This is a genomic window from Rhodococcus baikonurensis, from assembly GCF_040489275.1.
Classification (GTDB): domain Bacteria; phylum Actinomycetota; class Actinomycetes; order Mycobacteriales; family Mycobacteriaceae; genus Rhodococcus_F; species Rhodococcus_F baikonurensis.
The window spans coordinates 57,672-115,342 of record NZ_JBEUOQ010000013.1 but is presented as its reverse complement, the minus strand read 5'-3'; the positions used below and the strand labels follow the sequence as shown (position 1 = coordinate 115,342).

The following is a 57,671-nucleotide window of genomic DNA, read 5'->3' as shown; positions in this document are numbered from 1 at the left end:
TTTTCCACACGACTGTCTGGAGACCGACATGTTTGGACTTTCACTTCCCACCCTCCCGTTCCTCGGCAACGGTTCCGATGCGAAGGCCGATGCTCCCGTCGTCCTGACGTACGAGCAGGTCGAGGAGATCGGCCGTGAGTTGGATGCATTGCGTGATCGCACCGTCGCCTCGCTCGGTGCGGAGGATCGGGAGTACATCTACAAGATCATCAAGGCTCAGCGTGGTTTCGAAGTCGCCGGTCGCGGCTTGATGTACCTCGGCTTCCTACCGCCGGTGTGGCTCGCGGCAGTCGGCGCACTGAGTGTGTCGAAGATCCTCGACAACATGGAGATCGGCCACAACGTCATGCACGGTCAGTACGACTGGATGCGTGAACCCGGGCTCAATTCCGAAGTCTTCGAATGGGATACGGTGTGCCCGGCCGACCAGTGGCGCCACTCGCACAACTACATGCACCACACGTACACGAACATCCTCGGCAAAGACCGCGACATCGGATACGGAATCCTGCGTATCGACGACGCGCAGAAGTGGAACCCCTACTACCTCGGTAATCCGGTCTGGGCCTTTGCCTTGATGGTGCTCTTCGAGTGGGGCGTGATGATGCACGACCTCGAGATCGAGAACGTCATCCAGGGCAAGCGCAAATGGCACGACGTCAAGCCGCTCCTGAAGGGCTGGTGGAACAAGGCGGGCAAGCAGGTCCTCAAGGACTACGTCATCTTCCCGGTTCTCACGGGGCCGCTGTTCGTGACCACTCTGGCGGGGAACGTCACTGCCAACCTGGTCCGGAACGTGTGGACGTATTCGATCATCTTCTGTGGCCATTTCCCCACCGGCGTACAAAGCTTCACCGAGGACGAGACGGCCGACGAGACTCGCGGCCAGTGGTACGTACGCCAGATGCTCGGTAGCGCCAACATCGAGGGGAGCCCGCTCTTCCACATCATGTCGGGCAACCTCTCGCACCAGATCGAGCACCACCTGTTCCCGGACCTGCCTGCGCATCGTTATCCGGAACTGGCTCCCCAGGTGAAAGAATTGTGTGTGAAGTACGGTTTGCCGTACAACACCGGTGGGTTCTTCAAGCAGATCGGTTCGGTGTGGGGCAAGATCTTCAAGCTCGCTCTTCCGCCCGGTTTGGTCAAGTCGAAGACCCCTCCCGGTGTTATCGTCGAGCGCCAGCGAACAGCAGCCTGAGAGGCACACACTGATGGTCGGGAAATTCGAACGCCGCAAGGACACGGTCCAGGAACTGACCGAAAGTGCAGCCAACCACGTGGGCTCGATCGCGATGATCATCGCCGGGGCTGTTCGAGACGTGACGCGCGAGATCGGTGACTGGGTGTCCGACGGAATCGAGATGCGTGAGGCAGCGAAAAAGGCTGCGGCTGACGATCGTTCGGAGTCCGTGACCATCGAGCACGACGACACTGATCCGCCGAAAGGCTGGCGTTGATTCCAACTCTTCGATCGTCGAGACAGTAAGGCCGACGACCGGATCGCCCAACCGGGAGCCGTTTCGCCCGAACGACCACGTTGCCCTCCGTCATCGATGACGGAGGGCAACGTGGGTTTCATGGACTGTTTCGGCGATCGAAGACGCGGATCGACCGCCGATCCGATCACAAGTGAGGTCCTAAGCAGCGCTTCCGAGGCTCGCCGAGTCGAAGCTGCCGAGCCCGGTGCTACCGAGACCGCTGCTACCGACCCCGCCCAACGCGAGCGCATTGCTGCTGCCCGCGCTCAGAAGCTGGACGATGATGTTGATGACGATGGGGTCGCCGGTGAGCGGAATTGTAGGCACGGGGGACCTGCTTTCTGTTTCGAGATGTGGTGAGAATGTGAGCGGCGACGGGATCGTCGACGTGGTCGGGAAGGCTGTTTCAGGCACTTCCGGTGCTGCCGAGCGACACGATCGAGCCGTTGCCGAAGCCGAGTGCTCGGGAGAGTGAGCCGAAGTCGATGACCAGGCTGCCCAGGGTGTGCTGGTTTATCACGGTGGTTCCTGTCTGTGCCGCGACTTGGTGATGCGAGCGGATAAGTCGATCAGGGAGCAGGCGTCGTGGGAGTTTCGCCGCCGCCGCCGATCGGAGAGTTGTCGGTGTAGAGGAAACTGCTGCCGGCGTTGAACATCTGTAGGACGGTGTTCAAAACGACGGCCAAAGCGCCTGTGGTTGGTGCGGCGATCATGTGCTTGCTCCTGGTTTCAGCGGTGGCGACGTGGTGGTCACCGTGGTCACCGCCCTCACAGTGTCAGGCGGCTTGGAGCGGGCCCTGTGCGAGAGATTCTCTCGCACAGGGCCCGAGATTCGTCCTAGGAGACGCCGCCGCCATCCGTCGAGCCCGTGCCGGTGCTGCCCGCGTTGAACAGCTGCAGGATGGTGTCGAAGAAGGCACCGAGGAGAGCGTTATCCTGGCCGTTGATCATGTTTTTCCCCTTAATTGTTACTGGTTTGCGCGGTGATTCGCACCACACTTTTATAGCCCGGCTCGATACGAAAAAGTGGGGTCGAGGCTCTATGCGTGGACAGCTAATAGCGAGGATGTGAGTGTTCACACTTTCGCTGGACGATTGTCCATATCAGTGCTGGCGAAGGTCAGAGAGATCATGGCAGCGCGCAGTTTGAGCAGCTCAGAGGGTAGTGCCGGATCCAATCCGGTCAGGGTTGCGATGCGCTTGATGCGGTTGTCGACGGTGTTCGTGTGTAGACCGAGCGCCGACGCGGTGCGCTGACGGTGCTGGCCGTTGGCGAGGTGGATGGACAACGTCTGCAATAGTTCTGGATTTCCGTCGAGCGGCTTGAGGAGATTGATCAGGCTGTCGCGGCCTGCGCCACTGCGAGTCAGTTGATACTCGAGCGCGAGGTCTTCCATTCGGTACGACCGCGCCGGCAGTCTGAGCCGCCGCACGAGTTGCGCTAATTCGTGAGTGGTTGCTTGGGCGGCGGCGATATCACCGACGGCGGCGCTCTCGGCGATCGCTGTGATCTCCACCCCCACAGTCGCGCGCGCACGTTGGATGACCTCGCACACCGTTCTCCAGTCGGGTGTGCCTTCGATCAGGACCAGACCACGTTGCGGTGCAGGCGCTTCGAGCAATGCCGACCCGAAGTGGGCCGCGATCTTCGACTGAGCGACGGAGAGGTCACGATAGGCCTGTATGCGCTGGTGATTGCCATTTCGGGCTCCCGGACGAGTGGGCGGCAGGTTCACCAGGAGCCGTAGGACGAGATAGCGGGGTGCGAGTTCGATGCCCATCTGCAACGCAAGTTGGGTGGGATCGTCGCCGTCCAACATGGCTTTCACGAGCGCGCCGGCGGAGTATTCCCCGAGTTGGGAACCGGCTGGAAGAGCCGAGAGATAGCTGATCGATATGAACGAGTGAAGCCGCTGCGCGAGTGCGAACAAGAACTCGTTGAGATCCCCGAGATTGTCGGAGTCCTCGGCGTCGGCCCTGCTGAGGATGAGGGTGCGAAAAGTGCTGATGCCCTCGTTGGTCAAGTTGAGGATCGCGCTGAGTGGCACCCCTTTCAATGCCTGTTGGACGGTCATCGTATGAATGCCGTCCAACTCTTGGTCGGTAGGGAGTTTGCGGTGATCCAACAGCTGGATCCCCACTTGGAGCCCCTGCACGATCACCGCAATCAGTTCCCGACGTACTGCCTCCGTTTGGAGGGAAGTCAACGTCGGGTTGGCACGGGACAGGTGATCTACGAGATCGCTTGCCAGTGGGATGACGTCGTTGACCGCTGTGGAGGCGGGCTTGCCTCCCAACATGAGCGGTCCCGGGTTGTTCAGCAGCGCTGGGGACATGGGGTGGCCTCCTCTAGACAGGTGCGTCGCCTGGCACAGGCACCCGGAGGCTCGGCGCGTCACGAAGCGGGATACACGCTGAGGCCTTGTTCGGGGGCATACTCGCCGCTGAAATTTGCGGATCGAATTGCGCCAGGCGTTGTGATTTCTACCACATGAACGACTGTCCAACTGTGAAATGGACAAATGTGAAGATAAGTCCATATGCCCCACGCGCTCCGGACCTAAACAATCGTCCACTTACGCTGTTTTTCGACGTCAGAGCGGAAAACGATTCGGCAGACACCACGAGTCCCGTCTGGCATCATTGCCGGCGCCAACGGTGATCGTCGCGGGTGATTTGCTCAGATCGAGCTCGAGGGCCCTGGGTCCTCGAGGACCCAGGGCCCTCGAGGCCTAGGTGGTGATTCGACCAGTCCGACGTACGGGAACCGGATCAGGGTGAAGTCACCCTTTTCTGTACTGCTGTCTGTGTTGCGGAAATCCCTAGATGACGCCCAGCGAAATCATGGCGTCGGCCACCTTCACGAAGCCGGCAATGTTCGCGCCGTGCACGTAATCGCCAGGCTTGCCGTACTCGGCAGCGGTGTTGATGGTGCGCTTGTGGATACCGCGCATGATTCCGGCGAGGCGCTCGTCGGTGTACTCGAAGCTCCAGGAATCACGCGAAGCGTTCTGCTGCATTTCGAGAGCAGAGGTTGCCACGCCACCGGCGTTGGCTGCCTTGCCGGGTGCAAAGGCCACGTTCGCGTCACGGAAGAGCTGGATGCCGCCGGGGGTGGTGGGCATGTTCGCGCCTTCGGCAACGGCCTGAACGCCGTTGGCGATCAAGGTCTTTGCGGCATCTTCGTCGAGCTCGTTCTGAGTCGCGCAGGGGAGTGCGACATCGCACGGCACATCCCAGATGGATCCGTCGGCGATGAACTCGGCGTGCGGAACTGCGTCGGCGTACTCGCTGATGCGGCCGCGGCGAACTTCCTTGATCTCCTTGAGGAGGTCGAGATCGATGCCCTTCTTGTCCACGATGTATCCCGAGGAGTCCGAGCAGGCGATTGCGACGCCGCCGAGCTGGTGGATCTTCTGGATGGCGTAGATGGCGACATTGCCGGATCCGGAGATCACGACGTTCTTGCCCTCGAGGCCTTCGCCCTTCGCCTTGAGCATTTCGGCGACGAAGTACGCGACGCCGTAGCCCGTGGCCTCGGTGCGAACCTGTGATCCGCCCCAGGTGATGCCCTTGCCGGTCAGGACGCCCGACTCGTACGTGTTGGTCAGTCGCTTGTACTGGCCGAACAGGTAGCCGATCTCACGACCGCCGACGCCGATGTCACCGGCCGGAACGTCGGTGTATTCACCGATGTGGCGCTGCAGTTCGGTCATGAAGGACTGACAGAAGCGCATGACCTCCGCGTCGGTGCGACCCTTGGGGTCGAAGTCCGAGCCACCCTTGCCGCCGCCGATGGGAAGACCGGTGAGGGAGTTCTTGAAGATCTGCTCGAAGCCGAGGAACTTCACGATGCCCAGGTTGACGCTGGGGTGGAAACGCAGGCCGCCCTTGTAGGGGCCGAGTGCACTGTTGTACTGCACGCGGAAGCCGCGGTTGACGTGAACGTTGCCCTCGTCGTCGGTCCACGGCACGCGGAAGATGATCTGGCGTTCCGGCTCGCACAGCCGCTCGATGAGTCCGGCGTCGGCGTAGCGCGGGTGGCGTTCGAGTACTACGTGAAGAGACTCGAAGACCTCTGCGGCGGCCTGATGGAATTCGGGCTCTCCTGCATTGCGAACCAAAACCTGATCGTAAATCTGCGCTACGCGGTCACGTACGGACACCGCTCACCTACCTCGTTGTGAGAACTCTTTTACATTTCCGTTACATACTAGGCGCCTTTATTGCTGTATCGGACAACTGTCCTGTGAAGGTGAAATCGGACACAGCTGCCACTTGTGTCAGTTGAACGGGCGATTTATAACAATTTGCTCAGCTTTCACTCTCTTAACACAGTCCAAATGGTTTGCTTCTGCGGTCGGGGATCACTGTGCCTGTGGTCCGAACGCGAGTCGAAATGATCAGAGGGGCTGCACGTGCGTAAAAAACACTCCATGTCGGCGATGTTGTCGATAGGCGTCGTCACGATTGCCGCGACGATCGCCGCAGCACCGTCTGCGTCGGCGATCGGTGGACCGTGTGGTTCGGGAGGGAGTGGCTCCGCCGGATCGATGACGGGTTCGCTCGGATCCCTGACCGGATCTCTCGGCAGTGGTTCAGCAGGTACGGGATCCCTCGCCAACGCGTTGCCGTGGATCACCGGCGCTCCCAACGGCGCTCTACCGGTGCTGACCGGCCGGACCAAGGCAATCGAAATGGTCACCGGCCCGGGCAGCCCGAACAACACCATCGAGCGGTTCAACGTGTCGGGAACCGACCTCGGAATCATGTGGGACAACGGTCTTTCAGGGCCCGATCACGACGTTCTGATGGCCTTCGGCGACACGGTGGGTGATTGCGACACCCCAGGAGACGACTGGCGCAGCAACGTGTTGTTCCGCAGCAACGACACCGCCATTGCCGACGGAATGAAGATCGACAGCTCACCTTTGGACGGACCCAATCATTCCAAGGAGATCATTCCGGGATTCGGTATCCCGGGGGAGTTCACGACCATCCCCACAGCTGGAATCTCCTACGGCGGTGTGCAATACATCAGGTTCATGTCTGTTCGGTCCTGGGACGAACCCGGTGCCTGGACCACCAACTACTCGGCCCTGGCTTTCTCGACAGACAACGGTGAGAACTGGGAACTCGATCCCGCGACAGTTCGCGCCAATACGGAAGGACTCGGTATTCCGGGGATTCCGGCAGTATCTCCGATCAATTCCAACTTCCAGCAGAGCGCCTTCCTCGACGGCCGGGACGGCTACATCTACGAATACGGAACTCCCTCAGGTCGTTTCGGCAAGGCGATCCTGGCGCGGGTGGCCGGAGCGGACATCAGAAACCTCGGCGCCTACGAATACTGGGACGGATCCGGTTGGAGCCCACGCGATACCGATGCCGTTCAGGTCATCAAGGCACCCGTCAGTGAGCTCGCAGTGCAATGGAACGACTACCTGAACAAGTACGTCGCCATGTACACCAGCGCCGAGGGCAATCTCGTGATCCGTCAGGCTGATCAGCCGCAGGGACCGTGGAGCGGTACCCAAACTCTGCTGAGCGGAATCACGTTGCCCGCGTTGTACGGCGGATTCATGCACCCGTGGGCGAGCGGACAGTTCCTCGAATTCGTTGCTACGACGTGGGACCGTTACAACGTCATCTACATGCGGACCGATTTGAACGGACTCAAGATGGCGTCGTCCGATTCTCGCGATCGGCCGGACCCGGCGACGACCGGCGAGGCACGCGTCCTCGAGGTCACGATGCCGGAAGACCGCTAGCCGAGCAAGCTTCGACAACTATGGCCTGCAACTCGATCGAGTTGCAGGCCACAGTTTTGTGGGCGTTGATTTTCGGTGATGCTCAGAGAATGAACAGCATCTCCTGATATGTCGGGAGTGGCCAGTGATCGTCGGCGACGATGGTTTCGAGGAAGTCGGCCGCTGCACGTACTTCGGCCATCGCGGGCAGGAGTGCGTCCTGGGCGTGCTTGGCCTGATCGAACGGGGACTCGCCGGCGTCGGCGTCGATGGCTGCACGCAGGGTCGCCAGCGCAGTTCGTAGAGCCGCAACGGGCGCCGACACTTCTTCGAGCGGAGCTGAATCCGGTTCGAGGCCGGCGGACTTCAGCGCGACGAAGTTTTGAGCAACTTCCGTCTGGTGGCGCACTGCAGCCGGAAGGATCAGCGTCGTACCGATTTCGGCGGCCAAGCGTGCCTCGACGCCGATGCTCAGTGCGTACTGTTCGAGTCCGACCTCGTAGCGACTGTGCATCTCTCGGTGGTTGAAGACCTTGTACTTCTCGAAGAGTTCCATCGAGGGCTCGGTGATCAGTTCAGGCAGCGCGTCCAGCGTTGTGCGAAGGTTCGGCAGGCCGCGAGACTCGGCCTCGATCTGCCAGTTCTCCGAGTAGCCGTCGCCGTTGAAGACAACCGCACCGTGATTGGTGATGATTTCGGTGAGCAGATTCTGGACGGCGGTGTCGAAATCGGCGCCGTCTGCGACTGCCGATTCCAGTTCGGTGGCCATGTAGTCCAAGGCCTCGGCCATGATCGTGTTGATGGTGACCATCGGACCGTTGACCGTCTGCATCGATCCCGGCGCGCGGAACTCGAAACGGTTGCCGGTGAAGGCAAACGGGCTGGTGCGGTTGCGGTCGCCCGGATCGGTCGGTAGGACGGGAAGGGTGTCGGCACCGATCATCATGGTGCCCTTGTCCTTCGACGACGTCGCCGCGCCCTTGGCGATCTGCTCGAAGACGTCGGCCAGTTGATCGCCGAGAAAGATCGAAATGATGGCCGGGGGAGCCTCGTTGGCACCGAGACGGTGATCGTTGGTTGCCGAAGCGACAGATGCGCGCAGGAGTCCCGCGTACTTGTGGACGGCCCGGATGACTGCGGCACAGAAGACTAGGAATTGCGCATTGTCATGCGGATTGTCGCCGGGGACAAGCAAACTACCGAGTTCGGAGCTGCCCAGGGAGAAGTTGACGTGCTTGCCGGAGCCGTTCACGCCGTCGAACGGCTTCTCGTGGAAGAGGCATTCCATGCCGTGCTTCTTGGCGATGGTCTTGAAGGTGGTCATCAGCAACTGCTGGTGATCGGCGGCGATGTTGCCGCGCTCGAACATTGGGGCGATCTCGAACTGGCCGGGCGCAACCTCGTTGTGCCGTGTCTTGGCGGGGATGCCAAGTTTGAAGAGTTCCCGCTCGGTGTCCATCATGAATCCGAGCACACGTTCCGGGATCGCCCCGAAGTAGTGGTCGTCGAACTCCTGGCCCTTGGGCGGCTTTGCGCCGAAGAGTGTTCTGCCGGCGTTCAGTAGGTCGGGGCGCGCGAGGAAGAAGTGTCGATCGATCAGGAAGTACTCCTGCTCGGGACCGCAGAACGACACGATGTGCTCGGGATCGTTGTGCCCGAACAACTTCAGGATTCGTTCGGCGTGGTAACCCATGGCCTGCTGTGAGCGCAACAGGGGAGTCTTGTGGTCGAGTGCTTCGCCGGTCATCGAGACGAACACAGTCGGGATACACAGTGTGTTGCCGTTGGGGTTTTCGAGTACGTAGGCCGGGCTCGTGACATCCCAGCCGGTGTATCCGCGGGCCTCGAACGTGTTGCGCAGCCCACCGTTCGGGAAACTCGAAGCGTCGGGTTCACCTTGGATCAAGGTCTTGCCGGCGAACTCGGCCAACGCACTGCCGTCGCCGACCGGTTCGAGGAAGCTGTCGTGCTTCTCGGCCGTCAACCCGGTGAGCGGATAGAAAACATGGGCGTAGTGGGTCGCGCCCTTTTCCAGCGCCCAGTCCTTCATCGCGGACGCGACTGCGTCGGCGACCATGGGATCGAGTGGTTTGCCTTGCTCGATCGTCGCCATCACCGACTTGTAGACGAGCTTGGGCAGCCTCTTCTGCATGACCACCTTGTTGAAGACGTTGGCTCCGAACACCTCGCCGGGAGTTTCATCGGTCGTGAAGCTGACCACCGGCGGTGTGTAGGCCTCGACGTCCTTGATCGCTTGCAAGCGAACTGCATTTCCACTCATGTGCTTACCCCTCGCCCGGGCCCAGGGCTGCGCTGCTGATTGCGAGCCCGACTTCGGCAAACCCTACGAACCTTCGGTATCGGGGGTGTTTCGTAGATATTGCGCCTGTCCGCAAACTTCGAGTCACAACGGAAATCTTGATCTGTCGGGGGTCTACGGCAGACTTCGAGCGGAGGGGTCAATGCGGGACAGTGGAATCGGAGAGTCTTTGTGATCAGGGTTTTGGTGCCAACCACAGTGGCGCAGGGTGATCTCGCGGAAGTGCTTCGGCTGTACGACGAACTTGTCACCGAGACCCGAAAAGAAGACGGCTGCATCAATTACGAGTTACTGCAGCGCACCGACAATCCGTGCGAGCTCGTGTTGGCGGAGGAATGGGAATCGCAGGAGCACCTCGACGCCCACACCCATACCGAGCACTTCGTGAGGTTGGTTGCGGCACTGGACAAGCTGGAGACGGCAGCGCCGGCGCAGATCTTCACGAAGGTTCTGTAGCGGCGGAGTCAGGTTTCAGTGCTCGCTCAGGTCGTTCCGACACGTGGAAACTGGTTCATCGGCACGCCGGAATCATCGTAGGTCCGTCGATTCCGATGTAGGACAGCGCCTTCGGGCTCCAGCCGGGTCTTGTGCCGGTGTGGCCGACCTGCACGGGCGCTTTATACGGTGACGTCGGAATAGGGCATGTGCTCTGACACCCAAGGAAATACGACTTCCATGAGTAGCAGCACGACCGCAACCACGAGAACGATCGCCAGCAGGGCCTTCACTGGTCGGGGGCCGGGGAGCGCGCCCCAGAGGTAGCCGTACATTTCATTGCTCCTGGAGTGCCGCGGGAATGGTGCCCGAAGTCTTCGAGATTGTTTCGACGAGAACAGCATGGACGATCATGCGTTCGCTGTTCGAGTAGAGCGGATGGCACGTGGTCAGTGTCAACATGCTTTCCAGTGTGGTGTCAGGCTCTGGCCAAGGTTTGCCGGGGAGCGGGTTGACGACCGCAACGTCCCCCGGCACGGTGATGTGCCGCCCGAGGAGATGTGCGTAGTCGCCGTCGGACACGCGGTCGGCTTGCTCGGGGCTCAAGCAGGCTTGCGCCGCTGTGCGACGTTCGGGCGAAGCCTGGTCGAGTGGGAGTAACCGGTACGTCATCCACTGGAACTCGGTCTCCACGACGACGGCATCGCACGCATCGAGTCGATCCAAGTGTTGGAAGACTGCGCCGAATCCGATGCGATGCCCGGCGAGCGCGAAATTTCCTGCTTCGCCGGGCATCTGCGATTCGGGGTAGTGGCCGGGGCCGGCCCGTAGGTCCTCGTTGCGTGTGCCTTCGACGACGGCGGATACGACGTCGGCACCGAGTGTCGGGAGGTACACGCGCGCGAATCCCTCGCCGAGCACCGGGGCCGGCGGTGCAACAGGGTTACCGGCCGCAACCTGGTCTTTGTCCTTGCCCCACGATTCCTCCAGTTGGGCGTTGACCTCGTCTTGCAGTCGCCCCGAGGTGATATTGGTCCAGAACGCCTCGTAGGCGACGAAAAGCAGGATGAGGACCCCGGCCGTGAGGAGCAGCTCACCGATGACCTGGCCTAACCGCGGCCGCCCAGGAACCGGATGCTGTGAATCTCTCATGGACCGGGACTCCTCTCCGCCGTCGGACTAGTTGCCCGCGCTGATCGTGGCGCTTCCGGTACCTCCGAGAAGGTCGTACAGGAGTACGGACAGGCGACCGAGGCCGTCGATCGCCGCAGAACCGGTGGTCTGGATGTCCTTGATGACGATCGGGAACGGGAGGATGGACATGGTGTTTCTCCTTCGAGGGATGAGCCGCAGGGGCGGCCGCGAGATAGATACGTCGTGACGGTGAACAGGGCGGGTGCGACCAGGTGTAGGTCGCACCCGCGCTGTTTCGGTATTCCTGGTTGGGAGTTACTCCTGGCCGGGTGCACGCTTGCGGTTACGCAGGGCGAGCCACGTGCCACCGCCGATCAGTGCCAGCGCCAGACCGGCGAGCCAGATGACGTTAGCGCCGGTTACCGGCAGGGACGATGACTGGTCCGGTTTGGCCTGAGCAGGATTTCCCGGAGCAGGCGTGCCCGGAGCACCGTTGTGTCCACCACCGTTATTGCCGGGAGTGTTGTTTCCGGGAGTCGACACGTCAGTGCCTGGTCCTCCGGGTACTTCGGAGCCCGGCCATGTCGGGATTTCCCACGGCGGCAGGGGGATCGGGATCGGGATGATGATCAGGCCATTGCTGCTGGTTTTGTTCTCGAGTCCCAGAACCACTGACTTGTTTGCTTCGCTGGTGAGCTTGACGGAAGCTCCGGTCGGTTCACCCGCGATCTTCGAGACGTCCGCCTTGCCTTCCTTGACGCCCCAGATCACTTCACCCCACTTGACGTTGGTGACGTCTGTGTGAGCACCGGTTTCGACGAAAGTGATGTCGGTGTCCAGCGGGAACTGGACCCGGCCGTCGATGACGGCTGCGTCGCACTGGGCGGTCGGAGTGACCGAAGCGCCCGGTTTGACATCGAGCACGCACGAACGCGCCTCGTCGTCGATGTCCGTCCATGTAGCCGTGACCTGGAAGATCGTGGATCCGTCCTTGGCCACCTGGCTGCCCTTGGGGCCGGTCACGATCTTGTCGATGTCCACGTCGGTGGTCGGTATCGGGCGGTTGTGGATCTCCACCACAGCCTGCTCACCGGCCACCACCTTGACGGTGTTGCGGTGTTCGGGGTCTCCGGCATCCGCGGACACGTAGTAGTACGGCCGCGCCCAGTCGATACCGGCCAGGGGCTTGGGGTCGACCTCGGAGAAGGTGATCACGGTGTTCCGTGGAACAACCTCGCCGGACGTCCAACTCCAGTCGTTTCCGGCATCGAGGGTGATGGTCTGGCCCACTGCCGGGAAATCGGTTCCAGCGGGGAGTGGCGGGTCGATTCCGTCGATACGGACATCGAACGTCGCGCTGTCGGGTAGGTCGGTCTCGGGGGCGCGGACGGGATTGCCGTCAGCGTCGAGGATGAACTTCGTGAATTCGACCGAGCCGAACTTCCACAGCGCCTCGTTCGACAGCGTGATCAGTCGACCGTCGGTCGGGTCGTCGGAGACTATGCCCGTTGCGGTTCCGTCGAGGTTCGAGTGCAGCCACGATTCGCCTTCCGGGCTGGTGCCCCAGGAGATCGTGCCCCATTCGACTCCGGCGACATCGGGACGGCCGGTCTCGGTGAAGGTCACCTCGGTGCCGACGGGGAGGTCGACGCCCAGCGGTGTGGTCTGTCCCTGCTTGACGCTCAGCACCTGGGTGCGGTAGTCCACACCGTCGCGCCAACGCGCCTCGACCGTGAACTCCACGTCATCACCGACAGCCTCGGCGGCCTCGCCGCTGACCTGCTTGGCGACGCGCAGAGTGCCATCGTTGATGTCGACGAAGTTCGACACCTCGACCTTGCGCAAATCCTTGCCGATGGTCACCACGGCAGCGTTGTCCGCATTGATCCGGATATTCCCGGAGTATGCGGGCACGCCGTAGGCGAGACCGTCACCGTTTGCCGGAACCAGTTCGGTCAGTGCAACTTCGGTGCCGCCGGGCAGGTTCTCACCGAACGGAACCGAGGTGCCGTCGGACGGGAGCGACAGTGTCTTGCTCTGTGGGTTGTCGTCCGTATCGAGCCAGGTGGCAATCACGTCGAAGCTGGCCGGTACGGCCTTGTCGGACGCCTTCGGGCCCGTGAGCTTCTTGCTCACTTCGAAGGTGCCTTGCGTGATCGTGGCCTCGTTGGTGACGGAGACCGCGTTCGCCGACGCGTCTGTGCCGATGGTGAGCGTCTTCGGGCTGATCACCGGCTGCGACCACGTCACGAGGTCGGTGTTCGTCGGTTGGACCTCGGTGAAGGTGACTTTCGCTCCGATGGGCAATTTGCCCAGATCGTAATGCTGGCCGTCCTTCAGAGTGAATTGACGCAGTTCGTTGCCGGCGTCGTCGTCACCGAAAGCGATCTCTGCGTTGATGACGAAAGCCTCCAGTCCCGTGCGCGCTCCGTCGCCGATGACGGCCTTGGTGATCCTTGCCGATCCCAAGCTCGCTTTGTTGAGCAGTGTGACACCGACATTGCTCTTCGGCGTGATGGTCACCAGCGCCTCGGTCCGGTCCACGTTGAGCGTCACACCCTCTGAATGGCGGAACGTTCCTCGCTCGAAGTACACACCGTCAACGGTCGGGAGGTTGATCTCGGACAGGCGGATCTGCCAGCCGGTTCCGCGGGGGTTGATCCCACTGACCGGTGTCCCGTCAGCCTTCACCTTGATCTCGTAGGAGCTCACCGGGGCGTCGGTCGCTGGATTTTGCCCGGGGGCGAACTCTTCGACTTTCACAGTGAACTCGGTGTCTTCCGGGAATTTCTCGGAGAAGGGAGCGATCTCCTTCAGAAGTGAGAACGAGCCCCGTGACACGCCTTGGCCGGTACCGCCGCCGCCCCATTCCTGCTTGACGCTCTGCGACAGCGTCTGCTTGCCGGCATAGGTGAGGGTGTTGGAGTATTCCGTGTCGCGCTGGTCCAGTCCGCCGCTGCTGGTGCACAGGGTGTAGCTGACGAGGTACTTCGTCTGACGGCTGTAACCGTCCGCGTCACGCGGGAGAGTGAGATCGAAACCGCCGTCGGCGCGCGCCACCGATGTGGCATCGGTGATATCGCGTTTCTTGTTGCCGTCGAAGAAGTCTTGCGCGACGACCTTGAGATTGAGGTTGCTCTTGAGATCGCCGCCGATTTCACACACCGTCATGTTCGGTGAGAACCTGTCGTTGACGACCGCCGGTTCCGTAAGGCCCTCGAGATCGTGTCCGGAGATTTCCACGGTCCAATTGAGTGTGGTGCCTGCCGGCTGCTCCACGCCGCCGACAGTTTGCGACGTGGTGTTGATCGCGCCGCTCTTGCCGCTCGTGAACCTAGGCCCCTCAGTCTTTCCCGTGATCGACGTCTTGTTGACGACCGCCGAGTTGGTGAGATGGTCCTCGGAGTCTGGCACCTCGGTGGTGGTCAGGCAGGTCCGGTACGTGACGTAGTAATACTGCTCTTCGTTGAACGTGTCCGGGTTATCCACAGTGATCGCCGCGGTGAAGGTACTCGCGCCGGCTACTGCGCCGATGGGAGCAATGGTGAATCCTGCGGCAGGAGTGCGGTAGTTGGGTTCGTTCTCCCGCCCTGGGAGGTAGTCAGACTTCTCGATGACTACCTGCACGCCCGAGGCACAGACCGCATGGGGGCCGCCGAAGGTGTCGGTGATGTCGATCTTGTGGTTGTTGGCGGCAATGTCGGTGCCCGGAACCACAATCGTCCAGACGGCTTCCATATTGCGCTTACCGCCGTCGAGGTAGCCACCCTTCCAGGGCTTGGTCTGCGGCGCATAGTCCTGTCCCACGCCATCCGAAGCCACCGTGTTGTCACCGATCGTCACGGAGTTCGTGTACTGAGTCCCCTCGAGATCCACCACGCCGCTGGTCGTGCATGAGGTGTACTCGATGCGGTAGAGCTTGTTGCTCTCGAAGGGCGCGCCGTTGTCGATGTTGATGGTGACCTGATCACCCGCGTCGGGTTGGGTGACGGTGACGCCGCCGGGGGTCTCTTTGAGATCGCCCGGGCGACCGGACCACAGCTTCGCGTTGAGCAGGCTGCCCGCACACACCTTCATGTTGTCGGAGAGCTCGTCGCTCAGGGTCACCGAACCGGTGTTGCCTGCGTCCAACTTGGCCAGATCGGCGCCGGGGATGTCGATGGTCCACCGCACTGACTGCTTGTTGTCCTGGAGTTTGCCGGACTTCGTCGACTCTCCGATTACGCGGCCGTCGGTGATGCCGCCCGTGCCGGGCAGGTCGACCGGCGTGACCTTGTTGTTGATCGTGAAGTCCACAGTCTCTGACGTGGTGTATTCAACCGCCTTGGTGTAAACGAAGAAATCGCCCTTCACCTCGTCCGGGCGATCTGCCACGGCATCGGAGAGAACACACGTCATGAGATTGGTGGAAGCAGCCAGATCGCATGTGCCCCAGACCGTCCCATCGTCGCCCTCCAGCGCGATCATCGGGTTGGACTGTAGCTTCAACTCGTCAGGGAATTGAATCGTGAACTGGTCGCCCGGCAGCGGACTCGCGCTTGACGCGTCCCAGGTGCCGCGCACAGTGACGGAGTCACCGACCGTAATCTGCTGGTCGTTCTTTCCCTCGACCTGGATGTCGGTGATTTTCACATCGATGCCGGGATTGACTCCGCGTGCGGCCAGTCGCTGCGCCGCCACAGAAGTCGTAGACGGGGGCGCCGTGGTTGTGATCGGCGGTTTCGCAGACGTGGGTGACTCCGACGTGGAAGTAAGCGGCGCAGTCGTTTTCAGCGGCGCCTCCGTCGTAGTTGCGGGCGGCTTCGTTGTGGTCGGAACTGTTGAGGTCGGAACTGTGGCGGTCGAGGTCCCGAGGTCATCTGCTGAGGCAACCTGGACGAATGAGAACGACGATACGACCAGCGCCAGGACCGCAACAATCATCCCCAAAGCTGCCCACCGAGACACCACCCCCTCCCCGGCACGGCGCGGGAAGACACGGTTACGCATGACGAACACCTTTCGTTCAGAAACACATGATTCAGGCCCCGTTTCCGGGGCCGTCGAATAGCGAAATGGGACCTTTGAGCAGCTCTGGAGCCTGGATGCGAGCGTTGGTGATTCTCAGGCGACCTATTGCGGAGCCGAACAGTTGGTAATCGGACCCGGCTGACGCCGGCGCAGACTGACGGCCGGCTCTGGGTAGCCAGGAAATTCCAAGAAAACTCGACCGCCGGTGTTACCTAACGCGACGACCTACGAGGTACTAAAGGCCGCGGCCGAGGATCTTTCCTGCGCGATTCATTGCAGTTCGGGCATGAGCACCATCCCGGATAGCAATAGCAACAGTGCGATGGCTCCGAGGGGGAGTCTTCGTGCTGCGTGCTTCGCTGCCGTGACGGTTTTCATGAAATTCCTTTCTCTGGCACAACGTGAAGAAATTTGCGCGGGGCCGTTCGCGAGAAGATGCAAATTCCGCGCAAACAACGCAGAAGGCGCAAACCGGGCGATGCGCAATCAGGAATCTAACACGAGCAAATCGCATAGCTGGACACGCCATGGACGTCCGTCCATGTAAGAAAAACTCCTCTTACCTGGCTATATGCATCTTCCGTTGATTTCTGTCAAGTTAACTGGCTGGTTCATCACAATTCGATCTCGACCATCAGTTGCATGCCTGTCTTGGACCTTGCCGACAATCGGTGAGCGGCCGAGCCGAGTCGGCGCTGCTGTACCGAATGAGCCTTTATGCAGTTCACCGCCCCTTATTTGCTGTCGGAACGACAAGGTGTGGAGCGAACTATCTGTGCACACACGCTCGACAAAAAGGCAAATCATTTTTCTGCGTATAGGAGGAGGGTGAATTAGGGGGTGAATTCAGTCGCGGGTCATAGAAACCCCTGTTCTGAAAGGATCCAGAGATAGGGGTCACATTAGATTCGTTTTTCTTAGCAGATTGGATTCCGGCCCGAGTTAACCGTCGATAATGCTTCGGCGGCCGACATGGCATTTCGAGACAAAGAATCGCCCAGCTTTTCGTAGAAAGCCTTCGGTACGGTTACGTCAGTCCAGCTGATCACGCGCCGCAGCGACTTTTGGCGTCGCTCGTGTGCGCACGGATGATGCACTACCTGGGATGTGTGTGGATCTCGGAAGATGCCATGCCGGAGGCTTCTTCAAAGATCTCGAGACCTCGCAAGTTCAGGTCGTTCTCGCGCACCTCGGCACGATGAAATGGCTTACTTTTCAAGCGCTTTCGATGCCCGGAGTCAAATGGTGACGGTCGTTGCGTAGTCGCTGACGGCGGATGCGGCCGGTTCGATCGGTGCGCAGTCGCCACATCCGAGCAACCGCACCGAGTAGCCGCGAGGTCCCACAGCAAGTGCTTTTCGCAGCTCTCTGGACACTTCGCGAAATCGGACCTTCGAATCGAGTTCTCGCGCAACCATTCTGACGCAGCTTGTGTCAATGGTGCTACACCCACGGCTGCCCGCAAGGTTCGACTGCCCCGGCGGCTTTTACACCTCTGGGCTCCAGAGCCCAGAGGTTCTGTGACACTCGCGGCCGCTCTGTTTAGCGCGGTGCATGCGGCTCAGCCGGCGTTGGCGGGCAATTGCCTACCGGCTCTCGTCGTAGAACTTCGTGAGACGGCCTTCGTCGCAAGGGAAGGGCTACAACGATTGGTCCGGCCCGGTCAACGACGCGGGACCGGTCGTCGGTTGGTGTGCGCCGGTGAAGCGCTCGACCACGGATACCACGACGATCGCGAGTGCCAGGATTCCAACAGTTCGGGCGAGTGACTTCAGCGTCTTCGGAAGTGCCTTCTTCATGTGTGGCAGATTACTGCGGACGGCACGAAATTTGGGGGCTAGGTTCCGATCCGAATGGGATCGGTCTGCACAGATACCCGAATCTGGAGGCCGATCCCGTGTGGAAGTCGCCCAACCCGGCTTCCGAAGATAGTTCGAAGATTACGGATACCATCGCAGGACTTCCGGATGGCAACTATGTCGCCGGAATCTACTACGTCAGTGACGGACCCACCCCGGCCGGATACAACAAGACTCACAACTTGGTTGAGCTTCCGTTCACTCTCCCGCAGGCGCCTGCGAAGCCGGGCGGGGGATTCGGATCCATCCAATTCCCCGCGTTCGGCTGGTAGAAACTCACGACAAAGCCCCCAACTTCGCAAGGAGGTTGGGGGCTTTCGTCATCTGCAGAAGGACTGTTGCTGCTAGCTGCCGAAGACGTCGCCGAGTGAACCGAGTGAACCGGTGCCTGTCTCAGGCTTCGGATCCTTCTTGGCGAAGTTGGTGGTGCAGCCGTTGAACTTCACAGCGTCGACGAAGACGCTCGAGGCTTCCGAGCCGGTGCCGACGCTCACACCGTAGTGCTCGACCTTTGCGCCGGGGTTGGCTGCCACTATGGCATCGAGTGAGGTGGGCTCGCCCTTGACTGCACCGCCGATGGTGCGGGTGCTCCACCAGAGTCCGTCCTGGATGTTCTCGTGCTTGACCGCAGCGTCCGTCACGGGTGCGCCGTTCTGGCTCGGCACCCACACCAGGGTGGTGAAACCGTTGTCGTCCGGGTTCGTGGTGCCGGTCAAACGCAGCTGGAACGCAGCGCTGGTGGTTACGGCACGCTCGGAAAACCCGATTTCCTTGGCAGCCGCGTCGGCGAGCTTGATGCTTCCAGCCGCGTGGTACGACACGGAGCGGTCCTTGACGTCGGTGACTTCGAGTTTGAGTGAGCCGTCCTTGTCGAAGACACTGTCTGCCGCATACGAAGCCGTCTGATTCTTCTCGTCGGTGAACGGGATTCCCCAGCCGTTCGCGGTGGTTTCGGTAGACGTTGTGGAGCAGGTGAAGCCCGCTTCCGGCTCTGCGGAACCGAGTGAACCAGTGGGCGCTGCGCCCGCGAAAGCCGGTGCAATCAATGCGGCGGAGCCGACAAGTGCGGCAACGATTCCGGCGCGGCGGGTGGCTTGAGACATGCGTGATGAACCTCTCGGAGGGTAAAACGGGGGTGAAGGTCTGTAAAAAATAGCACAGACTGTCCGGTTTGTGAATGTTGAGGATGGGAAACGATTGCCCAAAGTCGTCCAGGGAAAAATGCTGGCAAGTAACGCATTTCGGTTTTCCGCGCGATTTACGATCGCAGCATCGGTGAATCGGCACTCGTGATTTCTCAGTAAGTGAGAACGAGCTACCTCGTCGTCGAACCCCGCAAGAACGGCACCGCAGTGTCCGGCACATCGACCACGATCGGACGGTGACGTACTCACTGTGTATGTGACCGGCGTTGGAACATCCCCCGGCAAGGGTCTCGTCGCCGACCTGGAAGGACTCGTGCCACCCGCGATCGCGACCGAGCTGGGGTCTCGGTTGGCACTGCGGGCCTGCTGTCCTCAGCATTTGCGGTCGGTACGGTCATCGGTGCGACAGTGATGGCGGTCTTCTCTGCGGTGCCAGGCTGGCGCGTTTCCTTTCGCGGCCAAGACTTCGAACGCATTAGCGGTACTCCGGAAACAAGTGCACGCAAGCCTGTGCGCCGAGCACCACCGCAACGCCGTCACGCGAACGTGCCACTACCCAACCGAGCCACGACCTCCCCTCAGCGCCCGCTCGTCGGAGCTTTCGTTGCGCCGGTTGCGAATTGGTGCATCCCATCCGCGTCGAGCCCTCGATGCGCCCAACCGAGCTCGCTGAAGAAGCGGTAAGCGGGCTCGTTCCTCTGGTCAACGAACGCAACCCACCCTGTCGTCGGCGGGTGCTCGGGCCACGAACGGACGCAGTCGATCGTTGCCCGGCCGAGCCCGTTCCTGCGCCGGCGCGGATCGATCGCGAGATCAGTGATGCCATGCTCGTGTCCGTTTGGGTCCCAAGCGCAGCCGACGAGCGCGACCGGATCGACACCGTCGAGCACCACAAGCTGCACACCCGAGTGGGTGGCGAGGACATACTCGAGCCACTCGTCGTCAAGCGGACCCAGCTCACGGTCTAGCGTCTCATCCTCGTACCAGCGCTGGATCCACGGCCAATCGGCACGGGTCATTAGCCGCGCCGCGAGGGTCTGCTCAGTCATGAGGTCTATTCTCTCGTTCTCGTTCTCGTTCTTTTTCAGGGCTTACTCTCATTCGGCGTTGGCAGCAGCTTGATCACGCGTGTGCCGTATGCAGCACAAGAATGCCGCCAGCCTCACCCGAGATAAGGGAGACGCGCTCTAGTCAAGTTTCGCTGGCGGACAGTCCCCGTAGACGCCTTCGTCGCGGCCGGCTAAGTACTGCTGATGCTGCAGATTCGTGCGCTCGTCGAGGCCTTTGTAGTAGTCGGTCTTCACCTTGCGCATGTCGGCGCGGTACTCGCGAATGAACTTGAAGCCTTCGTGCATCATCGGGATAACGAACGCCGCGATTAGAACCCAAAGCAGGATCCACAGCAATGTCTGCCAGTAGTTCGTAATGAAGACAATCAGCAAGAATGCCACGATGAATCCGACGAGGGCGTCCGTTATTTCGAGATGTATTCCGCGAAAAGTTCTTTATCTGATCGTGCATCGCAATCGTACGTGTGAGTACGGCGACCGTCATCGGTCGTGCGTTTCATGATTCGCATCGATGCGTCAGTTCGCTCTTCCAAGCTTGAACCCTTGTCGCTAATAGTCTTTTGGTCCGCTTGAGTCTCCAGATATCCGGGCGTCAGTTCGGCGAAACCCGCACACTGAGTTGCCCTCACTTCCTCGGCGGTGGGACCCGCGGGCTCGCTACTGCATCCGCTGATGAGTAGCGCCGCTCCGATAGCCGCGACTGCGGCGAACGGCATTTTCATGCCGGAATAGAACCAGACGGACCGGTCGTAACTGACATTTGATCTGCCTCAGTTGGTAGTAGTCTTCGGCTCCAGCGGCTTCCTGTTCGGCGACCCATGCGGGTGCGACACTCTTGCGCCCGACGCACCGGCGTCCGAGTTCGAAGCTAGTGTCCCGCGCCGGTAGTAAGTTTCCGATATGGCTCTCGGAAACGGGTTGGTCGCTCGGATCGAGCGGACCGTGGACTTCTACGGTCCCGGCCGTCCGATTCCGGCAGACGAGCTTCACGCGCGATTGCATGCGCTCGACATCGTCCCGGACAAAGACTTCACCGAGTTCGTGGGACGTTGGGGTGGATGCTTCGTGGGCGTGTCAGTGCACGCATGGGACAACGCCGAGCTTATCGGTCGTGAGACATGCATCGAGCTGACCATTGAGGCGCGTGACGCATACGGTGCCCTCATCGACGGGGTGGTGTTCGCTGACGACGGGTCGGGGAATCCGATCTGGATCGCTGCGGACGGAAGCGTGTGCTTGGTCGACCATGACAACGGGAACACAGTTGTCCGACTGGCGGCCAGTTTCCGCACGCTGTTGGAGGAGAACGTCGACGACTGACTCGCGCGACTAACCCTTCCTCGGGGGTCGGATCTTCTCGGCTTACTTGGTCCAGATGAACGGCTTCGGGTTCTCATTCCATCCCTTGACCCCTGCCGTTGTTCGGCAAGATTGTCGACGATGAGTCGGAATTCGGCGCCTAGCTTGCGTCGAGAGACGTACATGCTCACCTGCGAACCGCTCAACACTTACTCAACACTTTGGTCGGGATTGCGCGGGATAACGCAGGATTATTGCATTGGTCGTATCTGCGTACATGCTGGCCTAGAAGGTATTGAGTCCTGCGTAAACGGTACGAAAAGTGCCCCCGGCAGGATTCGAACCTGCGACCAAGAGATTAGAAGGCTCTTGCTCTATCCCCTGAGCTACGGAGGCGCGTGGAACATCATACTCGAGGGTTCGGGATGTGACGCGTGCCGCCCAACTCCGACGCGTTGTCGTAGTCGGTTCGCGAAGGTCCTACCCTTGAGGTATGGCTACACCCGACCTCGCGCCGACAGATTCCTCACCGGAGTCCACTCCGCACAGCGGTGCACCCGCTTCTTCGACCGCCATATTCGTGGTCAGTGGACTCATCGCAGGGCTCACCGCAGCCGTCGTGGTGGGATTCTCCGCGTCGCAGGCACTGACTCTTCTGGGCATCCCTGATCCAGGTCCGATCACTACGTACGGCCTGCCCGCGATGCGCGCACTGGGGGAGATCGCCGCGGTCATCGCGATCGGGTCACTGCTGTTGGCCGCTTTCTTCGTGCCACCTCAGAAGTCGGGCGTCCTCGACGTCGACGGCTATCGAGCAGTCCGAACCGCATCGCATGCCGCGATCGTGTGGGCGATCTGTTCGTTCATGATGGTGCCTCTGACGCTCTCCGACACCTCGGGTCAGCCGTTTGCCGAAGCGATCAAACCGGCAAACCTCTGGTCGGGACTCGACCAGGTGGAGATCGCCGGCGCCTGGCGCTGGACGGCCATCATCGCGGTTGTTCTGGCGATCCTGGCCCGGTTGACACTGCGCTGGTGGTGGACTCCGCTCCTGCTGCTGGTCGGTCTCCTCGGACTGATGCCGCTCGCTCTCACCGGTCACTCGTCTTCGGGCGGCTCGCATGACATCGCTACCAACAGCCTGATCCTGCACCTTGTGGCAGCTTCGCTCTGGGCCGGCGGCTTGTTCGCGCTACTGGCCCACGCGCGGCGCGGCGGCGATTACACCGACGTAGCGGCCCGACGCTTTTCGACGGTCGCATCCATCTGCTTCGTCGTCATGGGATTCAGCGGTGTCATCAATGCGATTGTCCGTCTACCTCTCGACGACGTGTTCACCACGACCTACGGACGATTGATCGTCGCCAAAACAGTTGCACTGATCATCCTCGGGTTCTTCGGTTGGGCTCAGCGGAGTCGGGCGTTGCCGGCGTTGGCGGAGAACCCCAAGAGTCGCTCCGCGCTGATTCGTTTTGCCGGCGCTGAAGGCATCGTGATGGCGGCGACCATCGGTCTCGCGATCGGCCTCGGTCGAACCCCACCGCCCCCGCCGCTGTCGATTCCCTCGATCCCCGAGGTCGAACTCGGTTACAACCTCCCGGACCCGCCGTCGTTCATGGCCTTCGTGACGGACTGGCGATTCGACCTCATGTTCGGCACTGCCGCAATCGCTGCGGCGATTCTGTACGGAATCGGCCTGCGCAAACTGGCCAAGCGTGGCGATTCCTGGCCCGTCGGCCGAACCATCGCCTGGATGAGCGGTTGTGCGGTGCTCTTGATCGCCACGTCGTCTGGTGTAGGCAAGTACGCGCCGGCAGTCTTCAGCGTTCACATGGGTGCGCACATGGCGCTGTCGATGTTGGGCCCAGTCCTGCTGGTTCTGGGTGCGCCGATCACTTTGGCTCTGCGGGCCCTCGATCCGGCAGGCAAGGACGGCGTGCCAGGCATCCGCGAGTGGATTCTGACCGCCCTGCACAGCCCGTTCTCGCGTTTCATCACCCACCCGATCGTGGCGGCCGTTCTCTTTGTCGGCGGCTTCTACGCGCTCTATCTCGGCGGAATCTACGGCGCGACGGTCGACTCGCACAGCGCGCACTTGCTGATGAATCTGCACTTCATCCTGAGCGGCTATCTCTTCTACTGGGTGGCGATCGGAATCGACCCGTCACCACGTCAATTGCAGCCGGTGACCAAGCTGGCAATGGTCTTCGGTTCGCTTCCGTTCCACGCGTTCTTCGGTGTGGCCTTGATGAGCACCACCGCCGTCATGGGTGGCGCCTACTTCCGTTCGCTCGGCCTTGGCTGGAACAACGATCTGATCGGCGATCAGCAGTTGGGGGGCAGCATCGCCTGGGCGACCGGCGAGATCCCGCTCATGGTGGTCATGCTTGCGCTTCTGGTTCAGTGGTCGCGCAGTGACGGCAGAACGGCGCGCCGAACCGACCGTGCGGCTGAACGTGACCACGACGCCGACCTCGCCGCACACAACGCGATGTTCGCCGAATTGGCCAGGCGGGACCGCGAGGGGTGGAAACCCCGAGAGGCGGCTGACACGGAGACTGCCGACGAGGACACTGCCGATGGGGCGCCCAGCGAGAAGAAATCCGACGAGTCCTCCACTAGCACTTAGCACCGACACTGCCCGGGCCGTTTGGCTCGGGCAGTGCTGTTTCTCCACAGCGGTCCCGCCGATGCACAGGTGGAAATCGAAATCCCGAGCCAGGCGTTTGCCGTTCCACAATCGAAACTGCCGACGCAATGATCGGCCCCGCGGCAGTTGGCGGGATCTGAAGTTCGAAGGGGGATCGGACATGTACGAAACGCATGCAACCGTTGTCGGAACCGTCATCACCAATCCGGTGAAGCGGCAGACCACCAATGGTGAAGAGGTGCTGAGCTTTCGGATGGCGAGCAATACTCGTCGCAAAGACGCGGTGACCGGAGAGTGGACTGACGGTGCGACCCTGTATCTCACGGTCAGTTGCTGGCGGCGGTTGGTCACCGGCGTCGGCGCATCCATCATGAAGGGTGATCCGGTCATGGTGGCGGGGGAGTTGCGCACCAACGAGTACACGACCAAGGAGGGTGTGCCTCGTTCCGATCTCGAGTTGCGGGCAACGGCAGTTGGCGCGGACCTTGCTCGTTGCATCTCGAAGATCGAGCGTCAGAGCAAGCCCACGTCGGCGGAGAATGTCGAGGACGCAGTCGACACCGTCGCCGCGTGAGAACTCAGATCGAGGGTGTCGGGCAGTCGCGGGGCCGAGAGTCGTGCCCCGCGTCCACTCGCTCGAGAAGTTCGGTGAGAGTTGCTCGCTCCGACTCGTCGAGGTCGTCGAACACATCCGAGGATTCGCGTCTTTGAGCTTTCGCGACGTCGGCGGCCAGCGCAGCGCCGGCGTCGGTGAGCTCGAGTAATACAGCGCGGCGATCGTTCGGATCGGGAGTGCGGCGTACCCATCCGGCATCTTCGAGGGAATCCACGACGTCGGTTGCCGACCGCGGAACGATGCGCAATCGCTCGGCAAGAAACCCGAGTCGAACCGGTTCGCCTACTCGGGTCAGCACTCGCAGTGCTCGGCTTTGCGACGGCGAGAGGCCGAATGGTTCCAGCGCTGCCACCTGGCGTCGGCGGATGAGCCGTGCCACGGATATCACGACATCGGTGAGTTCGCGCTCTCGGGAATGCATGGCGTCAGTCTAGCGTTGTTGGTGTCAGCCTCATAGTGAGGTAACCTCATCAATATGAAACTAGGGTGAGAAAGCCTCCAGGAGGTAAACGTGAAACCAGATAACATGCGAAACATCGAACGATCCGCTGTCGAGATCACTCCGGCGGAATCCGTACCGGCAAAGCGCGTACTCGGACTGTTCGCGCCGTATCGAACTCAGATCGCCATCGTCACTGCGGTCATCACCCTCAGCGCGATCGTCGCGTTGGGCAGTCCGCTGCTCCTGCGCGAAATGCTCGACAAGGCGATCCCGGACAAGAACCTCGGACTCGTCAGCGTTCTGGCCATCGGCATGATCGCCATCGCCGTGATCACGAGTTGTCTCGGCGTGGCGCAGACCTGGATGTCCAACAGCATCGGCCAAAAGCTGATGCACCAACTGCGCGTGCGGGTCTACTCGCACCTGCAGAATCAGTCGCTCGGATTCTTCGCTCGAACCCGAACCGGAGAAGTTCAGTCGCGCATTGCCAATGACATCGGCGGTATGCAGTCGGTGGTCACCAACACGGCAACGTCCATCGCGCAGAATGCAACGACCGTGGCGGCCACCATTGTTGCTCTGTTCCTTCTGGATTGGCGACTCGCCATCTTCTCGCTGGCGATCTTGCCGGTGTTCATCCGAATCGCACGCAAGATCGGTGACGAGCGCCGCAAGATCTCGGGCAAGCGGCAGAAGTTGCTCAGTGATCTGTCGGTCCAGGTGGAGGAATCTCTCTCCGTCAGTGGCATTCTTCTCGGAAAGACGACCGGCGCGAAGTCGGCTCTGACGGATCGATTCACCGAGCGTTCAGCGGAAGTCGCGGACGTCGAACTCCGGGCCATGATGGCCGGGAAGTGGCGCATGGCGACCATGTCGATCACTTTCGCGGCCATGCCCGCACTGGTCTACTGGTTTGCCGGTTTCACTCTCGATCACGGAAACACCATCACCGTCGGTACTCTCGTCGCATTCACCACACTGCAAACACAATTGTTCCGACCCACCATGATGCTGCTCAACACGGGCGTCGAGGTGCAGAGTTCGATGGCACTGTTCAGTCGCGTGTTCGAGTACCTGGATCTGCCGATCGACATTGCCGATCCGGAAGAGTCGAAGAGTTTCGATCGCACCACGATGTCCGGCGAACTTCGGTTCGACCACGTCGACTTCTCGTATCCAGGAACCGACAGCAAGACTCTCGACAACATCGACCTCACGGTCCCAGCCGGCGGAACCTTGGCGCTGGTCGGCTCCACCGGTTCAGGCAAGACCACTCTGGGATACTTGGCCGCACGTCTGTACGACCCGACTGCGGGATCGGTGAGAATCGACGACGTCGACCTGCGGGACCTCGATCTGGCGACGGTCTCCGATCTGGTGGGTGTGGTCTCACAGGAGACGTATCTCTTCCACACGACGATTCGTGAGAACCTTCGGTTCGCGAAACCCGACGCCACGGACGCCGAGATCGAGCAGGCGGCGCGCATTGCGCAGATCCACGAGTTCATTTCCGGTCTCGACGACGGGTACGACACCATGGTCGGCGAGCGCGGCTACCGATTCTCCGGCGGTGAGAAGCAGCGCATCGCGATCGCGCGCACAGTCCTGCGGAATCCGCCGATCCTCGTCCTCGACGAGGCGACGAGCGCCTTGGACAATCGCACCGAACGTGCGTTGCAGGACGCGCTCGACGAGCTGATGGTCGGGCGCACCACTCTTGTTGTAGCGCACAGGCTTTCCACGGTTCGAGACGCAGACCTCATTGCGGTGCTCGACCGGGGCGTGGTTGTGGAAAAGGGCACCCACGACGAACTTGTGCAACAAGGTGGGCGGTACGCACAGCTGCTTGCGGCTTCGGGTAGTGACGCAGTCGAACTCCCGTCGGAACTGCAGACCGTCTGAGTGCAAGAAATATCGGCCATTCACTTCCGCAGGTTTCTAGAACGTGTTCTACTTTAATGGTAGTTGGGCGACTATCAGTGGAGGCGGGAAGATCATGGGTCAGGTTCTGGACAACATTTCACAGTTCGCCGACGAGATCCGCGCCGACGGAGTCGAGGGCGACAAGCTGATGCGCTTGACGGACGGCAGCGCGAAGCGACTGCGCGACTCCGGCGTCATCCGGATGTTGCAGCCGAAGGAATTCGGAGGCCTCGAGGCGCATCCGCGTGAATTCGCCGAGACGGCAATGGCTATCGGCGCGATGGACGGTGCCACGGGTTGGGTCAGCGGCATTGTCGGTGTGCATCCGTGGGAGCTTGCGTTCTTCGACCGCAAGGCTCAGGAAGAGGTGTGGGGAACCGATCCTGATACGTGGATGGCGTCGCCGTATGCGCCGATGGGCGTTGCGAGGCCGGTCGAGGGTGGGTACATCCTCAACGGCCGCTGGTCGTTCTCCTCGGGTACCGATCACTGTGACTGGATCATGATCGGCGCGATGGTCGGTGACGAATCCGGTAAACCGTTGATGCCGCCGAAGATTCTGCACGTACTGCTGCCGCGCTCCGATTACGACATCGACCAGGACAGCTGGAATGTCGTGGGCCTGCGCGGAACCGGGTCGAAGGACCTGATCGTCAAGGACGCATTCCTGCCCACCTACCGCACGATCGACGCCGGAAAGGTGTTCGACGGGACGGCGTGGAAGGAAGCGGGCCGTACGGAGACGCTGTACAAGTTCCCGTTCTCGTGCATTTTCCCGCTGGGAATCACCTCGTCGTTGATCGGTATCGCGGAGGGTGCGTTGGCGTGCAACATGGCTGCGCAGCGTGAGCGTGTGACGGTCAGTGGTGTTCCGATCAAGGAAGATCCGTACGTGCTGTTCGCGATCGGTGAGGCTGCGGCCGAGATCGCTGCTTCTCGGGCTGCGATTTTGGAGACGGTGGATCGTTTCTGGGACATGACGGAGAAGGGGCAGGAAGTTTCGTTCGAGCTGCGTGCGGTCGGTCGGCGTACGCAGACTGCTGCGGCGTGGCGGGCGGTGCGGGCGGTGGACGAGATCTTTGCTCGTTCCGGTGGTGGCGCTTTGCAGTTGAACACGCCGATGCAGCGGTTCTGGCGTGATGCGCATGCTGGTTTGGCGCATGCGATCCACGTGCCTGGTTCCATCTTCCACGCGTCGACGCTCTCGCAGCTCGGTGGCGAACCGAAGGGCATCCACCGGGCAATGATCTGAGCCGTCCTGGGGACACCCGGAGGTGTCCCCATCGCGGTTTTCGTGGGGGTCGAGAAGCATGTCGGTGAATCTGGTCGGTGACCTCGGACTGTCCGCAGAACCCGCAGTGGAGTGACGGCCAACGCGCAATGTGGGTTATAGGACAAACACCGATAGGCTGGCGGTCATGGCTGAGTTCATTTACACGATGAAGAAGGTGCGCAAGGCGCACGGTGACAAGGTCATCCTCGATGACGTCACGATGAGCTTTTACCCCGGCGCGAAGATCGGTGTCGTCGGACCGAACGGCGCTGGTAAATCCAGCATCCTCAAGATCATGGCCGGACTGGACCAGCCGGGCAACGGCGAGGCGTTCCTGGCTCCGGGCGCGACCGTCGGCATCCTCATGCAGGAGCCGGAGCTCGACGAGACCAAGACAGTTCGCGAGAACGTCGAGGACGGCCTCGGAGAGACGATGGTCCAGCTCAAGCGGTACAACGAGATCGCCGAGCTGATGGCCACGGATTACTCCGACGAGCTCATGGAAGAGATGGGCGAACTGCAGGAGAAGCTCGACCACGCTGACGCGTGGGAGATCGACTCGCAGCTCGAGCAGGCTATGGACGCCCTGCGCTGCCCCCCGCCGGAAGAGATGGTCACCCACCTCTCCGGTGGTGAGAAGCGACGCGTTGCGCTCTGCAAGCTGCTGCTGAGCAAGCCCGACCTCCTGCTCCTCGACGAGCCCACCAACCACCTCGACGCCGAATCTGTCCTGTGGCTCGAGCAGCACCTCGCTGCTTACCCCGGCGCAATCCTCGCCGTGACCCACGATCGTTACTTCCTCGATCACGTCGCGCAGTGGATCTGTGAAGTCGACCGCGGACGCCTGTACCCGTACGAGGGCAACTACTCCACCTACCTGGAGCAGAAGGCTGCACGCCTCGAGGTTGCCGGCAAGAAAGATCAGAAGCTGCAGAAGCGCCTCAAGGACGAGCTCGCCTGGGTACGTTCCGGCGCCAAGGCTCGCCAGGCCAAGAACAAGGCTCGTCTCGATCGCTACGAGGAAATGGCGAACGAGGCCGAGAAGACCCGCAAGCTCGACTTCGACGAGATCCAGATCCCGGCACCGCCGCGCCTGGGTGACGTGGTCGTGGAGGTCTCGAACCTCGACAAGGGCTTCGACGGCCGCGTGTTGATCAAGGATCTCTCGTTCACGTTGCCGCGCAACGGAATTGTCGGCGTCATCGGCCCCAACGGTGTCGGTAAGACGACGCTGTTCAAGACCATCGTGGGTCTCGAGGAGCCTGACGCCGGTGAGGTCAAGATAGGTCAGACGGTCAAGCTGAGCTACGTCGACCAGAACCGTTCCGGCATCGACCCCAAGAAGACGGTCTGGGAGACAGTGTCCGACGGGCTCGATTTCATCGTCGTCGGCCAGACCGAGTTCCCGTCGCGTGCGTACATCAGCTCGTTCGGTTTCAAGGGCCACGATCAGCAGAAGCCGGCCGGCGTTCTCTCCGGTGGTGAGCGCAACCGCCTGAACCTGGCGATGACGCTCAAGCAGGGCGGCAACCTGATCCTGCTCGATGAGCCGACCAACGACCTCGACGTCGAAACCCTCGGCTCGCTGGAGAACGCTCTTGAAGAGTTCCCCGGTTGCGCCGTCGTGATCTCGCACGATCGCTGGTTCCTGGACCGCACGTGTACTCACATCCTCGCGTGGGAAGGTGGCTTCGGTGACAACGAGGCTGCTTGGTACTGGTACGAAGGCAACTTCGAGGGCTACGAGGCGAACAAGGTCGAGCGACTCGGCCCCGACGCCGCGCGCCCGCACCGTGTGACGCACCGCAAGCTCACCAGGGACTGATCCGGTGTCCGACGTATACACAGCGCAGATCCAGGTCCGGTGGGGCGATTCCGACCGGTTGGGTCATGTCAACAACACGCGTTACGTCGAGTACATGCAGGAAGCTCGCATCCAGTTCCTGGAAGCGAAACTGGCGCCGCTCGGCGGCCGGCCGGGGTACCTCGTGGTTCGAAAGATGACCGTCGAGTTCCTCAAGCCGGTCACCGACCGGTCCGGTCCGTTGAACGTGGAGATCTTCACGACTCACGTCGGGACTTCCTCGTTCACGGTTCGGCACGTCATCCGTGACAACGCGGGTGTCGAATGCGCATTCGGTGACGCGTTGATGGTCGGATTCGACACGGTGTCCGAAAAGTCCAGACCGCTGGCGGACAGCGAACGCGCGGTGCTCGAAGCATCGCTTGTTCAGATGACGACATCGTAGATTTCGTTTCTCAGTTCACCCTAGGTACTGGTTGCCGCGGCTAGTCTCGAGTCAGAGATTGGTCGCGGCGATCAGAACCCACAAGGATGTGAGCCAGGAATGACAGACCGTGTACGGCAGCAGGGCACAGGCCTCGACGAAGCGACGTTGTTGACGCGTCTTCGCGAGGCCTTTTTCACGCACATCGACGAGGGTGACAGCGACGACGTCATCAACGGTCGGTCGGATCGAGTTCTGCTCGCGCATCTTGCGCTCGGGAGGCGGCGGACGCCGGGCACGGCCGAATGGCGTGTGTACCGCCCGTCAGGATCCGAGGGTCTCGGCGCTGCCGTCCAGATCGTCACCGACGACATGTCGTTGCTCGTCGAGTCCGTTACCGCGATGCTCAACCGACAGGGTGTGGGAATCAGTCAATTCGCCCATCCGATTCTGACGGTTGAACGCGACGACTCCGGCAATCTGATGTCCTTGGGCGACAGGGGTATCCAAGAATCCTGGATGCATGTCCAATTGGACTCCGAAGTCGAGGATTCCGCTCTCGACGCGATCGAGGCCCACCTCGGCAAAGTGCTCGCGGACGTCCGTCAGGTGGTTGGTGACACCCCGGACATGAAGGCACTGCAACTGCGCATTGCCGACGAGTTGGCGAGTGCCGCAGAAACTGCCTCCGGGAGGATCACCCCCGAAGAATTCTCCGACACCGCTCGACTGCTGCGGTGGATGGCGGACGGAAACTACGCCGTACTCGGATACCGGCGATTCGAGGGCACGAAGGACGGCTCACGCACGGTCGCCGGCAGTGGACTCGGCGTGCTGCGTTCCGACGCGGTCACCGAGGGCCCGATGAGCTTGCCTCCCGTTGCGGACCTCCCGGATCGACCCCTTCTGGTCCTGACGCAGGGATCGTTCCCCGCCACGGTGCACCGCGCTGTCTACCCGTACTTCGTGGGTGTGTCGATCCTCGACGACGAGGGAAACATCGTGGGGGAGCACAGATTCCTGGGTGTGTTCACCGTGGTCGCTCTCCACGAGAACGTCCTCGCGATTCCTCTGATCGAGCGCCGCGTACGCGAAGTCATCGCGCGTGCCGGTGTCGACCTGCATTCGTACTCCGGTCAGGCGATGCTCGAGGTCATCCAGTCGTTCCCGCGTACCGAGTTGTTCTCGAGCGATGCCGAGACCCTGTTCGAGACCGTGCACGCCGTGCACAGCATCGGGCTTCGCCGACAGGTGCGACTCTTCGTCCGTGAGGACACGTTCGGCCGCTTCGTGTCCTGCCTGGTGTATCTGCCTCGCGACCGGTACACGACGCGAGTTCGACTCGCGATGCAGCATCTACTCTGGCGTGAGTTCGGTCCGGGCACAGTCGATTACACCGCCAGAGTCACCGAGAACGACCTCGCGTTGCTGCACGTGACCATCCGGCGCGATCCGGACAGCGAACCGGTTCGTCTGGATGTTTCCGAGGCCAATCGCGAGCGCGTTCAGGCACTGCTGACCGAAGCCAGTCGTAGCTGGGACGACCGCATCACCGATCTTGTTCGCGAAAGCCCGGGTGTGGATCCGGAACTGGTGCAGCGGTATTCGCGGGTGCTGCCGGACGGATACAAAGAAGACTTCGAACCTTCGCGTGCGCTCGCCGACATCGCCAGGCTCGAGGCGTTGGCACCGGGTGCGATCGACGTTCTGCTCTATCGCGCTGTGGACTCCGCGCCCGGTGCCTGGCGCTTCACGCTCTTCGTCGGCGGCGACGGTATCTCGTTGAGTCAGGTGCTGCCGGTGCTGCAGTCACTCGGCGTCGAAGTTCTCGACGAGCGGCCGCACGTCGTGCAGCGCCTCGACGGCGTTCAGTGCTGGATCTACGATTTCGGACTGTCGGTGCCGGCCGATCTTCGGGCGTCGGTGGAGGTCGATCTCGATGCGCAGGTGCCACTCGAGACCAGTACCGCCCCGCTGACCGAGGTTCAGAAGCGATTCACTGCTGCATTCGGTGCAGTCTGGTTCGGCCGGGCAGAAGCTGACCGATTCAACGAGTTGGTGCTGCGGGCCGGAATGTCCTGGCGGCAGGCCGTCGTGCTGCGTGCTTACGCAAAGTATCTGCGCCAGGCCACATTTCCGTACAGTCAGTTCCACATCGAAGGAATCGCGCTCACGCACCCGCAGACCGCGTTTGCATTGGTGCAGTTGTTCGAGGCGATGTTCGACCCCGAGAAGCAGGACGACATCCGCGTCGCCGAATTGGACGAGCAGTTGCGTGCGTCCATCGACGAGGTACTCAGCTTGGATGCCGATCGCATCCTGCGCGGAATGTTCTCCTTGGTGAAGGCGACCTTGCGCACCAATTTCTACGTCGTCGACGCCGATGACCGCTCTCGCGACTACCTGTCGGTCAAGCTCGATCCGTCACGGATCAGCGAGTTGCCAAAGCCGCGGCCGGCTTTCGAGATCTACGTGTACTCACCCGAGGTCGAAGGTGTCCACCTGCGATTCGGTGCGGTCGCGCGCGGTGGGCTCCGCTGGTCCGACCGGCGCGAGGATTTCCGCACCGAGGTGCTCGGCTTGGTGAAGGCTCAGGCCGTCAAGAACGCGGTGATCGTCCCGGTGGGGGCCAAAGGTGGCTTCGTCGTGAAGAATCCGCCTCTGCCGACGGGTGATCCCGTCGCTGATCGAACGGCGACGCTGGAAACGGGTAAGGCCTGCTACACCACGTTCATCTCCGGATTGCTCGACATCACCGACAATGTGCACGCTGCCACCGGAGAAGTTGTGACGCCGGATCGAGTGGTACGCAAGGACGATCAGGATCGCTATCTGGTGGTTGCCGCGGACAAGGGCACGGCGACGTTCTCCGATCTCGCGAATTCGGTTGCCGCCAAGTACGATTTCTGGCTCGGCGACGCGTTTGCCTCCGGTGGTTCCGTGGGATACGACCACAAGGGCATGGGTATCACCGCCCGGGGTGCCTGGGAAAGCGTCAAGCGGCACTTCCGCGAACTTGGTGTCGACACGCAGACCGAGGATTTCACGACGGTAGGCGTCGGAGACATGAGCGGAGACGTGTTCGGCAACGGAATGCTCCTCAGTCGGCACATCCGATTGGTCGGCGCATTCGACCATCGACACATCTTCCTCGATCCGAACCCGGATGCAGCGAGTTCGTTCGTGGAGCGTCAACGACTGTTCGAGTTGCCACGGTCGTCGTGGGCCGACTACGACAAGAGCCTGATCAGCGAAGGTGGCGGCGTCTGGGACCGCACGGTCAAGTCGGTTCCGATCGCCGAAAGCATCCGGATCGCACTGGGTTTGGCCGAGGGCGTCACGAAGCTCTCGCCGCCGGAATTGATGCAGGCGATTCTGTCGGCACCGGTGGATCTGCTGTGGAACGGCGGAATCGGTACATATGTCAAGGCGTCGACCGAGACCAACGCGCAGGTCGGAGACAAGAGCAACGACGCCGTGCGTGTCGACGGTCAAGACCTACGAGTCAAGGTGATCGGTGAGGGCGGCAACCTCGGCGTGACTGCTCTGGGACGAATCGAGTTCAGCGCCAACGGTGGTCACATCAACACCGACGCGATCGACAACTCGGCAGGCGTCGACTGCTCCGATCACGAAGTGAACATCAAGATTCTTCTCGATTCACTCGTGCGCTCGCAGTTGCTGCCGACGCAGGAACGGAATCCGTTGCTGGCGTCGATGACCGACGACGTGGCTGCGCTGGTGTTGGCGGACAACATCGCCCAGAACGCGCTGCTCGGAATCTCCCGCGTGACCGCACCGCAGATGCTCGGTGTTCACCGCCGTCAGCTGACGGATCTGACCAGGGCACGTGGCCTGGACCGCAAGCTGGAGGCGTTGCCGACCGACAAGGAGATCGAGCGTCGACTCGAGGTCGGTGTGGGTCTGACATCGCCGGAATTGGCGACGCTGACGGCGCACGTCAAGCTTTCACTCAAGGACGATCTGCTCGCAACCGAGTTGCCGGACAACGATTTCTTCGCCCAGCAGATCCCGCAGTACTTCCCGACCGCTGTTCGTGATCGGTTCGACACGGAGATCAAAGCACACCCATTGCGGCGGCAGATCGTCGCGACGATGCTCGTGAACGAAGTGATCGACAACGGCGGAATCACGTACGCCTACCGCTTGGCCGAGGAGACCGGAGCGAGCAGTACCGACTCGATCCGTGCCTACGCCGCTGTGCGAGAGGTCTTTGCGCTCGACGAGGTGTGGTCGCGAATCCGTTCGGCCGGCGTCAGCGCAGAGATCGAAAATGAACTGATCGTGGAGTCCTGCCGCCTGCTCGACCGCGCGTCGCGCTGGTTCCTGGCCAATCGACCCCAGCCGATCGCCGTCGGCGCCGAGGTAGCGCGCTATTCGGCGGCGTATCGGGCGACGGCGCCTCTGGTTCCCGGGCTGCTCGCCGGCCATCAGCTCGACGATCTGCTGGTGCGGGCCCAATCCGTGATCGATCGTGGGGCTCCGGAAGCGTTGGCACTGGACGTGTTCCGACTGCTCGACGTCTACTGCTTACTGGACATCGCGGATATCGCCGACATCGCAGATCACGACATCACCGAAGTCGCGGAGTTGTATTACGCCTTGGATGCGCATCTCGGAATCGACTGGTTGCTGAGCGCCGTTTCGGGACTCGAGCGCGGCGATCGCTGGCACTCGCTGGCGCGGCTCGCGTTGCGAGACGACCTCTACAGTTCGCTTCGGCAGCTGACGATGGAGGTTCTGGCCGGCGGCGAGCCGGGGGAGTCACCACAGGAGAAGATCGACGAATGGGAATCGACCAACGCCTCGCGGCTGAGCCGAGCGAGGGCAGCTCTCGTCGAGATCTTCGAGTCTGGGACGCTTGACCTCGCGACGCTCTCGGTGGCGGCGCGTCAGGTTCGCAGCATGGTGCGCAGCATGGGCACCCGATCGGAGGTAGGACGTTGAGCGAAGGATTCCACGCCGAAGTTGTGGTTCGGTGGTCCGACATGGATGCCTTCCAGCACATCAACCACGCACGGATGGTGACGTTGCTCGAAGAGGCGCGGATTCCTTGGTTGTTCGAAGACTCGCGTCCAACGGTCACCCTGCGTGACGGGGCTGTGATTGCCGATCTCCATGTGAGGTACCGCGGGCAACTGCGGCACGACGATTCACCGCTCGACGTCTTCATGTGGGTGGAAAAGGTTCGCGCGGTGGACTTCACGATCGCGTACGAGGTTCGCCCCCGCGGTGCGGATCTCAGTGTCCCGCCGTCCATCGTGGCATCGACTCAGATCGCGGCCTTCGATATCGACACTCAACGTCTGCGTCGCCTCAGCGGGCCCGAGCGCGAGTACCTGGAGAGCTGGCAACGTGCATGAACGTGTACTGACCGTGCCCGAGGAGGCCGAGCGAAAGAACTTGGCCGGCTTCATCGGTCACGCCTTGCGTTTGGACGAGTCCGCGGTCATCCGAATGCGTCGACGCGGCGATGCGCACCTGAGCGTCTGGGCGTCAACGGGTTTCGACGCTCTCGCTACGCGAACCGTGGCGGGCACCATCAACCCTGACGACACCTCGGCTGCCGGCGATCAGTTGCTCACGGCGGTGGAACAGGCAACGGGTGAGCTGATCGATCCGGGGTTTGCCATGGATTCGGCGTGGCGCGGGGCGTTGCCGCCGATGGACGGCTTCGAGCACCTGGACGACGTACCCGCCCGGGTGCTGATCGAACTGGCGCAGCGGGGCAACGCCTTGGCGCTGGAGCACGGCAGTAGTCACGGTCCGCCGGCGTCGTTGCTCGATCAGGACGTGCTCGAGGTCAGTGGTCCATCAGGCACGGTCGGGATCTCGATGCGAGTTATTTTCGCCTTGACCGCAATGGGATTCGTTCCGCACGCTGGATCCGAAGCGATGACCGCCGACATCGATCTCGAGCAGATCGACGCGTCGGAACTGGTTCGGGTACGGGCGGGTAGATCGTGGGTGCGCCTGGATGCACGGTTCGGTTCGATCTACCGCCACCGCGGTGGTTCGATACCGCTGATGGTTGCACGGTAGGAGTTCAGGCGGCGGCCACCACCAGTGCGATGGGGCCGCCGCCTGACGACGTGCGAGAGTGTTCGGTCAGATCAGCCACGCCGCAGCGTTGACGGGCAACTGACCGTCGACGAGTGGTGCGCTGCTCAACAGCAGCTGCCCGCTCGGCAATGCGATCGGCACCTCCGTGGTGTTGAGAGCACAGATCAGGCCACCGCGTCGACGGAAAGCGAGGCAGCCGGGGGGACTGCCGTACCAATCGATGTCGGTGCCGGAAAACTCAGGCCTGGCGCTACGAAGTTCGAGGGCGGCGCGATAGAGCGAAAGCATCGAGTCCACGTCCTCGATCTGAGCCTCCACGGTGAGCGTCGACCACTCGGCCGGCATCGGCAACCAGGTGCTCGCACCGGTGGTGAATCCGAACGGGGGTTCGCTCCCTTCCCACGGAAGGGGCACTCGGCAGCCGTCGCGTCCTCGCTCCGCATGTCCGGATCGTTCCCAGACCGGGTCCTGTAGTGCGTCGTCGGGAAGCTCGACGTTCGGCAGGCCGAGTTCTGCGCCGTTGTAGATGAAGCTCGCGCCCGGCAGCGCCAACTCGACGAGAATCATCGCCCGTGCGCGTTGCGTTCCGATCTCGCCCCCGCCGTAGCGCGTGACTTCACGTTCGACGTCGTGATTCGACAGTGTCCACGTGGGCACACCCCCGACCTCTGCGACGGCCGCGAGGGAGTTCTCCACGGCCTCTCGGACGGACTCGGCCGAGAATTCGGTTTCTGCAAGCCGGAAGTTGAATCCGAGATGCAGCTCGTCCGGCCGGATGTATTCGCCGAACTTCTGGTTGTCCTTCACCCAGATCTCACCGACGGTCATCGCCTCCGGGAACTCGTCCATGACCTTGCGGATGCCGCGGTGGATTTCGTGAACTGCCGGGTTGTTGAACCGTGGGTCGTCGTCGGAATTGCGCATGAGCTCGTTGAGCTCCCAGTCGTGGTCCGGCAAACCGTCGGGCTTGGCCATTCCGTGGGCCACGTCGATGCGGAATCCGTCGATTCCGCGCTCGAGCCAGAAGCGCAGAGTCTTGGCGAGGTCGTCGAAGACCTCGGGGTTGTCCCAGTTCAGGTCTGGCTGTTCCTTGGCGAAGATGTGCAGGTACCACTGGCCGGGTGTTCCGTCGGCTTCGGTGACGCGGGTCCACGCCGGGCCGCCGAAGATGCTCGGCCAGTTGTTCGGTGGTTCGTTGCCGTTCTCACCTTTGCCGTCTCGGAAGATGTAGCGGGATCGCTCCGCAGAACCGGGCGCCGACGCCAGGGCAGCCTTGAACCACTCGTGCTGATCACTCGTGTGGTTCGGGACCAGGTCCATGGTGACCTTGATTCCGCGTTCGTGGGCTGACGTGATCAGCGAATCCATCGTCGCCAGATCACCGAACAGGGGATCGATGTCGCGAGGATCCGAGACGTCGTAGCCGTGGTCTGCCATCGGTGACTTCATCACCGGGCTCAACCAGATCGCGTCGATGCCGAGCAGTTCGAGGTAGCCGAGTTTCTCCTCGACTCCGCCGAGGTCGCCGATACCGTCGCTGCCCGAATCGGCAAAGGAACGCGGATAGATCTGATAGAAGACCGCCTCGTTCCACCACGGGGCTTCTGGCCGGCTTACAGAGGACGAATCCGCGGGGGTGCTCACAGCAGTTCATAGTGCCAAACGTCCGGCACTCTCACGACTTGGACACGGCAAAAGCGTGACTCTTTACCTAGCCTTGGTGTACTTTGCATTGACGCGGTGATGCCATGTGGCAACTTTGGTGTTACTGCCGGGGGAGAAGTATCGAGAATTCAACCAAGGGGGCTTGGCCTTGACTTTGTCGGCAATCGAAGCGGTCAATTTGGACAACGTGTTACTCGACGAGGATCCGATCAACCGGGACTGGATAATCTCCGGCACACCGGTTGCGCGCTCGGCGCAGTGGTCGGTGAGTAAAGACGGAACCACGACCACGCACGTCTGGGATTGCACGAAGGGGCGCTTTCGCTGGTACTTCCACGCGGACGAAATCGTGCACATCATCGAAGGTTCGGTCACCGTTCAGGCCGACGGAATCGCGAAGCGAACCCTCGGAGTCGGCGATGCCGCACTTTTTCGTGCGGGCAGCTGGTCGGAGTGGGAGGTCGAAGAGTACGTGCGCAAGCATGCAATCTTGAGTTCACCCCTGCATCCCACGGTGTCGTTCGGGGTACGAGCAGTTCGTCGGGTCGCGCGCGTTTTCAGGCCGAAGGCGAAGTAAACGGTCAGATGGCGGAGTTGACCATGGACGCGGCAGCCATCTCCATGTAGTCGATCAACTGCTTTCGGTGCACCGGGCTCAGAGTCTTCTCGTCGATGGACGCGATGGCGACGTGCATGCACCGCAGCCACGCATCACGCTCGATCGGGCCGATCACGAATGGATTGTGGCGCATCCGCAGACGCGGGTGTCCACGCTCCTCCGAGTACGTGTGCGGCCCGCCCCAGTACTGCTCGAGGAACATCCGCATCCGCCGCTCGGCCGGGCCGAGATCGGCCTCGGGGTAGAGCGGGCGCACAACCTCGTCCTTCGCGACTTCTTCGTAGAATCGCGCGGTGAGCTTGTGAAACGTCTCGGCTCCGCCGACGGCGTCGTAGAAGGTCTGCTGCACGTCGTGCTGTACGTCATTCATGGCAACTTCCATTGTGCCTGACGGCCGTAGTGGTCGGTTTCCGGGTCGACGACGGTGGTATCGGGTCGGACTGCGTACCCATTCACCGGAAATTCACCGGCCGTCCTGGCAATTTTGTTCGAAATGGGAGTGCGTAACGCGATCATCCGTGGTCAACTTGGGGGCAGTCTCCCGGAGGTCGTATGAAGAACCGACATGCTGCACGCAATCACCGACAACTCCAGCCCACTAGCGCGCGGAACGACCACGCGTTAGGGGCTGTTCTGGAAGTTGTTCCTGACGGGTTCGCGCACACTGCCGACCCACTCTTTTCCGAAGAACGTTCTCACCTCGAGATGTTCCCTCCCGATCGCGTCGTGCCCGAGTGGGTAAAACGTCGGGTGCTACTGCTCAACGTCACGTACGAACCGCTGACCGCCCTTCCTGCCCGGCGCGCGGTCGTACTGATGGCCTGCGGCAAGGCCGATACTGTCCACGAGGACGCACAAGGCCCGGTAGTCCATTCTGCGGACTGGTCGGTGCAGGTTCCCTCGGTCATTCGATTGCGCACCTACGTGCGCGTTCCGTATCGCGCCCGTATCCCCATGACTCGTGCCGCACTGATGCATCGTGACCACTTCCGATGTGCGTACTGCGGAGCCAAAGCCGAAACCATCGACCACGTCGTTCCTCGCAGCAGAGGTGGCGGGCATTCGTGGGAGAACTGCGTCGCGTGCTGTGCCCCCTGCAATCACCGCAAGGCAGACAAGATGCTCAGCGAACTCGGATGGACTCTCCGTGCGGAACTGGTTCCGCCGTCCGGCCCGCACTGGCGTCTGCTCGCGGCGACCAAGGAATTGCATCCGGCGTGGATGCCGTATCTCGGCGTGGGCGCAGCCTGAGCTATGTGTCGGCGTGGGCGCAGCCTGAGCTATGTGTCGGCGTGGGCGCCGCCTGAGCCGCGTTCTGTCGTCACCGAAACGAAATTGCCCGAGAATTTGTGGCCCTGACGCTTTCCTTCCTGGCGTTCTGGGCTACGTTATCTGGTGTGAGCATTCTCGAGGTAGTACTGATATACGTTGGGATTCCGGCCTTGATCACCGCGTTCTTCGCGGCTGCGTCCTTCCTCGGGAAGAAGACGCCGGGACCGGTTCCGCCGGCGTTCCATCTCGGTGAGTCGTGGGATCACGCTCCCGTGCTGTGGAGTGCTGTCGACGAAGTCACCGTTCGCGGTGGCCATCACGGCAGTGCGCACGCAATCGAAGCCGGTTCGGCTGATCTGATCGGAGGGTCCGCAAGTGGCAAGTGGTGATCATTCGACCGCGCTCGCAGTAGCGCCCGAGGACCTGCCGGTCGGCAGCGTCGTCACGTCCAGCGGACGTGTTTCCGGTGTGCACCGCATCGGCGAGCCGTTCACCGACGATCTTCCGTTCGAGACCAGGGATCTGGTCGCGCTCGACGTCGCGATGACCGAAGCGACGCGCGCCACCAAGGTGCGATTCAACGCTTACATCGGTGATCTCGGTTCCGATCCGGCAGCGGGTGCCGACGCACTGTTCCCGACCACGCCCGAAGCCGAGCGTTCCGTGCTGATCGCTGTCTCGCCCAACCAGCGCACCGTCGAGGTACGCAGCGGGCGGGCAATCGCCGATCGGGTCACTGATCGCGTTACCCAGCTCGGAGCAACCGCAGCTGTCGCATCGTTCAGCGAAGGCAATCTGATCGACGGACTGATCAGCGCAATCCGCGTTATGGCAGCCGCAATCTCAGCGCCGTAACTTTTTGTCGCACAAAGGCCGGTGCCCGCGTCGATTCGTGAGAATCGACGCGGGCACCGGCCTTTCGCATGTCAGCTCGCGTCGAACTTCCGTGCGGCGAGCGAACGAACCACACCGGCCTGGCCTTCGACGACCAGACGACGGAGCGCGGGAGGGATGTCGCCTTCGAGGAATCGGTCTGCGGCCGCGACGGATTCTGCAGAGATCGACCACGACGGGTACAGCCCGATGACAACCGTCTGTGCCACTTCGCTCGAGCGTCGTTCCCACACTGCCGCGATGTCGGCGAAGTAGCGGGAGACGAAGGGTTCGAGCAATTCGTCCTGGCCTTCGCGAGCAAACCCGCCGATGATGGATCGCGCGGTGATGTTGGGCACCGAGTCGTCGCCGACGACCTTCGCCCAGACCTCTTCCTTGACAGCGGCCTGCGGACGTCCGGCCGCGGCAGCCGCGGCTTGACGAGCGCCCGCCGCGGTCGGGTCACGCTGGGCTTCGGCGTCGATGAACGGAGTTGCAGTTCCTTCGGCGTCGATCTCACCGGCAGCTGCGAGTGCCCCGACGATGCGCCAGCGAAGATCCGTGTCGACGATCAGGCCGTCGAGCCCAACGGTGGAGGGATCGGCGTCGAGCAATTCGCGCAGAACCTCGGTGTGCCACGGGGAGAGTGCGGCGCCGGTGAGTGCGTTGACGAATGCCAGCTGGTGGTCGGACCCGGCCTCTGCCTCACGTGCGAGTTCGAGCAACCGATTGGCGAAGCTCGCCGCGCCTTCGGCCTCGGCCCAGGCAGGGTCTGCGTAGGAGCCGATGGCGGTCTGGGCCTGGAGCAAGAGACGTTGCACCACACCGACTTCGGTCTCCGAACTGATGCCGCGCTCGACCAGTGCGACGAAGTCGCGTGCCTTCAGTTCGGCCTGACGGGTCATTTCCCACGCCGCCGACCAGACCAAGGTGCGGGGGAGCGACTCGGTGATGTCGCCGACTCGCTCGATCGCGGTCGCCAACGATTCGGGATCGAGTCGCACGGAGCCGTAGGTGAGATCGTCGTCGTTGACCAACACGAGTGCACCGCGGGCGACGCCGACAAGTTCGGGGACATCGGTGCTCTCCACAGCATCGAGGTCGAGTTCGACGCGATGGCTTCGCACCAACTTGCCGTCGACGTCGTCGTAGATGCCGATGGCGATCCGGTGGATTCGACGCTCCCCGGCGCCGGGGGCGGCACCGTCCTGCAGGACGGCGAAGCGGGTGAACTTTCCGTCTGCGTCGACGTCGAAGTCGGGTCGCAGGATGTTGAGGCCGGTGGTCTTGAGCCACTGTCGACCCCAGTCGGAAAGGTCACGGCCCGAAGACTTTTCGAGTGAGCCCAGCAGATCGTCGAAGGTTGCGTTTCCGAATGCGTGCTCACGGAAGTACTCACGCAGTCCGGCGAGGAACGGCTCGAGTCCGACGTAGGCAACCAACTGCTTGAGTACGCTGGCGCCCTTGGCGTAGGTGATGCCGTCGAAGTTGACCTCGACGGCGGCCAGGTCCGGAATGTCCGCGGCAATCGGGTGCGTCGACGGCAACTGATCCTGGCGGTATGCCCACGACTTCTCGACGTTGGCGAACGTCGTCCACGCGTTCGTGTACTCGGTCGCTTCGGTCTGGCACAGGACCGAAGCGAAGGTCGCGAACGACTCGTTGAGCCACAGGTCGTCCCACCACGCCATCGTGACGAGGTCTCCGAACCACATGTGCGCCATTTCGTGCAGGACCGTCTCGGCACGACGCTCGTACGAGTAGCGGGTCACCTTGGAGCGGAAGACGTAGTCCTCGAGGAAGGTCACGGCGCCGGCATTCTCCATCGCGCCCGCATTGAATTCGGGGACGAAGAGCTGGTCGTACTTGCCGAAGGCATAGGGAACGCCGAAGTTGCGGTGGTAGAAGTCGAATCCCTGCTTGGTCTCGGTGAAGAGCCGCTCCTCGTCCATGAACTCGGCCAGCGAAGAGCGGCAGAAGATTCCGAGGGGGATGTCGCCGTGCTCGTCGGAGTAGTTGTCGGTCCACTGCGCGTAGGGACCGGCGATGAGCGCCACCAGGTACGTGCTCATCTTCGGGGTGGTCCGGAAGACGTGCTGGCCTGGATCGGCGGCGAGTGTCTCGACGACAGCGGAGTTGGAGATGACCTTCCACGACGTGGGAGCGGTGACGCGGACATCGAACGTGGCCTTCAGATCGGGCTGATCGAAGCACGCGAACATGCGCTTGGCGTCGGCCGTCTCGAACTGTGAATAGAGATAGACGGCGTCATCGGTCGGGTCGACGAATCGGTGCAGCCCCTCGCCGGTGTGGGAGTAGATGCAATCGGCCTCGATGACCAGTTCGTTGTCGGCAGCGAGGTCGGGCAGGCTGATGCCCGTCGACTCGTCGTAGTCGGAGACGTCGAGCGCGGTGCCGTTGAGGACCGCGGAATGGACTCGGGCCGCGACGATGTCGATGAAGCTGCTTGCGCCTGCCGTCGCCGTGAACGTGACGGTGGTCTTCGAGGAGAACGTCTCCTCGCCGGGTGCGTCATTGCCGTCGGTGAGATCGAGTTCGATCAGGTAGTTCTGGACGGTCAGGATTGCCGACCGTTGCGCTGCGGTTTCGCGTGTCAGGTTAGGTGCGACCACAAAGATCTCCTCGTAGATGGTGCGGATCTATTACGTCCATCCCATCACGAAGAGAACGACTGCACTCAAGCGGACACTTCTGCCAGCGGAATCTCCGGATCGGCCAAACGCTCCGGATCGACGGGGCCTGAAGACGCGACCAATTCCTTGATGGCGTCACCGGCGTCCCAGATGTTCACGTTCATGCCGGCGAGCACCTTGTTCGCGGAATCGAGCCAGAATGCCAGGAACTCGCGCTTGTCGACGTCGCCGCGAGTGACCACACGGGAGTAGCCGCCGTGCGGTGCGTGACCCACGTATTCCATCCCGAGGTCGTACTGGTCGGTGAAGAAATACGGCATGCGCACGTACTCGGCAGGCCGCCCCAACATGGTGTCTGCGGCCGTCTCAGGCTGGTTGAGCGCGTTTGCCCAGTGCTCCACCCGAATTCGTGCGTTCAGAATCGGATGCTGTGCGGCCGCGATGTCGCCCACTGCGACGATGTCCGGGTCGCTGCTCTGCAGACCGGCATCGACGAGAACGCCGTTGTCGACGTCGATACCCGCCCCCGACGCCAACTCGGTGTTCGGCAACGCGCCGACAGCGATCAACACGGCGTCGGCCGGAATCACGGTGCCGTCGCTCAAAGTGACACCCGAGGCGTGATCGCCGTCGACAGAGATTGCGCTGACGTCCGTGCCGGTGCGCAAGTCGACGCCGTTCTGGCGGTGCAGAGCGGCGAAGACCTCACCCATTTCCGGGCCGAGGGTCGATTCGAGCGGAAGGCCGGCATGTTCGAGCACGGTGACGTCGACGTCGAAACCGCGGGCCGACGCGGCAATTTCGAGACCGATCCAGCCGGCACCGATCACGACGAGCTTCTTGTCGGCGGCCAGGGTGCGCAGCAGCGCAGCGGCCTGATCGACTGTTCGTACGTAGTGAACGCCTTCGGCGTCGGACCCCGGGATGTCGAGGCGCCGCGAACGTGAACCGGTGGCCAAGGCGAGCTTGTCGTAGCTGATCGTGGAACCGTCCGGAAGTGACACGGTGTGCGCAGCGGGGTCGATGGCCGTTGCCGTCGTTCCCGGACGAAGATCGATGTGATGGTCGCGGAACCACTCGCCGTCGTGGACGGTGAATTCGGGGAGTGTCTTCTTGCCCGCGAAGAACTCCTTCGACAGTGGCGGCCGCTCGTACGGGAGGTGGTCTTCTTCACTCAAAACGGTGATCTCACCGTCGAAATCTCTGTCACGCAGGGCTTCTGCGATCTTTGCGCCCGCGAGCCCGCCGCCGACGATCACGAATCTCCGGTTGGTGCTCATTACTGAACCACTCCTTCGTACTCGTTTCTTTTCGACACTACTGCGATCGGAAGGTAGTTCGGGGGAAAGCGCGGGAAGGATTGCGGGTTCATGATTGTTGGCAGAACGGGAGTATGTCCCCGAACTGATATGACCTGACCGACATGAACTGATAGGGAGTTTCTTCGTGAGCGCAACCTCGAGCAAGACCACGGACACTGCTGACTTCTGGTTCGACCCGCTCTGCCCGTGGTGCTGGATCACCTCGCGCTGGATTCTCGAAGCCCAGCAGGTACGCGACATCGAGGCCAAGTTCCACGTGATGAGCCTTGCGGTTCTCAACGAGGGCCGCGACCTTCCCGACGAGTACCGCGAGATGATGACCAAGGCCTGGGGCCCGGTCCGCGTCGCTATCGCTGCAGCGCAGCTGAAGGGTGACGAGATCCTGCTGCCGCTGTACACGGCCATGGGTACGAAGATTCACAACGAGGGAAACAAAGATTTCGCCGACGTCATCAAGTCGTCCCTCGCCGAGGTGGGCCTGCCCCCTGAATTGGCCGAGGCTGCCGACACCGACAAGTACGACGAGGCACTGCGTGAGAGCCACCACAAGGGTATGGACGCCGTCGGACCCGACGTCGGAACCCCGACGATCCATGTCAACGGCGTGGCGTTCTTCGGTCCCGTGCTGTCACGCATCCCGCGCGGCGAGGATGCAGGCAAGGTCTGGGACGGCGCCGTCGCGCTGGCCGGTTACCCCCACTTCTTCGAGCTCAAGCGGACCCGCAACGAGGATCCTCAGTTCGACTGAGCGGCAGTGAGCGCCGGATTTCGGTAGAGCTGACCGGGCCGGAAGAACAGACGCCCTGAGTGCGTGCGGTTGCGAAGCGCGGCCGCACGCCAGGTCAGCACCGGATGTGACGACAAGATGTTGACGAACCACGGGAAGAAACCGGATTCGAGTGTCGCGCGATCGGCGAGTTCGTCGAACCCGACCAGACTCACGAGATACTTTCCGGCGCCGAGGACACCCATGGCGCCCGGTGCTCCCTGGGGGCGCATGTGGAAACCGAAGTTGTCTGCCGTGTACTCCATGGAACGAGACAGCGAAGACCCGATCACCGGAATGTAGTTCGACGCGAACTGTCCCCACTGACGCCAGTAAGACGCATGCCCAGCAGCGATGTGGCCGACCTCGTGGCCGATGATGAATGCGAGCGCATCGGGCTCGCGAGCCTTCCCACCGACTTCGAACAGGTCGCTGTAGACGACGACGAAACGGCGAAATCCGTGCCCCGACGCAAACGCGTTGATCCGTCCGTTCCCCAGCACGACGTAGGCATCCGGCGGAGTTTGCATGCCGAACCGTGCCGCAGCCTCGGCAACCAGCTGATACCCCTCCGGAAATTGTGAAGGCGTCATCTTGATTCCGTTGACCTGTTGCGATCCGTACAGCTGTCCTCGCGCGAGGAACAGCAGGATCGGAGCCGCGAGCACCACGAGGATCCATGTCGACAGATCACCCGCAGCGATCAGGACGATCGCCACCACATAAGTGACGACCGTCGTCAGCACCGCGAGCACGAGTAGCGGAATTTCCCACGGGTGGCGAACGGCGTCACCGCCCGGTGACACACGAACGGCGGGTGCAGCGGCCTGGCCGTTGACGGGGTACATGGGCACCACGATAGGTGCGCTCGCGCGGTGATGCGTGTTCCTGAAAGTGTGACGTCGACCCGGGTGCGCCCGGCTGGTCGGGCCTGAGAGAATTGTCGCCATGCGCGTATACCTGGGTGCCGACCATGCCGGATTCGAACGTAAGAACGAGATCATCGAACACCTGAAAGCGAACGGCCACGAGGCCGTCGACTGTGGTGCTCACGAGTACGACGCCGTGGACGACTACCCGGCATTCTGCATCGAAGCCGCAAAGCGCGTCGTTGCGGACGAAGGCAGCCTGGGAATCGTCCTGGGCGGCAGTGGCAACGGCGAGCAGATCGCAGCGAACAAAGTCCCCGGCGCACGGTGCGCCCTCGCCTGGAGCGTCGAAACGGCGAAGCTGGCCCGCGAGCACAACAACGCTCAGCTGATCGGCATCGGCGGACGTATGCATTCCCTCGAGGAGTCGCTTGCCATCGTCGACGCTTTCCTCGCCACCGCATGGTCGGGTGAAGAGCGCCACCAGCGTCGTATCGACATCTTGTCCGAGTACGAGAAGACCGGCGTCGCACCGGCTCTGCCGCAAGCCTGATTCGAAAGTTGTTCCGTGCCTGAAGGTCATACCCTGCATCGGCTGGCACGGTTGCATGCCCGCAAGTTCGTCGGTTCACCGGTCCGCGTCCTCAGTCCGCAAGGCAGATTCGCCGAGGACGCGCGGTTGGTGGACGGACACGTACTCACGTCCTCGGATGCCTGGGGAAAGCACCTCTGGCACACCTATGACAACGGATTGACAGTTCACGTACACCTCGGGCTGTACGGAAAGTTCACCGACTCCGCCCTACCGATGGAAGAACCGGTAGGCCAGGTCCGGATGCGAATGGTCGGTGCCGATTTCGGCACCGACCTTCGTGGTCCCACTGCCTGCGAAGTCCTGCTGCCCCCTCAGGTCGCCGCGATCGAGGCGAGACTCGGGCCGGACCCATTGCGCCGCGACGCGGATCCGGAGAAAGCCTGGTTGCGAATCTCCAAGTCCAAGAAGGCGATCGGCGCGCTGCTCATGGACCAGGCGGTCCTGGCGGGTGTCGGCAACGTCTACCGCGCCGAACTTCTCTTTCGTCACGGAATCAACCCTGAACGACCGGGGAATCTTCTCTCTCACGACGAATGGACTGCCATGTGGGCAGATCTTGTCGAGTTGATGAAAGTCGGTGTCAGGCGCGGGAAGATGCACGTCGTTCGCGCCGAGCACGACAACGGAGATCCGGCGTACGCGAAGGATCGTCCGCGGACCTACGTCTACAGAAGAGCAGGATCGCCGTGCCGCGTGTGCGGCACGCCGATCCTGCATTCCGTCATGGAGGCGCGAAACCTGTTCTGGTGCCCGGTGTGTCAGTCGGCTTAGAAGTCGAAGCCGCCGAAGTCCCCACCGCCGAAATCGCCGCCTCCGAAGTCCCCGTAGTCGCCGCCTCCGCCGTCTGCGGTGAAATCGGTGTTGTCGATACTTCCTTGGTCCGTACCGGAGTCACCGGCGTCCATACCCTGATCTCCCGAGTCGCCGGAGTCACCCTGGTCTCCGGAGTCACCGCCGGCTCCCGTATCGCCACCCTGCGCGAAAGCTTCTGCGCTGTAAGGAACCCCGGCCATTCCGGAGAACATGGTCGAGAACAGCATCATCGAACCCAGACCCCACGCCCCGGCGACGAGGGCAGGCTTCCACCACGGCTCGGAGTACCAGCCGGCCGGGACCGGGCGTCCTGCGACTCGGCCGCCGGGGTAGTAGTTGGGTGTGTGCGACGACGGATTGGGTGATGCGGCGACCTTGCGGCCCTCGAATTCCACCTCGCGATCTTCGGTGACCGAACCCGCGGCCTTCTGTCCGTCGATGGAAGGAACGTCCGGTCCCGGATCCATGCCCATCGCCACCCGTGCCGCGCGGATGTAGTAAAGCCCTTCCAGTGCAGTCTGTTTCGCGAGACGTGCCTGCACCGGCGTTGCGGCCTGATCGATCTGCGAGCCTGCGGCGTTGTATCGTTCGGCCGCGTCGGCGAGGGCTTGGCGCGACGCGTCGTCACTGCCGGTCAGGTTGTAGACCTGACCGCCGAGGCGTTCGATCGCCTGCCGGGCATCGGCTTTCGCGTCGTCGAGTTGCGTTGCGCTGTGGCCGGAACCGCGTTGCTGGCTTTTCATGACCAGAAATACGACTACGGCCAGAACGACGAGTATGAGAAGAATCGTGGTCACGAGTGGCCTCCCGAGCAGAATCGATCCGGACAACTCCAGGATACGGACTGCAGGGGAGTGGTCTGAGCGGGCAAAGTCTGAACACAAAAAATCCGCACCGGCTGGGCCGGTGCGGATTTTTGTGGAGTTTCCCTCCTGATGGAGGGGATGACGGGAATCGAACCCGCGTGATCAGTTTGGAAGACTGAGGCTCTACCATTGAGCTACATCCCCGTGCATACGACAACTCGGGATCGCCGTGTTCGTCGTCTGCGATACGAAACTGTACCCAATGCCCCACCGGATTTCATAATCGGGGGGTCGGAGAAGTTCGAGACCGTCGTTCACCTGGGGAATTTCGATTTGCCCGGCGAGTCGGGGTGTCTTTTCCTTCCGGCCCGGCCTCTGATTCCGGCTCGCATCACGGTTCAGGCAAGGCTGTATGTGGCGGCGGTGGATGACATAGTTGAATGACATACTTGCGGGGGCGGACAGCCGGGCCGTGTACAAACGGCGGTCGGGTTCGTGAGAGAGTAGTGAGCGCGATAGGGTTGTGCGCGGTCACCGATGGTGGCTGCCTTTGTGGCCCGCTGTCTTTGTGGCCTCGGATGGCCGTATCGTGTGTTTCATGTGATCGGAAACGGGATGTAGCGCAGCTTGGTAGCGCATCCGCTTTGGGAGCGGAGGGTCGCAGGTTCAAATCCTGTCATCCCGACAAGTACGTACATGGCACTCACCTCCAGCAAGTACGGGAGTGGAGTGCCGCGCCAGACAGCAGTACCGATTCAACACAAGTTGTGAGCAAGACCAGACGAAGGAGCGAAGTTTCGTGAAGAGCACCGTCGAGCAGCTCAGCCCGACGCGAGTCCGTATCAACGTTGAGGTGCCCTTCGCGGAACTCAAGTCTGATTTCGACAAGGCCTACAAGGCCCTCGCGCAGCAGATTCGTCTCCCCGGCTTCCGCCCCGGTAAGGCTCCGGCCCGACTCCTCGAAGCGCGTGTCGGTCGCGGCGCAGTGCTCGAGCAGGTTGTCAACGACGCTCTGCCGTCGCGTTACTCCGAGGCTGTCACCAGCGCCGGCGTGAAGGCCATCGGCCAGCCCGAGATCGAGGTCACCAAGATCGAAGACGGCGAGCTCCTCGAGTTCACCGCCGAGGTCGACGTGCGCCCCGAGATCGAGCTTCCCGACTTCAGCTCCATCAACGTCGAGGTCGATCCGATCGAGATCACCGACGAAGCCATCGAAGAGCAGCTGCTTTCGCTGCGTCAGCGTTTCGGCACCCTCACCGGCGTCGACCGCGCAGTCGAGGACGGAGACTTCGTCTCGATCGACCTGTCGGCCACCGTCGACGGCGAGAACGTTGCCGAGGCAACCGCGAGCGGACTGTCGCACGAGGTCGGATCGGGCCAGCTCATCGAGGGCCTCGACGAAGCCATCGTCGGCCTCAAGGCGGGGGAGTCCAAGGACTTCACGTCGACGCTGGTCGCCGGCGAGTACGCGGGCAAGGAAGCTGTTGTCACCGTGACCGTGCAGACGGTCAAGGAGCGCGAGCTTCCGGCTGAGGACGACGAGTTCGCTCAGCTCGCCAGCGAGTTCGACACCCTGGAAGAACTGAAGGCTGACCTCCGTGAGCGCGTCGCACGCGTCCGCAAGGTCGAGCAGGCCGGTCAGATCCGCGACAAGGTTCTCGAGCAGCTGCTCGAGACCGTCGAGGTTCCGTTGCCGGAGGCCGTTGTCAAGGCTGAGGTCGACGCTGCACTGCACGACGCCGTTCACGGTCTCGATCACGACGAAGAGGCACTGAACAAGCTCCTCGAAGAGCAGGGCAGCAGCCGCGAAGAGTTCGACAAGGATGCACAGGAAGCCGCTGAGCGCTCCGTCAAGACGCAGCTCTTGCTCGACTCGATCGCCGATGCGGGCAACGTCACCGTCGGTCAGGACGAGCTCACCGAGCGCATCCTGTTCCAGGCGCAGCGTTACGGCATGGCTCCCGAGCAGTTCATCCAGCAGATCCAGCAGGCAAACCAGCTCGGCGCCGTCTTCGCAGACGTCCGTCGTGGCAAGGCTCTCGCGTCCGTCGTCGAGTCGGCCGGTGTCAAGGACACCTCCGGCGCAGTCGTCGACACCGCTGAACTGTTCGGCAGCAGCGAGGACGAAACCGAAGCGGATGCGTCTGATTCCGCCGAGAGCGAAGACAAGTAAAAACGCAGGCGGACGGGTGTTTTCACCACGATCGACTGCACTGAGTTTTCCGCTTTGAGCGAAGTAGGGCGGCACCGGGACTCCGGTGCCGCCCTACTTCGTTACTGTCTGTGTCAGTAGATGTGTTTCGCATAGACGATCCACCGCACAAGTAGATCCACATAGAAGGCAGGTACCGTGACTTCCAATCACCTGGAGACTTTGCAGAGTCCCGCCATGACTTCAGCGACCGCTGGGTTGAACCTCAGCGACTCGGTGTACGAGCGCTTGCTGCGAGAGCGCATCATTTTCCTCGGTACCCAGGTCGACGACGACATCGCCAACAAGCTGTGCGCACAGATCCTGCTGCTCTCGGCCGAGGACCCGACGCGAGACATCTCGCTCTACATCAACTCGCCCGGTGGATCCGTGACCGCAGGTATGGCGATCTTCGACACGATGCAGTTCGCCGAGTGCGACATCGCCACCTTCGGCATGGGCCTTGCGGCGTCGATGGGTCAGTTCCTGCTCTCGGCAGGCACCAAGGGCAAGCGTTACGCACTGCCGCACGCTCGCATCATGATGCACCAGCCGTCCGCCGGTATCGGTGGTTCCGCCAGTGACATCGCGATCATGGCCGAGCAGTTCAAGCACACCAAGCGCGAGATGGCCGAGCTGATCGCTCAGCACACCGGCCAGACGGTCGAGCAGATCACCGCGGACTCCGACCGTGACCGTTGGTTCACGGCGAAGGAAGCTCTCGAGTACGGCTTCGTCGACCACGTCGTCTCCCGTGCGAATCAGGCCGGCGGCACCGGCAACTGAGCCGGTTCGTCCATCCTTTCGCTGCCCAATTCATACTTTGGAGAACTGATGACCAATCTTTTCGGAGCTAACTCGCTGGGCGGCCAGGCGCCGTCGGGCCCCCAATCGCGTTACATCCTGCCCCAGTTCACGGAGCAGACCAGCTATGGCGTCAAGACGTCCGACCCGTACAACAAGCTGTTCGAGGAGCGCATCATCTTCCTCGGCTCGCAGGTCGACGACGTCTCCGCCAACGACCTCATGGCCCAGTTGCTGGTTCTCGAATCGCAGGATCCGGACCGCGACATCACCATGTACATCAACTCGCCCGGTGGTTCGTTCACCGCGCTGATGGCGATCTACGACACGATGCAGTACGTCCGTGCCGACATCTCCACTGTCTGCCTCGGTCAGGCTGCTTCGGCAGCTGCTGTGCTTCTCGCCGGTGGTACGCCGGGCAAGCGCTTCGCGCTTCCCAACTCGCGCATTCTGATTCACCAGCCGGCCACGGGCGGCATCCAGGGTCAGGTTTCCGATCTGGAGATCCAGGCTGCGGAGATCGAGCGTATGCGTCGGCTCATGGAGAGCACGCTGTCGCTGCACACGGGTAAGGATCCGGAGACCATCCGCGTCGACACCGATCGCGACAAGATCCTCACGGCCGAGCAGGCCAAGGAGTACGGCATCATCGACGACGTGCTGGCTTACCGGAAGCTCAGCGCACAGAAGTAGTCGATTTCCGCCTCGTGTCGTGGATCTGTATCGCGATTCCCGACACGAGGCGGACACGTCGAAAAGTGCCTGGTGGAGCGCTCGCCAGGCTGAAATCTCGACTCTTTTCTTTTTTATCCGCAGGCGAAACGCCGAGAACAGGTCGACCCCGTTCGGGATCTGCGGGTACCGTCACTTCACGGGCTGGTTCTCGACCGGCGTTCTGCGATTGTTCGACCAGATTTGTTCGATCAGTTCGTCTGATCTGACAACTACCGATCTGACAACTACCGACGTACTGCGGAGCGTCTCGGCCGATCGAGTGGCGGCGAGTGCACGTACATGATGGAAAGTAGGGACCTCACGAGATGGCACGCATCGGCGACGGCGGGGATCTGCTCAAGTGCTCTTTCTGCGGTAAGAGTCAGAAGCAGGTCAAAAAGCTCATTGCAGGACCCGGGGTGTACATCTGCGACGAGTGCATCGACCTCTGCAACGAGATCATCGAAGAGGAATTGGCCGAGTCGAGCGAGGTAAAACTCGACGAGCTTCCCAAGCCTGCGGAGATCCGAGAATTCCTCGAGAACTACGTCATCGGTCAGGACTCCGCCAAGCGGACGCTGGCCGTCGCCGTCTACAACCACTACAAGCGCATTCAGGCCGGAGACAAGGGCCGTGATGCGCGGGGTGAGACGGTTGAGCTCGCAAAATCCAACATCTTGATGCTCGGCCCCACCGGCTGTGGCAAGACGTACCTCGCTCAGACTCTCGCGAAGATGCTCAACGTCCCGTTCGCCATCGCCGATGCGACGGCGTTGACCGAGGCGGGCTATGTCGGCGAGGACGTGGAGAACATTCTGCTCAAGCTGATTCAGGCTGCCGACTACGACGTCAAGCGCGCCGAGACCGGAATCATCTACATCGACGAGGTCGACAAGATCGCGCGTAAGAGCGAGAACCCGTCGATCACGCGTGACGTGTCCGGCGAAGGTGTTCAGCAGGCGTTGCTGAAGATCCTCGAAGGTACGCAGGCGAGCGTCCCGCCGCAGGGCGGTCGTAAGCATCCGCACCAGGAATTCATTCAGATCGACACGACGAACGTGCTGTTCATCGTTGCGGGCGCGTTCGCCGGTCTCGAGCGGATCGTCTCCGATCGCGTCGGCAAGCGCGGTATCGGATTCGGTGCCGAGGTTCGGTCGAAGGCCGAACTGGATACGGTCGATCGTTTCGCCGAGGTCATGCCGGAGGATTTGATCAAGTTCGGTCTGATTCCGGAGTTCATCGGCCGACTGCCGATGATCGCGTCGGTGACCAACCTCGACAAGGAATCGCTGGTTCAGATCTTGTCGGAGCCCAAGAACGCTCTCGTCAAGCAGTACCGTCGTCTCTTCGACATGGACGGCGTCGAACTCGAGTTCACCGAAGAGGCTCTGGATGCGATCGCCGATCAGGCGATCTTGCGTGGAACCGGTGCTCGTGGCCTGCGCGCCATCATGGAAGAGGTTCTTCTTCCCGTGATGTACGACATCCCCAGCCGTGACGACGTCGAAAAGGTGGTCGTCACCGCGGAGACCGTCAACGACAACGTACTTCCGACCATCGTTCCGCGTAAGCCGGAACGTGGCGAGCGCCGCGACAAGACGGCGTAGAAACTTCAAAACGACTGTGGCCCGGCATCTCTCGCGAGATGTCGGGCCACAGTCGTTCGTGCAGGGCGTCTGCGGGGTGTTCGACTAGATCGGGTTGCCGAGTTCCTTGAGGGGAGTGCGGAACGTCTCCTTGGCGGTGAACGCCGAGATCGCGCAGATGACGCAGGCCACCGACGTCAGAATGGCAACGGGCATCCAGTGCGTCTTGTCGCCGCCCATGAGGGCGTTGCCTATGGCGGGCGCAAAGCCTGCGAGGGCGAAGCCGACCTGGGTGCCGATCGCGATGCCGGAGTAGCGGACCTTGGTGTTGAACATCTCGGAGTAGAACGACGGCCAGATGGCGTTCGGTGCAGCGTAGAAGACGGACATCAATCCGATTGCGGCGAGAAAGATCAGGGGAACGTTGCCGCTGGCGATTGCGCCGAAGTACACGTAGATGAACACCGCACTACCGAGGGCGCCACCGATGAACAGCGGCCTGCGACCGATCCTGTCGGAGAGCATCGCCCAGGCGGGCTGACTGAGCAAGGCCACGGCGTTGGCTGCGATGGCCACCCAGAGCATGGTCGACTTCGGAATCCCCACTTCCTCGGTGGTGGCGAAGGCGAGTCCGAAGACGGAGAAGATAGTGGAGACGACGGCGATGAAGGCGCAGCAGATCACGCGAATCAGATTTGCGCTGTGGGTGCGAAGAAGATCGGCGACAGGCAATTTGGCGACGGCCTTCGACTCCTGCTGCTCGGTGAACTCTTCGGGCTCTTCGAGCTTGAGACGCATGATGTATGCCGCCACGAGAACGATCAGGCTGCCCCAGAACGGGATTCGCCAGCCCCACGTGTAGAGGATGTCGTCAGGGAGTGCGGCGATGGGCAGGAAGACGAGGCTGGCGAGGATGAAGCCGGCCTGGGTGCCGTTGAGGGTCCAACTGCAGAAGAATGCGCGTCGACCTTCGGGAGCATGTTCGAGTGTCAGTGAGCTGGCACCGCTCTGTTCACCAGCGGCGGAGATGCCCTGGGCGATTCTCATCAGGACGAGAAGTATCGGTGCAAGAACTCCGATCGAATCGGCGCTGGGAATACATCCGATGAGGAACGTTGCCGCGCCCATCATGATGAGGGTGAGCAGCATGATCTTCTTGCGGCCGACGCGGTCACCGAAATGGCCGAGGACTACAGCGCCGAGGGGACGCGCGACGTACGCGACACCGAAGGTGGCCAGCGAAAGCAGTGCCGCATGTCCGCTGTCCGGGAAGAACACGGTGGGGAAGATGAGCGCAGCGGCGGAGGCGTAGATGTAGAAGTCGTAGTACTCGAGCATGCTGCCGAGAAACGACGATGTTGCGGCGCGCTTGACCTTGGTCGTATCCGGCCTGGCCAAGGACCCTGCCTCGGGCCCGGATGGTGTAACCGTGCTAGCTGACATGCTCAACTCCTGGGTGGAAGCGTCGTGGAGGCTCTACATCCGCCGATTGTGTTCGTATAAAGAACGTCTGTGCGGAGAGCGATACAAGGAATGTAACCGACGCCACAGCAACTACACAAGATTTGTAACCAAATAGTTCATAAAAATCTACTGGCGGTCACGCCGCGCGTCGAAACCGCAGTTCAGGGAGTTAGGAGGCCGGCTGTGCTGCCGCCGCCACCAACTGCTCCACCTGTTCCTCGGTGATCCCGAGGCCGAAGGTGGCGAGCTTTCCGAGCGGCATCGAACCGGCGAGCGCCATCATTTCGGGGCTGACCGATTGCGCACCTTCGCCCGCTGCGGCAGACATGGCGGCGCCGAGAACGGCACTGCCTACGGGATGGGCGAGCCATTCGCCGATGGTCGACATGGCGTCGAGCGTGCCGACGCCGACGTTTCCGGCCAGAGTGATGGTGTCGGTTCTCGCGATGTCCCGAGACGAGAAGCCGACGCGGATCTCGTAGTCGCCAGGTTCGATCGCCCAGTCCTGCGCCGCGACGGACCAATAGGCAAATGCTCTGGTGTCGAGAGTGATGTTCACAGTCGCAGATTCGTCGGGGTCGAGGTGGACCTTGGCAAAGCTCTTCAGTTCCTGCTCGGGACGGTCGATGCTTTCCGAGGCGTCGTGGACGTAGACCTGCACGACGGTGCTGCCCGCTCGATCGCCGCTGTTGCGCACGGTGACCGTCACTTCGGCGGAGTTCTCACCGGCCTCCACAGACGTATCGGTGATGTCGAAGGTGGTGTAGCTCAGCCCGAACCCGAACGGGTACGCCACTTCGCGCAGAGCGGAGTCGTAGTAGCGGTATCCCACGTACAGGCCTTCGCCGTAGCGGACGTGCTGCTGTGATCCCGGGAAATGCAGATACGACGGATTGTCTTGGAGGCGAAGCGGAATGGTCTCCGTGAGGCGGCCGGACGGATTCGTGATGCCGAACAGCAGATCGGCAATCGCCGAGCCGCCCGCCTGGCCGAGTAGCCAGCCCTCGAGGATTGCGGCGGCATGATCCTTCCAAGGCTCGATCGAAACCACACCGCCGTTGGCGAGCACGACGACCGTGTTCGGGTTCGCGCCGTGGACCGCTTCCAGCAGGGCGATCTGGTCAGCCGGCAGTTCGATGTCGGTTCGGTCGAATCCTTCGGATTCTGTGGCGGACGGTAGTCCGAGGAACAGCACCGCGACGTCAGCGCGGCGTGCGGCGTCGACAGCCTCGGTGACCATGTCGTCGTCCGGAGTGCCGTCGAAGGTGAAGCCCGGTGCGAAAGTGACGCGGTCGGCGCCTTCGAGGTCGAGGATCGCGTCCAAGGCATTGTCGAGCTTGGTTGGAACCACCTGTGAACTACCCGCCCCCTGGTACCGCGGGCTGCAGGCGAATTCGCCGATCACCGCGACAGTTTGCCCGCCGGGGGTCAGCGGCAGTAGTTCTCCGTCGTTGGCCAGCAATACAGCGGACTCCGCTGCAGCGGTCCGTGCCAGTTCGTGGTGACGCTCGACGTCGTACGTGTGGCCCTCGGTGCGCGCGGCGGCGGTGTGTTTCACCAGCGTAGACAGGCGCTCGGCCGCAGTGGTGAGCACGGATTCGTCAAGGTCGCCGCCGCGCACGGCGTCGACGATCTGGGTATCGGTGCCGGTCGGCGGCATTTCCAGGTCGAGGCCCGCGGCGAGTGCCGCCACGCGGTCGTTGACCGCTCCCCAGTCCGAAACGACGAGGCCGTCGAAGCCCCACTGTTCGCGCAGTACCTCGGTGAGCAGCCAATGGTTCTGGCTCGAGTACACACCGTTGATCTTGTTGTACGAGCACATGACCGTCGTCGGGGCCGCGGTCTTGACGGCGTATTCGAAGCCGGCCAGATAGATCTCGCGCAGCGTGCGTTCGTCGACGTCGGCACTGACTCTCATCCGGTCGTGTTCTTGGTTGTT

General features: G+C 61.9%; 48 protein-coding genes, 3 tRNA genes and 1 pseudogene (1 of these 52 only partly in view). 28 read left to right on the top strand and 24 right to left on the bottom strand.

Features of this window, described 5'->3' with window-relative positions:
* The first annotated feature begins 28 nt into the window (after positions 1-28).
* Both ABWI03_RS25800 and ABWI03_RS25795 read left to right on the top strand, forming a co-directional pair.
* Positions 29-1,201 (top strand): fatty acid desaturase family protein, encoded by a 1,173-nt coding sequence (locus ABWI03_RS25800; RefSeq protein ID WP_235169736.1) that lies wholly within the window; start codon positions 29-31, stop codon positions 1,199-1,201.
* Positions 1,202-1,214: 13 nt separating this feature from the next.
* Positions 1,215-1,460 (top strand): hypothetical protein, encoded by a 246-nt coding sequence (locus tag ABWI03_RS25795; RefSeq protein WP_235169735.1) that lies wholly within the window; start codon positions 1,215-1,217, stop codon positions 1,458-1,460.
* A 180-nt stretch (positions 1,461-1,640) separates the two neighbouring features.
* Here the strand turns inward: ABWI03_RS25795 and ABWI03_RS25790 are convergent, their stop codons facing one another.
* From ABWI03_RS25790 to gdhA, 4 genes are all read right to left on the bottom strand, one after another.
* Positions 1,641-1,808, bottom strand: a complete 168-nt coding sequence (locus tag ABWI03_RS25790; protein ID WP_003945367.1) for a hypothetical protein — start codon at positions 1,806-1,808, stop codon at positions 1,641-1,643.
* A 242-nt stretch (positions 1,809-2,050) separates the two neighbouring features.
* Positions 2,051-2,194: a hypothetical protein gene (locus ABWI03_RS25785; RefSeq protein ID WP_003945326.1), complete on the bottom strand. Its 144-nt coding sequence runs from the start codon at positions 2,192-2,194 to the stop codon at positions 2,051-2,053.
* 363 nt (positions 2,195-2,557) lie between these two features.
* Positions 2,558-3,817: a PucR family transcriptional regulator gene (locus tag ABWI03_RS25780; protein ID WP_095973061.1), complete on the bottom strand. Its 1,260-nt coding sequence runs from the start codon at positions 3,815-3,817 to the stop codon at positions 2,558-2,560.
* A 486-nt stretch (positions 3,818-4,303) separates the two neighbouring features.
* A complete protein-coding gene (gene gdhA / locus ABWI03_RS25775; RefSeq protein WP_095973062.1) occupies positions 4,304-5,647 on the bottom strand; it encodes an NADP-specific glutamate dehydrogenase in 1,344 nt (447 codons plus the stop codon).
* 270 nt (positions 5,648-5,917) lie between these two features.
* Between gdhA and ABWI03_RS25770 the strand changes: the two genes are divergently transcribed.
* Positions 5,918-7,252: a glycoside hydrolase family 183 protein gene (locus ABWI03_RS25770; protein WP_124570055.1), complete on the top strand. Its 1,335-nt coding sequence runs from the start codon at positions 5,918-5,920 to the stop codon at positions 7,250-7,252.
* An 82-nt stretch (positions 7,253-7,334) separates the two neighbouring features.
* Here the strand turns inward: ABWI03_RS25770 and ABWI03_RS25765 are convergent, their stop codons facing one another.
* Positions 7,335-9,512 carry a glutamine synthetase III family protein gene (locus ABWI03_RS25765; RefSeq protein WP_298781321.1) on the bottom strand — a complete coding sequence of 726 codons (2,178 nt, stop codon included), beginning with the start codon at positions 9,510-9,512 and terminating at the stop codon, positions 7,335-7,337.
* Positions 9,513-9,737: 225 nt separating this feature from the next.
* On the opposite strand from ABWI03_RS25765, the gene ABWI03_RS25760 reads away from it, so the two are divergent.
* Positions 9,738-10,007 (top strand): putative quinol monooxygenase, encoded by a 270-nt coding sequence (locus ABWI03_RS25760; protein ID WP_234036628.1) that lies wholly within the window; start codon positions 9,738-9,740, stop codon positions 10,005-10,007.
* A 161-nt stretch (positions 10,008-10,168) separates the two neighbouring features.
* Here ABWI03_RS25760 and ABWI03_RS25755 read toward each other — a convergent pair whose 3' ends face one another.
* The 5 genes from ABWI03_RS25755 to ABWI03_RS25735 form a co-directional block, all read right to left on the bottom strand.
* Positions 10,169-10,321 (bottom strand): hypothetical protein, encoded by a 153-nt coding sequence (locus ABWI03_RS25755; protein ID WP_095973066.1) that lies wholly within the window; start codon positions 10,319-10,321, stop codon positions 10,169-10,171.
* A 1-nt stretch (position 10,322) separates the two neighbouring features.
* Positions 10,323-11,138, bottom strand: a complete 816-nt coding sequence (locus tag ABWI03_RS25750; RefSeq protein ID WP_298781314.1) for a class E sortase — start codon at positions 11,136-11,138, stop codon at positions 10,323-10,325.
* 27 nt (positions 11,139-11,165) lie between these two features.
* Complete coding sequence (locus ABWI03_RS25745; protein ID WP_166811358.1) at positions 11,166-11,309, bottom strand: hypothetical protein; 144 nt, start codon at positions 11,307-11,309, stop codon at positions 11,166-11,168.
* Positions 11,310-11,435: 126 nt separating this feature from the next.
* On the bottom strand, positions 11,436-16,043 hold the full coding sequence (locus tag ABWI03_RS25740) for a DUF5979 domain-containing protein (RefSeq protein ID WP_435054153.1): 4,608 nt from the start codon (positions 16,041-16,043) through the stop codon (positions 11,436-11,438).
* A 1,727-nt stretch (positions 16,044-17,770) separates the two neighbouring features.
* The gene (locus tag ABWI03_RS25735) at positions 17,771-17,929 is read right to left on the bottom strand and encodes a hypothetical protein (protein WP_003945304.1); all 159 of its coding nucleotides are present in this window, start codon (positions 17,927-17,929) and stop codon (positions 17,771-17,773) included.
* Positions 17,930-18,027: 98 nt separating this feature from the next.
* Here ABWI03_RS25735 and ABWI03_RS25730 point away from each other — a divergent pair, with 98 nt between their 5' ends.
* Positions 18,028-18,261 carry a hypothetical protein gene (locus tag ABWI03_RS25730; protein ID WP_353798992.1) on the top strand — a complete coding sequence of 78 codons (234 nt, stop codon included), beginning with the start codon at positions 18,028-18,030 and terminating at the stop codon, positions 18,259-18,261.
* Between the two features lie 72 nt (positions 18,262-18,333).
* Here the strand turns inward: ABWI03_RS25730 and ABWI03_RS25725 are convergent, their stop codons facing one another.
* Positions 18,334-19,092, bottom strand: coding sequence for a hypothetical protein (locus ABWI03_RS25725; RefSeq protein WP_298781307.1), 759 nt, complete (start codon positions 19,090-19,092; stop codon positions 18,334-18,336).
* A 343-nt stretch (positions 19,093-19,435) separates the two neighbouring features.
* Here ABWI03_RS25725 and ABWI03_RS25720 point away from each other — a divergent pair.
* Positions 19,436-19,560: pseudogene (locus tag ABWI03_RS25720) on the top strand (chloramphenicol efflux MFS transporter); the annotation flags it as partial.
* Between the two features lie 152 nt (positions 19,561-19,712).
* Here the strand turns inward: ABWI03_RS25720 and ABWI03_RS25715 are convergent.
* Together ABWI03_RS25715 and ABWI03_RS25710 are read right to left on the bottom strand one after the other, a co-directional pair.
* Positions 19,713-20,183, bottom strand: coding sequence for a GNAT family N-acetyltransferase (locus ABWI03_RS25715; protein ID WP_234036629.1), 471 nt, complete (start codon positions 20,181-20,183; stop codon positions 19,713-19,715).
* Between the two features lie 138 nt (positions 20,184-20,321).
* Positions 20,322-20,585: a hypothetical protein gene (locus ABWI03_RS25710; protein WP_298781303.1), complete on the bottom strand. Its 264-nt coding sequence runs from the start codon at positions 20,583-20,585 to the stop codon at positions 20,322-20,324.
* Positions 20,586-21,104: 519 nt separating this feature from the next.
* Here ABWI03_RS25710 and ABWI03_RS25705 point away from each other — a divergent pair.
* Positions 21,105-21,524: an SMI1/KNR4 family protein gene (locus ABWI03_RS25705; RefSeq protein ID WP_124570064.1), complete on the top strand. Its 420-nt coding sequence runs from the start codon at positions 21,105-21,107 to the stop codon at positions 21,522-21,524.
* A 302-nt stretch (positions 21,525-21,826) separates the two neighbouring features.
* On the opposite strand, the gene ABWI03_RS25700 is transcribed toward ABWI03_RS25705, so the two are convergent.
* Positions 21,827-21,899: transfer RNA gene (locus ABWI03_RS25700), tRNA-Arg, on the bottom strand.
* 97 nt (positions 21,900-21,996) lie between these two features.
* On the opposite strand from ABWI03_RS25700, the gene ABWI03_RS25695 reads away from it, so the two are divergent.
* Both ABWI03_RS25695 and ssb read left to right on the top strand, forming a co-directional pair.
* Complete coding sequence (locus tag ABWI03_RS25695) at positions 21,997-24,132, top strand: bifunctional copper resistance protein CopD/cytochrome c oxidase assembly protein (protein WP_296555659.1); 2,136 nt, start codon at positions 21,997-21,999, stop codon at positions 24,130-24,132.
* A gap of 181 nt (positions 24,133-24,313) precedes the next feature.
* Complete coding sequence (ssb, locus tag ABWI03_RS25690; protein WP_007733347.1) at positions 24,314-24,727, top strand: single-stranded DNA-binding protein; 414 nt, start codon at positions 24,314-24,316, stop codon at positions 24,725-24,727.
* Positions 24,728-24,731: 4 nt separating this feature from the next.
* Here ssb and ABWI03_RS25685 read toward each other — a convergent pair whose 3' ends face one another.
* Positions 24,732-25,190 carry a MarR family winged helix-turn-helix transcriptional regulator gene (locus ABWI03_RS25685; RefSeq protein WP_298781298.1) on the bottom strand — a complete coding sequence of 153 codons (459 nt, stop codon included), beginning with the start codon at positions 25,188-25,190 and terminating at the stop codon, positions 24,732-24,734.
* 105 nt (positions 25,191-25,295) lie between these two features.
* Between ABWI03_RS25685 and ABWI03_RS25680 the strand changes: the two genes are divergently transcribed.
* The 7 genes from ABWI03_RS25680 (at position 25,296) to ABWI03_RS25650 (ending at position 36,698) form a co-directional block, all read left to right on the top strand.
* A complete protein-coding gene (locus tag ABWI03_RS25680) occupies positions 25,296-27,113 on the top strand; it encodes an ABC transporter ATP-binding protein (RefSeq protein ID WP_296555681.1) in 1,818 nt (605 codons plus the stop codon).
* A gap of 94 nt (positions 27,114-27,207) precedes the next feature.
* Positions 27,208-28,386, top strand: coding sequence for an acyl-CoA dehydrogenase family protein (locus tag ABWI03_RS25675; RefSeq protein ID WP_353798991.1), 1,179 nt, complete (start codon positions 27,208-27,210; stop codon positions 28,384-28,386).
* 166 nt (positions 28,387-28,552) lie between these two features.
* Positions 28,553-30,232: an energy-dependent translational throttle protein EttA gene (gene ettA / locus ABWI03_RS25670; protein ID WP_007730925.1), complete on the top strand. Its 1,680-nt coding sequence runs from the start codon at positions 28,553-28,555 to the stop codon at positions 30,230-30,232.
* Positions 30,233-30,236: 4 nt separating this feature from the next.
* The gene (locus ABWI03_RS25665; protein WP_003944475.1) at positions 30,237-30,656 is read left to right on the top strand and encodes an acyl-CoA thioesterase; all 420 of its coding nucleotides are present in this window, start codon (positions 30,237-30,239) and stop codon (positions 30,654-30,656) included.
* Between the two features lie 99 nt (positions 30,657-30,755).
* Positions 30,756-35,603 (top strand): NAD-glutamate dehydrogenase, encoded by a 4,848-nt coding sequence (locus tag ABWI03_RS25660; RefSeq protein ID WP_298781291.1) that lies wholly within the window; start codon positions 30,756-30,758, stop codon positions 35,601-35,603.
* Positions 35,600-36,019: an acyl-CoA thioesterase gene (locus tag ABWI03_RS25655; protein ID WP_003944573.1), complete on the top strand. Its 420-nt coding sequence runs from the start codon at positions 35,600-35,602 to the stop codon at positions 36,017-36,019. The genes ABWI03_RS25660 and ABWI03_RS25655 overlap by 4 nt, the downstream gene beginning before the upstream one ends.
* On the top strand, positions 36,012-36,698 hold the full coding sequence (locus ABWI03_RS25650; RefSeq protein ID WP_298781287.1) for a DUF8010 domain-containing protein: 687 nt from the start codon (positions 36,012-36,014) through the stop codon (positions 36,696-36,698). The genes ABWI03_RS25655 and ABWI03_RS25650 overlap by 8 nt, the downstream gene beginning before the upstream one ends.
* A 66-nt stretch (positions 36,699-36,764) precedes the next feature.
* Here the strand turns inward: ABWI03_RS25650 and ABWI03_RS25645 are convergent, their stop codons facing one another.
* Positions 36,765-38,363 carry a glycoside hydrolase family 13 protein gene (locus tag ABWI03_RS25645; protein WP_200313280.1) on the bottom strand — a complete coding sequence of 533 codons (1,599 nt, stop codon included), beginning with the start codon at positions 38,361-38,363 and terminating at the stop codon, positions 36,765-36,767.
* Positions 38,364-38,469: 106 nt separating this feature from the next.
* Between ABWI03_RS25645 and ABWI03_RS25640 the strand changes: the two genes are divergently transcribed.
* A complete protein-coding gene (locus ABWI03_RS25640; protein ID WP_435054152.1) occupies positions 38,470-38,961 on the top strand; it encodes a cupin domain-containing protein in 492 nt (163 codons plus the stop codon).
* Positions 38,962-38,965: 4 nt separating this feature from the next.
* Here ABWI03_RS25640 and ABWI03_RS25635 read toward each other — a convergent pair whose 3' ends face one another.
* Positions 38,966-39,373, bottom strand: coding sequence for a globin (locus ABWI03_RS25635; RefSeq protein ID WP_003944464.1), 408 nt, complete (start codon positions 39,371-39,373; stop codon positions 38,966-38,968).
* Between the two features lie 182 nt (positions 39,374-39,555).
* Between ABWI03_RS25635 and ABWI03_RS25630 the strand changes: the two genes are divergently transcribed.
* The 3 genes from ABWI03_RS25630 (at position 39,556) to ABWI03_RS25620 (ending at position 41,130) form a co-directional block, all read left to right on the top strand.
* Positions 39,556-40,254, top strand: coding sequence for an HNH endonuclease (locus ABWI03_RS25630; protein ID WP_435054151.1), 699 nt, complete (start codon positions 39,556-39,558; stop codon positions 40,252-40,254).
* A gap of 146 nt (positions 40,255-40,400) precedes the next feature.
* Complete coding sequence (gene ctaJ / locus ABWI03_RS25625) at positions 40,401-40,664, top strand: aa3-type cytochrome oxidase subunit CtaJ (protein ID WP_007730943.1); 264 nt, start codon at positions 40,401-40,403, stop codon at positions 40,662-40,664.
* A complete protein-coding gene (locus ABWI03_RS25620; protein WP_095969711.1) occupies positions 40,651-41,130 on the top strand; it encodes a DUF5130 domain-containing protein in 480 nt (159 codons plus the stop codon). The genes ctaJ and ABWI03_RS25620 overlap by 14 nt, the downstream gene beginning before the upstream one ends.
* A 71-nt stretch (positions 41,131-41,201) precedes the next feature.
* Here the strand turns inward: ABWI03_RS25620 and pepN are convergent, their stop codons facing one another.
* Together pepN and ABWI03_RS25610 are read right to left on the bottom strand one after the other, a co-directional pair.
* Positions 41,202-43,781 carry an aminopeptidase N gene (pepN, locus tag ABWI03_RS25615; protein ID WP_298781274.1) on the bottom strand — a complete coding sequence of 860 codons (2,580 nt, stop codon included), beginning with the start codon at positions 43,779-43,781 and terminating at the stop codon, positions 41,202-41,204.
* Positions 43,782-43,846: 65 nt separating this feature from the next.
* Positions 43,847-45,082, bottom strand: coding sequence for an NAD(P)/FAD-dependent oxidoreductase (locus ABWI03_RS25610; protein ID WP_298781271.1), 1,236 nt, complete (start codon positions 45,080-45,082; stop codon positions 43,847-43,849).
* Between the two features lie 166 nt (positions 45,083-45,248).
* Between ABWI03_RS25610 and ABWI03_RS25605 the strand changes: the two genes are divergently transcribed.
* A complete protein-coding gene (locus tag ABWI03_RS25605) occupies positions 45,249-45,872 on the top strand; it encodes a DsbA family oxidoreductase (RefSeq protein WP_003944541.1) in 624 nt (207 codons plus the stop codon).
* Here ABWI03_RS25605 and ABWI03_RS25600 read toward each other — a convergent pair.
* Positions 45,860-46,738 carry a M48 family metallopeptidase gene (locus ABWI03_RS25600; RefSeq protein ID WP_298781267.1) on the bottom strand — a complete coding sequence of 293 codons (879 nt, stop codon included), beginning with the start codon at positions 46,736-46,738 and terminating at the stop codon, positions 45,860-45,862. The two genes, ABWI03_RS25605 and ABWI03_RS25600, sit on opposite strands and share 13 nt — an antisense overlap.
* 100 nt (positions 46,739-46,838) lie before the next feature.
* Here ABWI03_RS25600 and ABWI03_RS25595 point away from each other — a divergent pair, with 100 nt between their 5' ends.
* Positions 46,839-47,312 (top strand): ribose-5-phosphate isomerase, encoded by a 474-nt coding sequence (locus tag ABWI03_RS25595; protein ID WP_095969714.1) that lies wholly within the window; start codon positions 46,839-46,841, stop codon positions 47,310-47,312.
* A gap of 15 nt (positions 47,313-47,327) precedes the next feature.
* The gene (locus ABWI03_RS25590; protein ID WP_095969715.1) at positions 47,328-48,125 is read left to right on the top strand and encodes an Fpg/Nei family DNA glycosylase; all 798 of its coding nucleotides are present in this window, start codon (positions 47,328-47,330) and stop codon (positions 48,123-48,125) included.
* On the opposite strand, the gene ABWI03_RS25585 is transcribed toward ABWI03_RS25590, so the two are convergent.
* Positions 48,122-48,910 carry a DUF1542 domain-containing protein gene (locus ABWI03_RS25585; protein WP_298781456.1) on the bottom strand — a complete coding sequence of 263 codons (789 nt, stop codon included), beginning with the start codon at positions 48,908-48,910 and terminating at the stop codon, positions 48,122-48,124. The genes ABWI03_RS25590 and ABWI03_RS25585 overlap by 4 nt on opposite strands.
* Before the next feature lie 193 nt (positions 48,911-49,103).
* Positions 49,104-49,177 (bottom strand) — tRNA-Gly (locus ABWI03_RS25580).
* A 407-nt stretch (positions 49,178-49,584) separates the two neighbouring features.
* Between ABWI03_RS25580 and ABWI03_RS25575 the strand changes: the two genes are divergently transcribed.
* From ABWI03_RS25575 to clpX, 5 genes are all read left to right on the top strand, one after another.
* A tRNA-Pro gene (locus ABWI03_RS25575) sits at positions 49,585-49,658 on the top strand.
* Between the two features lie 114 nt (positions 49,659-49,772).
* Positions 49,773-51,146 (top strand): trigger factor, encoded by a 1,374-nt coding sequence (tig, locus tag ABWI03_RS25570; RefSeq protein ID WP_095969716.1) that lies wholly within the window; start codon positions 49,773-49,775, stop codon positions 51,144-51,146.
* 216 nt (positions 51,147-51,362) lie between these two features.
* Positions 51,363-51,950 carry an ATP-dependent Clp protease proteolytic subunit gene (locus ABWI03_RS25565; protein ID WP_007730960.1) on the top strand — a complete coding sequence of 196 codons (588 nt, stop codon included), beginning with the start codon at positions 51,363-51,365 and terminating at the stop codon, positions 51,948-51,950.
* A gap of 48 nt (positions 51,951-51,998) precedes the next feature.
* On the top strand, positions 51,999-52,661 hold the full coding sequence (locus ABWI03_RS25560; RefSeq protein WP_003944539.1) for an ATP-dependent Clp protease proteolytic subunit: 663 nt from the start codon (positions 51,999-52,001) through the stop codon (positions 52,659-52,661).
* 347 nt (positions 52,662-53,008) lie between these two features.
* A complete protein-coding gene (gene clpX / locus ABWI03_RS25555; protein WP_003944582.1) occupies positions 53,009-54,289 on the top strand; it encodes an ATP-dependent Clp protease ATP-binding subunit ClpX in 1,281 nt (426 codons plus the stop codon).
* Positions 54,290-54,373: 84 nt separating this feature from the next.
* Here the strand turns inward: clpX and ABWI03_RS25550 are convergent, their stop codons facing one another.
* Together ABWI03_RS25550 and ABWI03_RS25545 are read right to left on the bottom strand one after the other, a co-directional pair.
* Positions 54,374-55,711 carry an MFS transporter gene (locus ABWI03_RS25550; RefSeq protein WP_206029568.1) on the bottom strand — a complete coding sequence of 446 codons (1,338 nt, stop codon included), beginning with the start codon at positions 55,709-55,711 and terminating at the stop codon, positions 54,374-54,376.
* Between the two features lie 190 nt (positions 55,712-55,901).
* A protein-coding gene (locus ABWI03_RS25545) for a glycoside hydrolase family 3 C-terminal domain-containing protein (protein WP_298781257.1) crosses the window boundary here: on the bottom strand, positions 55,902-57,671 show its 3' portion. It continues 453 nt past the right edge of the window; 1,770 of the gene's 2,223 nt are visible here — the last part of the coding sequence; its start codon lies beyond the right edge, outside the window — the gene reads right to left on this strand; it ends in the stop codon at positions 55,902-55,904.

Coding starts and splice junctions, on each gene's coding strand:
- ettA (WP_007730925.1), top strand. CDS start 28,553: ATGGCTGAGTTCATTTACACGATGAAGAAGGTGCGCAAGGCGCACGGT.
- ssb (WP_007733347.1), top strand. CDS start 24,314: ATGTACGAAACGCATGCAACCGTTGTCGGAACCGTCATCACCAATCCG.
- ABWI03_RS25765 (WP_298781321.1), bottom strand. CDS start 9,512: ATGAGTGGAAATGCAGTTCGCTTGCAAGCGATCAAGGACGTCGAGGCC.
- ABWI03_RS25755 (WP_095973066.1), bottom strand. CDS start 10,321: ATGTACGGCTACCTCTGGGGCGCGCTCCCCGGCCCCCGACCAGTGAAG.
- ABWI03_RS25795 (WP_235169735.1), top strand. CDS start 1,215: ATGGTCGGGAAATTCGAACGCCGCAAGGACACGGTCCAGGAACTGACC.
- ABWI03_RS25675 (WP_353798991.1), top strand. CDS start 27,208: ATGGGTCAGGTTCTGGACAACATTTCACAGTTCGCCGACGAGATCCGC.
- ABWI03_RS25770 (WP_124570055.1), top strand. CDS start 5,918: ATGTCGGCGATGTTGTCGATAGGCGTCGTCACGATTGCCGCGACGATC.
- ABWI03_RS25740 (WP_435054153.1), bottom strand. CDS start 16,043: ATGATTGTTGCGGTCCTGGCGCTGGTCGTATCGTCGTTCTCATTCGTC.
- ABWI03_RS25660 (WP_298781291.1), top strand. CDS start 30,756: ATGACAGACCGTGTACGGCAGCAGGGCACAGGCCTCGACGAAGCGACG.
- ABWI03_RS25685 (WP_298781298.1), bottom strand. CDS start 25,190: ATGCATTCCCGAGAGCGCGAACTCACCGATGTCGTGATATCCGTGGCA.
- ABWI03_RS25705 (WP_124570064.1), top strand. CDS start 21,105: ATGGCTCTCGGAAACGGGTTGGTCGCTCGGATCGAGCGGACCGTGGAC.
- ABWI03_RS25565 (WP_007730960.1), top strand. CDS start 51,363: ATGACTTCAGCGACCGCTGGGTTGAACCTCAGCGACTCGGTGTACGAG.
- ABWI03_RS25780 (WP_095973061.1), bottom strand. CDS start 3,817: ATGTCCCCAGCGCTGCTGAACAACCCGGGACCGCTCATGTTGGGAGGC.
- ABWI03_RS25600 (WP_298781267.1), bottom strand. CDS start 46,738: ATGTACCCCGTCAACGGCCAGGCCGCTGCACCCGCCGTTCGTGTGTCA.
- ABWI03_RS25585 (WP_298781456.1), bottom strand. CDS start 48,910: ATGAAAAGCCAGCAACGCGGTTCCGGCCACAGCGCAACGCAACTCGAC.
- ABWI03_RS25715 (WP_234036629.1), bottom strand. CDS start 20,183: ATGACTGAGCAGACCCTCGCGGCGCGGCTAATGACCCGTGCCGATTGG.
- ABWI03_RS25680 (WP_296555681.1), top strand. CDS start 25,296: ATGCGAAACATCGAACGATCCGCTGTCGAGATCACTCCGGCGGAATCC.
- clpX (WP_003944582.1), top strand. CDS start 53,009: ATGGCACGCATCGGCGACGGCGGGGATCTGCTCAAGTGCTCTTTCTGC.
- ABWI03_RS25785 (WP_003945326.1), bottom strand. CDS start 2,194: ATGATCGCCGCACCAACCACAGGCGCTTTGGCCGTCGTTTTGAACACC.
- ABWI03_RS25750 (WP_298781314.1), bottom strand. CDS start 11,138: ATGAGAGATTCACAGCATCCGGTTCCTGGGCGGCCGCGGTTAGGCCAG.
- ABWI03_RS25800 (WP_235169736.1), top strand. CDS start 29: ATGTTTGGACTTTCACTTCCCACCCTCCCGTTCCTCGGCAACGGTTCC.
- ABWI03_RS25560 (WP_003944539.1), top strand. CDS start 51,999: ATGACCAATCTTTTCGGAGCTAACTCGCTGGGCGGCCAGGCGCCGTCG.
- ABWI03_RS25630 (WP_435054151.1), top strand. CDS start 39,556: ATGAAGAACCGACATGCTGCACGCAATCACCGACAACTCCAGCCCACT.
- ABWI03_RS25735 (WP_003945304.1), bottom strand. CDS start 17,929: ATGAAGAAGGCACTTCCGAAGACGCTGAAGTCACTCGCCCGAACTGTT.
- ABWI03_RS25725 (WP_298781307.1), bottom strand. CDS start 19,092: ATGTCTCAAGCCACCCGCCGCGCCGGAATCGTTGCCGCACTTGTCGGC.
- ABWI03_RS25550 (WP_206029568.1), bottom strand. CDS start 55,711: ATGTCAGCTAGCACGGTTACACCATCCGGGCCCGAGGCAGGGTCCTTG.
- ABWI03_RS25610 (WP_298781271.1), bottom strand. CDS start 45,082: ATGAGCACCAACCGGAGATTCGTGATCGTCGGCGGCGGGCTCGCGGGC.
- ABWI03_RS25695 (WP_296555659.1), top strand. CDS start 21,997: ATGGCTACACCCGACCTCGCGCCGACAGATTCCTCACCGGAGTCCACT.
- ABWI03_RS25595 (WP_095969714.1), top strand. CDS start 46,839: ATGCGCGTATACCTGGGTGCCGACCATGCCGGATTCGAACGTAAGAAC.
- ABWI03_RS25745 (WP_166811358.1), bottom strand. CDS start 11,309: ATGTCCATCCTCCCGTTCCCGATCGTCATCAAGGACATCCAGACCACC.
- ABWI03_RS25635 (WP_003944464.1), bottom strand. CDS start 39,373: ATGAATGACGTACAGCACGACGTGCAGCAGACCTTCTACGACGCCGTC.